General features: G+C 53.1%; 46 protein-coding genes, 5 tRNA genes and 3 rRNA genes (2 of these 54 cut by a window edge). 11 read left to right on the forward strand and 43 right to left on the reverse strand.

The annotated features are described in order from the left end of the window. From rpoC to AAGR08_RS17615, 13 genes are all read right to left on the reverse strand, one after another. Window positions 1-2968: the 5' portion of a DNA-directed RNA polymerase subunit beta' gene (gene rpoC, locus AAGR08_RS17555; protein ID WP_007886289.1), read on the reverse strand. The gene continues 1256 nt to the left of window position 1, outside the view; only the first 2968 of its 4224 coding nucleotides appear in the window; its start codon is at window positions 2966-2968; its stop codon lies beyond the left edge, outside the window. 78 nt (window positions 2969-3046) lie between these two features. Continuing rightward, window positions 3047-7075: a DNA-directed RNA polymerase subunit beta gene (gene rpoB, locus AAGR08_RS17560; protein ID WP_097095306.1), complete on the reverse strand. Its 4029-nt coding sequence runs from the start codon at window positions 7073-7075 to the stop codon at window positions 3047-3049. Window positions 7076-7407: 332 nt separating this feature from the next. Continuing rightward, entirely contained in the window at window positions 7408-7770 is a 363-nt protein-coding gene (gene rplL / locus AAGR08_RS17565) for a 50S ribosomal protein L7/L12 (RefSeq protein ID WP_097095307.1), read from the reverse strand. A 66-nt stretch (window positions 7771-7836) separates the two neighbouring features. Continuing rightward, window positions 7837-8334, reverse strand: a complete 498-nt coding sequence (rplJ, locus tag AAGR08_RS17570; RefSeq protein WP_058973440.1) for a 50S ribosomal protein L10 — start codon at window positions 8332-8334, stop codon at window positions 7837-7839. A gap of 348 nt (window positions 8335-8682) precedes the next feature. After that, window positions 8683-9387, reverse strand: coding sequence for a 50S ribosomal protein L1 (gene rplA, locus AAGR08_RS17575; protein WP_097095308.1), 705 nt, complete (start codon window positions 9385-9387; stop codon window positions 8683-8685). 3 nt (window positions 9388-9390) lie between these two features. Beyond that, window positions 9391-9819 (reverse strand): 50S ribosomal protein L11, encoded by a 429-nt coding sequence (gene rplK / locus AAGR08_RS17580; protein WP_007886298.1) that lies wholly within the window; start codon window positions 9817-9819, stop codon window positions 9391-9393. 148 nt (window positions 9820-9967) lie between these two features. Then, window positions 9968-10513, reverse strand: a complete 546-nt coding sequence (gene nusG / locus AAGR08_RS17585; protein ID WP_007886300.1) for a transcription termination/antitermination protein NusG — start codon at window positions 10511-10513, stop codon at window positions 9968-9970. Window position 10514: 1 nt separating this feature from the next. Then, window positions 10515-10898 (reverse strand): preprotein translocase subunit SecE, encoded by a 384-nt coding sequence (gene secE / locus AAGR08_RS17590; RefSeq protein WP_097095309.1) that lies wholly within the window; start codon window positions 10896-10898, stop codon window positions 10515-10517. Between the two features lie 227 nt (window positions 10899-11125). Further along, the gene (gene tuf / locus AAGR08_RS17595; RefSeq protein ID WP_097095310.1) at window positions 11126-12310 is read right to left on the reverse strand and encodes an elongation factor Tu; all 1185 of its coding nucleotides are present in this window, start codon (window positions 12308-12310) and stop codon (window positions 11126-11128) included. A 107-nt stretch (window positions 12311-12417) separates the two neighbouring features. Further along, a tRNA-Thr gene (locus AAGR08_RS17600) sits at window positions 12418-12493 on the reverse strand. Window positions 12494-12498: 5 nt separating this feature from the next. Beyond that, a tRNA-Gly gene (locus AAGR08_RS17605) sits at window positions 12499-12573 on the reverse strand. A gap of 191 nt (window positions 12574-12764) precedes the next feature. Next, window positions 12765-12849, reverse strand: a tRNA-Tyr gene (locus tag AAGR08_RS17610). A 7-nt stretch (window positions 12850-12856) separates the two neighbouring features. Continuing rightward, window positions 12857-12932: transfer RNA gene (locus AAGR08_RS17615), tRNA-Thr, on the reverse strand. Between the two features lie 767 nt (window positions 12933-13699). Between AAGR08_RS17615 and coaA the strand changes: the two genes are divergently transcribed. Further along, complete coding sequence (gene coaA / locus AAGR08_RS17620; RefSeq protein WP_097097607.1) at window positions 13700-14650, forward strand: type I pantothenate kinase; 951 nt, start codon at window positions 13700-13702, stop codon at window positions 14648-14650. Between the two features lie 56 nt (window positions 14651-14706). Here coaA and birA read toward each other — a convergent pair whose 3' ends face one another. From birA to pepQ, 10 genes are all read right to left on the reverse strand, one after another. Beyond that, on the reverse strand, window positions 14707-15669 hold the full coding sequence (gene birA, locus AAGR08_RS17625; protein WP_097095311.1) for a bifunctional biotin--[acetyl-CoA-carboxylase] ligase/biotin operon repressor BirA: 963 nt from the start codon (window positions 15667-15669) through the stop codon (window positions 14707-14709). Continuing rightward, window positions 15666-16703 carry a UDP-N-acetylmuramate dehydrogenase gene (gene murB / locus AAGR08_RS17630; protein WP_097095312.1) on the reverse strand — a complete coding sequence of 346 codons (1038 nt, stop codon included), beginning with the start codon at window positions 16701-16703 and terminating at the stop codon, window positions 15666-15668. The genes birA and murB overlap by 4 nt, the downstream gene beginning before the upstream one ends. Before the next feature lie 148 nt (window positions 16704-16851). Continuing rightward, window positions 16852-16967, reverse strand: a 5S ribosomal RNA gene (gene rrf / locus AAGR08_RS17635). 227 nt (window positions 16968-17194) lie between these two features. Beyond that, window positions 17195-20099 (reverse strand): 23S ribosomal RNA (locus AAGR08_RS17640). Between the two features lie 214 nt (window positions 20100-20313). Then, a tRNA-Glu gene (locus AAGR08_RS17645) sits at window positions 20314-20388 on the reverse strand. Between the two features lie 89 nt (window positions 20389-20477). Continuing rightward, a 16S ribosomal RNA gene (locus AAGR08_RS17650) occupies window positions 20478-22018 on the reverse strand. The 16S, 23S and 5S rRNA genes sit together here with 1 tRNA gene alongside, the layout of an rRNA operon. 409 nt (window positions 22019-22427) lie before the next feature. Continuing rightward, window positions 22428-22964 carry a menaquinone-dependent protoporphyrinogen IX dehydrogenase gene (gene hemG / locus AAGR08_RS17655; RefSeq protein ID WP_345827464.1) on the reverse strand — a complete coding sequence of 179 codons (537 nt, stop codon included), beginning with the start codon at window positions 22962-22964 and terminating at the stop codon, window positions 22428-22430. A 17-nt stretch (window positions 22965-22981) separates the two neighbouring features. Then, the gene (gene trkH, locus AAGR08_RS17660) at window positions 22982-24433 is read right to left on the reverse strand and encodes a Trk system potassium transporter TrkH (RefSeq protein WP_097095314.1); all 1452 of its coding nucleotides are present in this window, start codon (window positions 24431-24433) and stop codon (window positions 22982-22984) included. A 27-nt stretch (window positions 24434-24460) separates the two neighbouring features. Then, window positions 24461-25078 (reverse strand): IMPACT family protein, encoded by a 618-nt coding sequence (locus AAGR08_RS17665; protein WP_097095315.1) that lies wholly within the window; start codon window positions 25076-25078, stop codon window positions 24461-24463. Then, window positions 25078-26409: a Xaa-Pro dipeptidase gene (pepQ, locus tag AAGR08_RS17670; protein ID WP_097095316.1), complete on the reverse strand. Its 1332-nt coding sequence runs from the start codon at window positions 26407-26409 to the stop codon at window positions 25078-25080. Before pepQ ends, AAGR08_RS17665 begins: the two co-directional genes overlap by 1 nt. 186 nt (window positions 26410-26595) lie before the next feature. On the opposite strand from pepQ, the gene fadB reads away from it, so the two are divergent. After that, complete coding sequence (fadB, locus tag AAGR08_RS17675) at window positions 26596-28779, forward strand: fatty acid oxidation complex subunit alpha FadB (RefSeq protein WP_097095317.1); 2184 nt, start codon at window positions 26596-26598, stop codon at window positions 28777-28779. 10 nt (window positions 28780-28789) lie between these two features. After that, the gene (gene fadA, locus AAGR08_RS17680) at window positions 28790-29953 is read left to right on the forward strand and encodes an acetyl-CoA C-acyltransferase FadA (RefSeq protein ID WP_345827465.1); all 1164 of its coding nucleotides are present in this window, start codon (window positions 28790-28792) and stop codon (window positions 29951-29953) included. Window positions 29954-30005: 52 nt separating this feature from the next. Here the strand turns inward: fadA and fre are convergent, their stop codons facing one another. From fre to pepE, 3 genes are all read right to left on the reverse strand, one after another. After that, window positions 30006-30707, reverse strand: a complete 702-nt coding sequence (gene fre, locus AAGR08_RS17685; RefSeq protein WP_345827466.1) for an NAD(P)H-flavin reductase — start codon at window positions 30705-30707, stop codon at window positions 30006-30008. 39 nt (window positions 30708-30746) lie between these two features. After that, the gene (gene ubiD, locus AAGR08_RS17690; protein WP_345827467.1) at window positions 30747-32231 is read right to left on the reverse strand and encodes a 4-hydroxy-3-polyprenylbenzoate decarboxylase; all 1485 of its coding nucleotides are present in this window, start codon (window positions 32229-32231) and stop codon (window positions 30747-30749) included. An 85-nt stretch (window positions 32232-32316) separates the two neighbouring features. Continuing rightward, a complete protein-coding gene (pepE, locus tag AAGR08_RS17695; protein ID WP_345827468.1) occupies window positions 32317-33048 on the reverse strand; it encodes a dipeptidase PepE in 732 nt (243 codons plus the stop codon). A 209-nt stretch (window positions 33049-33257) separates the two neighbouring features. Between pepE and rfaH the strand changes: the two genes are divergently transcribed. Further along, the gene (gene rfaH / locus AAGR08_RS17700) at window positions 33258-33746 is read left to right on the forward strand and encodes a transcription/translation regulatory transformer protein RfaH (protein ID WP_345827469.1); all 489 of its coding nucleotides are present in this window, start codon (window positions 33258-33260) and stop codon (window positions 33744-33746) included. On the opposite strand, the gene tatD is transcribed toward rfaH, so the two are convergent. The 10 genes from tatD to udp all read right to left on the reverse strand — a co-directional run bounded on the left by tatD (window position 33743) and on the right by udp (window position 43070). Further along, entirely contained in the window at window positions 33743-34525 is a 783-nt protein-coding gene (tatD, locus tag AAGR08_RS17705) for a 3'-5' ssDNA/RNA exonuclease TatD (RefSeq protein WP_345827470.1), read from the reverse strand. The genes rfaH and tatD overlap by 4 nt on opposite strands. A gap of 87 nt (window positions 34526-34612) precedes the next feature. Next, entirely contained in the window at window positions 34613-35371 is a 759-nt protein-coding gene (gene tatC, locus AAGR08_RS17710; RefSeq protein ID WP_097095323.1) for a Sec-independent protein translocase subunit TatC, read from the reverse strand. A gap of 2 nt (window positions 35372-35373) precedes the next feature. Beyond that, a complete protein-coding gene (gene tatB / locus AAGR08_RS17715) occupies window positions 35374-35910 on the reverse strand; it encodes a Sec-independent protein translocase protein TatB (RefSeq protein WP_345827471.1) in 537 nt (178 codons plus the stop codon). Window positions 35911-35912: 2 nt separating this feature from the next. Then, the gene (tatA, locus tag AAGR08_RS17720; RefSeq protein ID WP_009127893.1) at window positions 35913-36167 is read right to left on the reverse strand and encodes a Sec-independent protein translocase subunit TatA; all 255 of its coding nucleotides are present in this window, start codon (window positions 36165-36167) and stop codon (window positions 35913-35915) included. 110 nt (window positions 36168-36277) lie between these two features. Next, a complete protein-coding gene (ubiB, locus tag AAGR08_RS17725; RefSeq protein ID WP_097095325.1) occupies window positions 36278-37915 on the reverse strand; it encodes a ubiquinone biosynthesis regulatory protein kinase UbiB in 1638 nt (545 codons plus the stop codon). Next, a complete protein-coding gene (locus AAGR08_RS17730) occupies window positions 37912-38517 on the reverse strand; it encodes an SCP2 domain-containing protein (protein ID WP_097095326.1) in 606 nt (201 codons plus the stop codon). Before AAGR08_RS17730 ends, ubiB begins: the two co-directional genes overlap by 4 nt. 6 nt (window positions 38518-38523) lie before the next feature. Further along, a complete protein-coding gene (gene ubiE, locus AAGR08_RS17735; RefSeq protein WP_008105805.1) occupies window positions 38524-39282 on the reverse strand; it encodes a bifunctional demethylmenaquinone methyltransferase/2-methoxy-6-polyprenyl-1,4-benzoquinol methylase UbiE in 759 nt (252 codons plus the stop codon). A gap of 75 nt (window positions 39283-39357) precedes the next feature. Further along, window positions 39358-40869, reverse strand: coding sequence for a DNA recombination protein RmuC (rmuC, locus tag AAGR08_RS17740; RefSeq protein ID WP_345827474.1), 1512 nt, complete (start codon window positions 40867-40869; stop codon window positions 39358-39360). Window positions 40870-40937: 68 nt separating this feature from the next. Further along, complete coding sequence (locus tag AAGR08_RS17745) at window positions 40938-42209, reverse strand: hypothetical protein (protein WP_097095328.1); 1272 nt, start codon at window positions 42207-42209, stop codon at window positions 40938-40940. Window positions 42210-42308: 99 nt separating this feature from the next. Further along, window positions 42309-43070 carry a uridine phosphorylase gene (gene udp / locus AAGR08_RS17750; RefSeq protein ID WP_097095329.1) on the reverse strand — a complete coding sequence of 254 codons (762 nt, stop codon included), beginning with the start codon at window positions 43068-43070 and terminating at the stop codon, window positions 42309-42311. Between the two features lie 303 nt (window positions 43071-43373). Here udp and AAGR08_RS17755 point away from each other — a divergent pair, with 303 nt between their 5' ends. Beyond that, window positions 43374-44210, forward strand: a complete 837-nt coding sequence (locus AAGR08_RS17755) for a dienelactone hydrolase family protein (protein ID WP_097095330.1) — start codon at window positions 43374-43376, stop codon at window positions 44208-44210. Between the two features lie 55 nt (window positions 44211-44265). On the opposite strand, the gene metE is transcribed toward AAGR08_RS17755, so the two are convergent. Continuing rightward, window positions 44266-46536, reverse strand: a complete 2271-nt coding sequence (gene metE, locus AAGR08_RS17760; RefSeq protein ID WP_097095331.1) for a 5-methyltetrahydropteroyltriglutamate--homocysteine S-methyltransferase — start codon at window positions 46534-46536, stop codon at window positions 44266-44268. Window positions 46537-46749: 213 nt separating this feature from the next. On the opposite strand from metE, the gene metR reads away from it, so the two are divergent. Further along, complete coding sequence (metR, locus tag AAGR08_RS17765; RefSeq protein ID WP_097095332.1) at window positions 46750-47682, forward strand: HTH-type transcriptional regulator MetR; 933 nt, start codon at window positions 46750-46752, stop codon at window positions 47680-47682. 93 nt (window positions 47683-47775) lie between these two features. After that, the gene (locus AAGR08_RS17770) at window positions 47776-48255 is read left to right on the forward strand and encodes a DUF1456 family protein (RefSeq protein ID WP_097095333.1); all 480 of its coding nucleotides are present in this window, start codon (window positions 47776-47778) and stop codon (window positions 48253-48255) included. A 50-nt stretch (window positions 48256-48305) separates the two neighbouring features. Here AAGR08_RS17770 and AAGR08_RS17775 read toward each other — a convergent pair whose 3' ends face one another. Next, the gene (locus tag AAGR08_RS17775) at window positions 48306-49175 is read right to left on the reverse strand and encodes a carboxylate/amino acid/amine transporter (RefSeq protein WP_097095334.1); all 870 of its coding nucleotides are present in this window, start codon (window positions 49173-49175) and stop codon (window positions 48306-48308) included. Between the two features lie 339 nt (window positions 49176-49514). Between AAGR08_RS17775 and glpT the strand changes: the two genes are divergently transcribed. Continuing rightward, complete coding sequence (glpT, locus tag AAGR08_RS17780) at window positions 49515-50855, forward strand: glycerol-3-phosphate transporter (protein ID WP_097095335.1); 1341 nt, start codon at window positions 49515-49517, stop codon at window positions 50853-50855. A gap of 33 nt (window positions 50856-50888) precedes the next feature. Here the strand turns inward: glpT and yigL are convergent, their stop codons facing one another. Beyond that, complete coding sequence (gene yigL, locus AAGR08_RS17785) at window positions 50889-51689, reverse strand: sugar/pyridoxal phosphate phosphatase YigL (protein ID WP_097095336.1); 801 nt, start codon at window positions 51687-51689, stop codon at window positions 50889-50891. A gap of 37 nt (window positions 51690-51726) precedes the next feature. Then, on the reverse strand, window positions 51727-52719 hold the full coding sequence (gene pldB / locus AAGR08_RS17790; protein WP_097095337.1) for a lysophospholipase L2: 993 nt from the start codon (window positions 52717-52719) through the stop codon (window positions 51727-51729). Between the two features lie 105 nt (window positions 52720-52824). Here pldB and rhtB point away from each other — a divergent pair, with 105 nt between their 5' ends. Continuing rightward, window positions 52825-53448 (forward strand): homoserine/homoserine lactone efflux protein, encoded by a 624-nt coding sequence (rhtB, locus tag AAGR08_RS17795; protein WP_097095338.1) that lies wholly within the window; start codon window positions 52825-52827, stop codon window positions 53446-53448. A gap of 84 nt (window positions 53449-53532) precedes the next feature. On the opposite strand, the gene rhtC is transcribed toward rhtB, so the two are convergent. From rhtC to pldA, 3 genes are read right to left on the reverse strand one after another with little or no spacing between them, the layout of a single operon-like run. Next, window positions 53533-54156, reverse strand: a complete 624-nt coding sequence (rhtC, locus tag AAGR08_RS17800) for a threonine export protein RhtC (RefSeq protein WP_097095339.1) — start codon at window positions 54154-54156, stop codon at window positions 53533-53535. 12 nt (window positions 54157-54168) lie between these two features. After that, on the reverse strand, window positions 54169-55995 hold the full coding sequence (gene recQ, locus AAGR08_RS17805; RefSeq protein ID WP_345827479.1) for an ATP-dependent DNA helicase RecQ: 1827 nt from the start codon (window positions 55993-55995) through the stop codon (window positions 54169-54171). A gap of 22 nt (window positions 55996-56017) precedes the next feature. Continuing rightward, a complete protein-coding gene (pldA, locus tag AAGR08_RS17810) occupies window positions 56018-56896 on the reverse strand; it encodes a phospholipase A (RefSeq protein WP_097095341.1) in 879 nt (292 codons plus the stop codon). A 165-nt stretch (window positions 56897-57061) separates the two neighbouring features. Between pldA and AAGR08_RS17815 the strand changes: the two genes are divergently transcribed. Both AAGR08_RS17815 and rarD read left to right on the forward strand, forming a co-directional pair. Next, the gene (locus tag AAGR08_RS17815; protein WP_097095342.1) at window positions 57062-57532 is read left to right on the forward strand and encodes a thioesterase family protein; all 471 of its coding nucleotides are present in this window, start codon (window positions 57062-57064) and stop codon (window positions 57530-57532) included. A 22-nt stretch (window positions 57533-57554) separates the two neighbouring features. After that, window positions 57555-57671, forward strand: partial view of an EamA family transporter RarD gene (gene rarD, locus AAGR08_RS17820; protein ID WP_345827481.1) — the beginning only. 783 nt of this gene lie beyond the right edge of the window; only the first 117 of its 900 coding nucleotides appear in the window; it begins with the start codon at window positions 57555-57557; its stop codon lies off the right edge, out of view.

Genomic DNA, 57671 nt, shown 5'->3' on the forward strand with positions numbered 1-57671 from the left:
GACCGAACTCGTCGATCATTTTCAGCTCAACGTTACGTGAAACGATAACCAGTTTCCCTGAGGAGTTGGTTACAGACTTCGCGTTGGTCAGCTTGATAGTACCTTTGTTCTTCACCTGGATGCTGGATTCAGCAGCCGCACGAGATGCCGCACCACCGATGTGGAACGTACGCATCGTCAGCTGAGTACCCGGCTCACCGATGGACTGTGCTGCGATAACGCCGATGGCCTCACCTTTGTTGATGATGTGACCACGTGCCAGATCGCGACCATAGCAGTGTGCGCACACACCGAAGTCGGTTTCACAGCCAACAACCGAACGCACTTTGATCGCATCGACTGAATTCAGTTCGATCACATCACACCAGTGCTCATCGATCAGGGTGTTACGCGGAATCAGGATATCTGCAGTGCCCGGCTTCAGAACGTCTTCAGCCGTTACACGGCCCAGTACACGCTCACGCAGAGGCTCTTTAACGTCTCCACCTTCGATGACCGGAGTCATCATGATGCCTTCGAACGTGCCGCAGTCATCTTCGGTAACCACCAGATCCTGCGCTACGTCTACCAGACGACGCGTCAGATAACCGGAGTTAGCGGTTTTCAGTGCGGTATCCGCCAGACCTTTACGCGCACCGTGCGTGGAGATGAAGTACTGGAGTACGTTCAGACCTTCACGGAAGTTCGCGGTGATCGGCGTTTCGATGATTGAACCATCTGGCTTAGCCATCAGACCACGCATACCGGCCAGCTGACGAATCTGTGCAGCAGAACCACGCGCACCGGAGTCGGCCATCATGTAGATGCTGTTGAACGATACCTGCTGCTCTTCTTCGCCGTGACGGTTGATCACAGTTTCAGTTTGCAAGTTATCCATCATCGCTTTGGAAACGCGTTCGTTAGCGGCGGCCCAAATATCGATAACTTTGTTGTAACGTTCGCCAGCAGTGACCAGACCAGACTGGAACTGTTCCTGAATCTCAGCAACTTCCGCTTCCGCTTCCGCTACGATTTCCGCTTTCTTCGCTGGGATCACCATGTCGTCGATACCGACAGAGGCACCTGAACGGGCTGCGTAAGCAAAACCGGTGTACATGGTTTGGTCAGCAAAGATTACGGTCGGCTTCAGGCCCAGGATGCGGTAACAGGTGTTCAGCATCTTGGAAATCGCTTTCTTACCCAACGCCTGGTTGACGATGGAGTAAGGCAGGCCTTTCGGTACGATCATCCACAGAATCGCGCGACCAATGGTGGTGTCGATAATGCTGGTTTTCGCAACGAACTCTTCCTGCTCGTTCTTGGTGTATTCAGTAATACGCACTTTAACGCGTGCATGCAGCTCGGCCAGACCAGCGCGATAAACACGCTCAGCTTCTTTCGGGCCAGTCAGCACCATGCCTTCGCCTTTGGCGTTCACTTTGTCGCGGGTCATGTAGTACAGACCCAGAACAACGTCCTGTGAAGGAACGATGATTGGCTCGCCGTTCGCTGGTGACAGAATGTTGTTGGTCGACATCATCAGCGCACGCGCTTCCAGCTGGGCTTCCAGCGTCAGCGGTACGTGAACAGCCATCTGGTCACCATCGAAGTCGGCGTTATAGGCCGCACAAACCAGCGGGTGCAGCTGAATTGCTTTACCTTCGATCAGAACCGGTTCAAACGCCTGGATACCCAAACGGTGCAGCGTTGGTGCACGGTTCAGCAGTACCGGGTGTTCGCGGATCACTTCGTCCAGGATATCCCAAACGACAGCTTCTTCGCGCTCAACCATTTTCTTCGCGGCTTTGATGGTGGTGGCGAGGCCACGCAGTTCCAGCTTGCCGTAAATGAACGGTTTGAACAGCTCAAGAGCCATTTTCTTCGGCAGACCGCACTGATGCAGACGCAGGTATGGACCAACGGTGATAACTGAACGGCCAGAGTAGTCAACACGTTTACCCAACAGGTTCTGACGGAAACGACCCTGCTTACCTTTGATCATGTCTGCCAGAGATTTCAACGGACGCTTGTTCGAGCCAGTGATGGCGCGACCGCGACGGCCGTTATCCAGCAGTGCATCAACCGCTTCCTGCAGCATACGTTTTTCGTTACGTACGATGATGTCTGGCGCAGCCAGATCCAGCAGACGCTTCAGACGGTTATTACGGTTGATCACGCGACGATACAGATCGTTCAGATCTGAGGTAGCGAAACGACCACCATCCAGCGGTACCAGCGGACGCAGATCTGGCGGCAGTACCGGCAGAACGGTCAGGATCATCCACTCTGGCTTGTTACCAGATTGAACGAACGCTTCCAGCAGCTTGATACGCTTGGTCAGCTTTTTACGTTTGGTTTCGGAGTTGGTTTCGTTCAGCTCTTCACGCAGCTGCTCGCACTCTTGCTCCAGATCCATATTTTTCAGCAGCGCCTGGATAGCTTCCGCACCCATCTTCGCGTCGAATTCGTCACCGAACTCTTCCAGCGCGTCAAGATACTGCTCTTCCGTCAGAATCTGACGTTTTTCCAGGTTGGTCATGCCGCCTTCGATCACCACATAAGATTCGAAATACAGCACGCGCTCGATATCACGCAGTGGCATATCCAGCAGCAAGCCGATACGCGAAGGCAGTGATTTCAGGAACCAAATGTGCGCAGTAGGTGAAGCCAGCTCAATGTGGCCCATGCGCTCACGACGTACTTTGGTCTGTGTAACTTCAACGCCACACTTCTCACAGATCACGCCGCGATGTTTTAAACGCTTGTACTTCCCGCACAGGCATTCGTAGTCTTTTACCGGTCCGAAAATACGGGCACAGAAAAGACCGTCACGCTCTGGCTTGAAGGTACGGTAGTTAATGGTTTCCGGCTTTTTAACTTCACCAAAAGACCATGAACGGATCATGTCTGGCGAGGCCAGAGCAATTTTGATCGCATCAAACTCTTCGGTCTTAGTTTGCGCTTTCAGAAACTTAAGTAAGTCTTTCACGGATTAGCTCCCGTCGGAGTGGAACTCTCAGGGACGCGCACCCGAAGTGCACGTCCCGTAACCAGTACTTGCGAGTACTTACTCGTCTTCCAGCTCGATGTTGATACCCAGCGAGCGAATCTCTTTCAACAATACGTTGAAGGATTCAGGCATGCCCGGTTCCATCTGATGGTTACCGTCGACGATGTTTTTATACATCTTCGTACGGCCGTTAACGTCATCAGATTTAACGGTAAGCATTTCCTGCAGGGTATACGCGGCACCATATGCTTCCAGTGCCCACACTTCCATCTCACCGAAGCGCTGTCCACCGAACTGCGCTTTACCACCCAGCGGCTGCTGAGTAACCAAGCTGTAAGAACCGGTAGAACGTGCGTGCATCTTATCGTCGACCAGGTGGTTCAGTTTCAGCATGTACATGTAACCTACGGTTACCTGACGCTCAAACTGCTCACCGGTACGGCCGTCGAACAGGGTGATCTGACCGGAAGAAGGCAAACCGCCGAGCTGCAGCAGCTCTTTGATTTCGCTCTCTTTCGCACCATCAAACACCGGAGTCGCGATTGGCATACCCTTCTTCAGGTTTTCTGCCAGACGCAGCACTTCGTCGTCGGTGAAGGTGTTCAGGTCAACTTTCTGACGCACATCGGTGCCCAGATCGTAAGCACGCTGGATGAACTCACGCAGTTTGGAGACTTCTTCCTGCTTCTTCAGCATCGCATTGATCTTTTCACCAATGCCTTTCGCCGCCATACCAAGGTGAGTTTCCAGAATCTGACCGATGTTCATACGCGATGGTACGCCCAGCGGGTTCAGTACGATGTCGACCGGCGTACCGTTCTCATCGTAAGGCATGTCTTCGATAGGGTTGATCTTCGAGATAACACCCTTGTTACCGTGACGACCTGCCATCTTGTCACCAGGCTGGATCTGACGCTTAACAGCCAGATACACCTTAACGATTTTCAGCACGCCTGGTGCCAGATCATCGCCTTGAGTGATCTTGCGACGCTTAGCTTCAAGTTTCTTCTCAAACTCGTGCTTCAGCTCGTCGTATTGCTCAGCCAACTGCTCCAGAGAATTCTGCTTCTCTTCATCAGTCAGGCCCAGCTCCAACCAGCGCTCACGTGGCAGTTTGTCCAGCTTATCAGCTTCAACACCACCCGAAATCAGTACCGCCTGGATACGACCGAACAGGCCCGCTTCAAGGATCTGCAATTCTTCAGACAGGTCTTTCTTCGCCTGCTTCAGCTGCATCTCTTCGATTTCCAGCGCGCGCTTGTCTTTTTCCACGCCATCACGGGTGAAGACCTGCACATCGATAACCGTACCGGATACGCCGTTCGGCACGCGCAGTGACGAATCTTTCACGTCAGAGGCTTTTTCACCGAAGATCGCACGCAGCAGTTTTTCTTCTGGCGTCAGCTGGGTTTCACCTTTCGGGGTAACCTTACCAACCAGAATGTCGCCACCGGTCACTTCCGCACCGATATACACGATGCCGGATTCATCCAGTTTAGAAAGCGCCGCCTCACCCACGTTCGGGATATCAGCGGTGATCTCTTCTGGCCCCAGCTTGGTGTCACGAGACACACATGCCAGTTCCTGGATGTGAATAGTGGTGAAACGATCTTCCTGAACCACACGCTCGGATACGAGGATGGAGTCTTCGAAGTTGTAACCGTTCCATGGCATGAACGCCACGCGCATGTTCTGACCCAACGCCAGCTCACCAAGATCGGTAGACGGGCCATCAGCAAGTACATCGCCACGCTCAATCGGCTCACCCAGATTCACACATGGCATCTGGTTGATGCAGGTGTTCTGGTTAGAACGGGTGTACTTGGTCAGGTTGTAGATGTCGATACCCGCTTCGCCCGGATACATCTCTTCTTCGTTAACTTTGATAACGATACGAGAAGCATCAACGTACTGAACGGTACCGCCACGTTTCGCTACGGCAGTTACACCGGAATCAACCGCTACTGCACGTTCCATACCGGTACCAACCAGCGGCTTATCAGCACGCAGAGTTGGAACCGCCTGACGTTGCATGTTCGCACCCATCAAGGCGCGGTTAGCATCATCGTGCTCCAGGAACGGGATCAGTGACGCACCGACAGAAACCACCTGCTGGGTGGAAACGTCCATGTAGTCAACCTGATCGCGGCTGAACAGGCTTGATTCACCCTTACTACGGCAGGTGACGAGATCGTCAACAAAGCTGCCATCGTCTGCAAGGTTGGTGTTCGCCTGAGCGATAACGTAGTTACCCTCTTCGATTGCAGAGAGGTAATGAATTTCGTCACTTACTTTGCCATCTACAACGCGACGATATGGGGTTTCAAGGAAACCATATTCGTTAGTCTGCGCATAAACAGAGAGTGAGTTGATCAGACCGATGTTCGGGCCTTCCGGGGTTTCGATAGGACATACACGACCGTAGTGGGTTGGGTGTACGTCACGTACTTCGAAGCCGGCACGTTCACGAGTCAGACCACCTGGGCCCAGAGCAGAGATACGACGTTTGTGCGTAATCTCAGACAACGGGTTGTTCTGATCCATAAACTGGGAAAGCTGGCTTGAACCGAAGAACTCTTTCACCGCTGCCGAAATCGGCTTAGCGTTGATCATGTCCTGTGGCATCAGCGTATCGAGGTCGCCAAGAGACAGACGCTCTTTAACTGCACGCTCAACACGGACCAGACCTACACGGAACTGGTTTTCGGCCATCTCGCCAACAGAACGAATACGACGGTTACCGAGGTGATCGATATCATCCACTTCACCGATACCGTTACGGATACCGATAAGTTTCTTCATCACTTCGATGATGTCGTCTTTGCTCAGGATACCTGAACCTTCGATCTCATCACGCAGCAGAGAACGGTTGAACTTCATGCGGCCAACCGCAGAAAGATCGTAACGATCTTCAGAGAAGAACAGGTTCTCAAACAGGTTTTCAGCGGCTTCACGCGTTGGTGGCTCACCAGGACGCATCATGCGGTAGATCTCAACCAGTGCGCTTAAGCGATCGCTGGTTGGGTCAACACGCAGGGTCTCGGAGATATATGCACCGTGATCCAAGTCGTTGGTAAACAGCGTTTCGATGCGCTTGTGGCCTGACTGGCTCAGCTTCGCCAGCAGATCCAGTGATAATTCCATGTTCGCAGGAACAATCAGCTCGCCGGTGTTCAGGTCGACGTAGTCTTTAGCGACTACTTTGCCAGCAATGTATTCAACCGGCACTTCGATATGCTGAATGCTGTCTTTTTCCAGCTGACGGATGTGGCGCGCAGTAATGCGACGACCTTTCTCAACGTAGACCGTGCCGTTGGCTTCGATATCGAAGGAGGCGGTTTCACCACGCAGGCGCTCAGGCACCAGTTCCATCTGCAGTTTGTTATCGCGGATTTCATAAACGACTTTATCAAAGAACAGATCGAGGATTTGTTCTGAGGTGAAGTTTAACGCGCGCAGAATGATACTGGCCGGCAGCTTACGACGACGGTCAATACGGACAAAGAGGTTATCTTTCGGGTCAAACTCGAAGTCGAGCCATGAACCGCGGTAAGGGATGATACGTGCGTTATACAGCACTTTACCGGAAGAGTGCGTTTTACCCTTATCGCTGTCAAAGAACACGCCAGGACTACGATGCAGCTGAGAAACGATAACACGCTCAGTACCATTGATTACAAAGGTACCGTTGTCGGTCATGAGTGGAATTTCACCCATGTAGACTTCTTGTTCTTTGATGTCTTTTACGGTGCCTTCCGGCGCTTCGCGCTCGTAGATCACCAGACGCAGTTTCACGCGCAGCGGTGCCGAATAGGTCACGCCACGGATCTGACATTCAGTTACGTCAAAGACCGGCTCACCCAAACGGTAGCTGACATACTGCAACTCAGAGTTGCCGCTGTAGCTAGAGATCGGGAATACGGAGCGGAAGGCTGCTTCCAGACCGTACTGGCCTTCTGGATCTTGCTCGATAAACTTCTGGAACGAGTCAAGCTGGATAGAAAGGAGATAAGGTATGTCCAAAACTTGTGGACGTTTACCAAAATCCTTACGAATACGTTTTTTCTCGGTATAGGAGTAAACCATGGGGTTCCTCAGCTAGCTGACATGTCGAACCACGCTGTCCGTCCTGAAAAGGACAGTTCATGCAACACTATTTTTTGTTTTTCATGCGATGCGTAGCACCCCATGCAATACATCTTTCTATCACTCTTAAATCATTTCATCGCCGTTGTTCAGGCAGGGAACCTTTGCAGGAAAGCGATATATTAAGGCGTCGATAGAAAAAGATATTGAAGAGGAATGACGGACAAACAGTGCGAAACGCCATCATTCCCCTGTAGCGCAAAAAGGCTGGTGACCTGAAAAGTCACCAGCCATCAGCCTAATGTTACTCAGGCTGCAACCCAAGGGTTGTCTTACTTAACTTCAACTTCAGCGCCAGCTTCTTTCAGAGCAGCTTCAAGAGCGGCTGCGTCATCTTTGCTGATGCCTTCTTTGATAGTACCAGTAGCTTCAACCAGGTCTTTAGCTTCTTTCAAGCCCAGGCCAGTTGCAGTACGTACTGCTTTGATTACTGCGACTTTGTTAGCGCCAACAGACTTCAGAACTACGTCGAACTCAGTTTTTTCTTCAACAGCTTCAGCTGGGCCAGCAGCAACAGCTACAGCGGCAGCAGCAGAAACGCCGAATTTTTCTTCCATAGCAGAAACCAGCTCAACTACTTCCATTACGGACATAGCGGCAACCGCTTCCAGAATTTGGTCTTTAGTGATAGACATATCGATTGTTCCTAAAAATCAGAAAAAGTTTATACGTTAGCAAGCACGAAGGAAAAGAAATTAGCCTTAAGCCGCTTCTTTTGCATCGCGCACAGCAGCCAGAGTACGGACCAGTTTGCCAGCAGCGGCTTCTTTCATGGTCGACATCAGACGTGCCAGTGCTTCTTCGTAAGTCGGCAGAGTTGCCAGACGGTCAATATTGGCCGCCGTGATCAGCTCACCTTCAAAGGCTGCAGCTTTGACCTCAAATTTTGCATTCGCTTTAGCGAAATCTTTGAACAGACGAGCAGCAGCGCCCGGGTGTTCCATAGAATATGCAATCAGGGTCGGACCAACAAACGTGTCTTTCAGGCACTCAAAAGGAGTACCTTCAACGACGCGGCGCAGCAGGGTGTTACGAACAACACGCATGTAAACGCCAGCTTCACGACCTGCTTTACGCAGTTCGGTCATTTTATCAACGGTTACGCCGCGGGAATCCGCAACAACCGCTGAAAGCGCACCTTTGGCTACTTCGCTAACTTCAGCAACAATCGCTTGTTTGCCTTGAAGATTTAATGCCATTAGCTTTGCTCCTGGATTGACCGGGAAAGATTTCCCGGAACTCACTTCACTTAATTACCCGAAGGCAATAAGCGCTATTACACGGTGAGCAGAATCCAGTGAAGAAAAAATTCTTTTTGGTTCTGTCACCGTCTACGCAGGGTATTAAGCAAAATATTCGAGAATATTTTGCTCCTGCGGTCTTGGACGGAGGCCAGGATAAGGCCTGGCTCCAACCTAAGCAGCTGAATGACTAAGTTTTAAGGCATAGCTATTCAGTCGCTTTGAATCTGGGTTCTGAGTTGCGCGAACAACCAGAACAACGGGCGTAAGATTCTAGATGAATTTTTCGCCCGTTACAAGCAGCAATTAGTTTGCTGATGCGCTCAGACCAGCCTGGTCAACGGCAACGCCGGCGCCCATGGTGGTAGAGATGCTGACTTTCTTGATGTACACGCCTTTCGCCTGTGATGGTTTTGCTTTTTTCAGCGCGACCAGCAGAGATTCCAGGTTTTCTTTCAGTTTGTCAGCGTCAAAATCCACTTTACCAATGGTGGTGTGGATGATGCCGTTTTTGTCGTTACGATAACGAACCTGACCTGCTTTAGCGTTTTTCACTGCTTCAGCAACGTTAGGGGTTACAGTACCCACTTTCGGGTTTGGCATCAGGCCGCGTGGACCCAGAACCTGGCCCAACTGGCCAACAACGCGCATTGCATCTGGAGATGCGATAACAACGTCAAAGTTCATTTCGCCTTTCTTGATCTGCTCAGCCAGGTCTTCCATACCTACCAGTTCTGCGCCGGCTGCTTTAGCAGCTTCAGCGTTTGCACCTTGGGTGAAGACAGCAACACGTACTGAACGACCAGTACCGTGTGGCAGAACGGTCGCACCGCGTACGTTCTGATCAGATTTACGTGCATCGATGCCGAGGTTAACAGCAACGTCAACGCTTTCTACGAACTTAGCGGTAGCCAGTTCTTTCAGCAGAGCAACAGCTTCGTTGATGTCGTACTGCTTAGTAGCATCAACTTTGTCACGGATTACGCTCATGCGCTTGGTCAGCTTAGCCATTTCTTAATCCTCTACTACCAGGCCCATGGAACGAGCAGTACCTTCGATAGAGCGAGTCATCGCTTCTACGTCAGAACCAGTCATGTCCGCAGCTTTAGTTTCTGCGATTTCACGTACCTGAGCACGAGAAACTTTACCGACTTTGTCTTTGTTCGGCTTACCAGAACCAGACTTGATGCCCGCTGCTTTTTTCAGCAGTACGGCAGCCGGAGGCGTTTTGGTAACGAAGGTGAAAGAACGGTCACTGTATACGGTGATAACAACAGGAGTAGGCAGACCTTTCTCCAGGGATTCAGTTTTCGCGTTGAACGCTTTGCAGAATTCCATGATGTTAACACCCTGCTGACCCAGAGCTGGACCAACAGGTGGACTTGGGTTAGCCATACCAGCTGCAACTTGCAGCTTAACGTAGGCTTGTACTTTCTTGGCCATGATATTTCCTCAATTGGGTTATAGCGCCTGGAAAACAGGCTCCCCGTGATAACGATTTATACGCCATTGCTGGCACATAAAAACAAAAGGCGCGAAATTATAGGTAAATTTCGCGCCTTCCGCAAGAGCTAAAAAGTGAACAAAAGGGTTAACCTTTCTCCACCTGAGCAAAATCGAGTTCTACTGGCGTTGCACGGCCAAAGATGGAAACAGACACTTTCAAGCGACTCTTCTCGTAGTCCACTTCTTCGACCACACCGTTGAAGTCGGCAAATGGACCATCGCTGACACGTACCATTTCGCCTGGCTCGAACAGTGTTTTTGGACGCGGCTTATCACCAACCTGCTGCAGGCGGTTCATGATCGCATCTACTTCTTTATCACTGATTGGCGCTGGACGGTCAGAAGTACCACCAATAAAGCCCATTACACGCGGCACACTGCGTACTAAGTGCCAGCTGGCATCATTCATCACCATCTGAACCAGTACATAGCCAGGGAAGAATTTGCGTTCGCTTTTACGACGCTGGCCACCACGGATTTCAACGACTTCTTCAGTCGGCACCATGACTTCGCCAAAAAGCTCTTCCATGTTGTGCAGTTTGATATGCTCGTGCAGCGACTTCGCTACGCGAGCTTCAAAACCGGAGAACGCCTGAACGACGTACCAGCGTTTTTTTGGAGCTTCAGACATCTCAGAACCTCAGGCCAGTGATAAACGATACCAGACGGACCAGAATACCATCCAGCCCCCACAAAATCAGTGACATCACGGCAGTTACCGCGGCAACGATTAACGTGGTGTGCAATGTTTCCTGGCGAGTCGGCCAAATGACCTTACGCATTTCGGTTTTTGCTTCACGAGCAAATGCCACTGTCGCCTTGCCCTTGATTGTCAACAATGCAATGCCGCCAGCGGCAGCGATCAGTACAACCACAGCCAGCGCGCGCAGCGGCAGTGTTACATCGCGATAAATATAGTTGCCGACGATTGCTACCAGGAGCAATGCGATCACAACTACCCATTTTATCGCTTCAAGGCCGCGCCCGCTTCCTTGAGCTTCGGTATTCGCACTCATAAACCAACCTGCCACAATAATTCAGAAACTATTCTGCCCCGCAGAGCGAGGCATCCAAACCGAATGAGCTTTTGAGCGTTACTCGGTATCCAACGCCGTGAAACAGAGCCTGTCTCAGCAATGATTATGATTGAAAATCACTGATGAGCCAGGTTCTATGTAACAGCGTGCAAAAAGGGCATCAAATGATGCCCTTTCCTTGTGCATTGCGTCAAATGTTATCGTAATTAAGCGATAACTTCAGCAACAACGCCCGCGCCTACGGTACGGCCGCCTTCGCGGATTGCGAAACGCAGACCCTGGTCCATCGCGATTGGGTGGATCAGCTCAACGGTCATTTTCACGTTGTCGCCAGGCATTACCATCTCAACGCCTTCTGGCAGCTCAACGTTACCGGTCACGTCAGTAGTACGGAAGTAGAACTGTGGACGGTAGCCTTTGAAGAACGGAGTATGACGGCCGCCTTCGTCTTTAGACAGTACGTATACTTCTGATACGAACTTGGTATGTGGCTTGATTGAACCCGGCTTAGCCAGAACCTGGCCACGCTGGATGTCTTCACGCTTGATACCGCGCAGCAGAACACCACAGTTCTCGCCTGCCTGGCCCTGGTCCAGCAGTTTGCGGAACATTTCAACGCCGGTACAGGTCGACTTAACAGTCGGCTTGATACCAACGATTTCAACTTCATCGCCCACTTTAACGATACCGCGCTCTACACGACCGGTAACAACGGTACCACGGCCAGAGATTGAGAATACGTCTTCGATTGGCAGCAGGAATGGCATGTCGATAGCACGAACTGGATCCGGGATGTAAGTATCCAGGTGACCAGCCAGCTCAGTGATCTTAGCTTCCCACTCAGCGTTGCCTTCCAGCGCTTTCAGTGCTGAACCGCGAACGATTGGAGTGTCGTCGCCTGGGAAATCGTACTGTGACAGCAGGTCACGGACTTCCATCTCAACCAGTTCCAGCAGCTCTTCATCATCAACCATGTCGCACTTGTTCAGGAACACGATGATGTAAGGAACGCCAACCTGACGACCCAGCAGGATGTGCTCACGAGTCTGCGGCATTGGGCCGTCAGTCGCAGCAACAACCAGGATTGCGCCATCCATCTGCGCAGCACCGGTGATCATGTTTTTCACATAGTCGGCGTGGCCTGGGCAGTCAACGTGCGCATAGTGGCGAGACGGGGTTTCATACTCAACGTGTGCAGTGTTGATGGTGATACCACGTGCTTTTTCTTCAGGAGTGCTGTCGATCTGGTCGAACGCACGCGCCTGGCCGCCGTTGGTTTTAGCCAGAACGGTAGTGATTGCAGCAGTCAGGGTGGTTTTACCGTGGTCGACGTGACCGATGGTGCCCACGTTTACGTGCAGTTTGTTGCGTTGAAATTGCTCTTTAGCCATCGCTAGTCCCTCTAAGACACGGATATATCGAAGATATCGTCATATCAACCAGGCAATGCCTGACTGTTTGGTTTACAGAGAGAGAATCAGGAGAGAGATAAAGGAAGTGGTGCTGATACCCAGAGTCGAACTGGGGACCTCACCCTTACCAAGGGTGCGCTCTACCAACTGAGCCATATCAGCACATCTGGAGCGGGCAGCGGGAATCGAACCCGCATCATCAGCTTGGAAGGCTGAGGTAATAGCCATTATACGATGCCCGCATCCTGGAACTCGGCTACCTGTTCTTTCTGTAGCTTATGAATAATAAAAGAAGACCTTCTATTATTCGGCCAGTCAGCATTTCTGACCGACTTTGATTGCGCTAATGCACAATCTGAAATTCGAAGGTGAGAGATGAAAAACTCACCCATCAGATAAGGGCCTTATCTGATGCCCAACCAAGAGGTTGAGATGGTGGTGGGAGAAGGATTCGAACCTTCGAAGTCTGTGACGGCAGATTTACAGTCTGCTCCCTTTGGCCGCTCGGGAATCCCACCTACTTGATGGTGCCGGCTACCGGAATCGAACTGGTGACCTACTGATTACAAGTCAGTTGCTCTACCAACTGAGCTAAGCCGGCATCAAGTGGAGCGCATTCTAGGAAGACCCGAAGAAGGATGCAACAAAAAAATTGCCAAATTCGTTCTATCGCTTACTATTTGTGCAAATCATCTCAATTCAGTCATCTTATGCAGAAAAAACATTCAATGTGCGTGCATTTTTGCATCGCATTAATGAATCGCTTTTTGCTTAGCCTCTTCTTTTCTTATGCAGACTTCTGGGTTCCTCCCTGCCCGATATCGTACAAATGGTGATTTTTTTATAAAAAAGCCGCAAAAAATCTTTTGTCAGTAGACCATTTTTTTATTTATCTTCATCAACCAATAAAATGAGAGGAACAGGAACTGAGGGATTTCACTGCCAGACATATCGTATAAGGTCAGGATTAATACAAAGGCTGGAGCGTGAGGCGTACAGCTGTCCATCCCGCTTGCTATATGTTGAGGTTATCGCTGTGGTTGTACGGCTCTATTATGCGACAGAGAGCAACCAATTCGTTTTGCGCTAATGGTTTACAATGTCCCAGTAAGTTACTCATAGCGTTTGCACAACACCTCAGCAGAAAATGTAGTGGCAAGCTACTGAGCGACAAGAAAATGCGGACGCGGTTGCGAAAGCGTGCTTATGTTTGTCATTTTACTTCTTTTTAAACTCACACTGGTGTTACCCTCCTGCCCATTGTTCTCGTTAATTACCCCTGTGACGTGCAATTGAGTTTGATACATCGTTGTATGCTCGATGCTACAAGATGTAGATAAATCAAAATTTGCACTCAAACGCATGCTTATGAGTAAAAAAACGACGCCTCTAACTACGCCCTATTTACAGTTCAATCGTCAGCAATGGGCAGCGCTACGCGACTCGGTGCCAATGACGCTGGCCGAAGGTGAAATTGAACGTTTACGTGGCATAAACGAAGATCTTTCATTAGAAGAAGTAGCCGAGATCTATCTTCCACTCTCACGCCTGCTTAATTTCTATATCAGCTCAAATTTAAGACGCCAGGCGGTGCTTGAGCAGTTTCTTGGTACCAATGGTCAAAAAATTCCCTATATCATCAGTATTGCTGGCAGTGTTGCCGTTGGTAAAAGCACCACGGCTCGTGTGCTGCAAGCATTACTTAGCCGCTGGCCAGAACACCGCAAGGTTGAGCTAATCACTACCGATGGTTTCTTGCATCCTAATGCCGTGCTTAAAGAGCGCGGTTTGATGAAGAAAAAAGGATTTCCGCAATCCTATGATATGCATCGTCTGGTTAATTTCGTTTCCGACTTAAAATCCGGCGCAAGCCAGGTGACAGCACCGGTTTATTCACATCTTATTTATGATGTTATCCCGGACGGAGACAAAGTCGTACAACAGCCCGATATCCTTATTCTTGAAGGATTGAATGTTTTACAAAGCGGCATGGATTATCCTCACGATCCTCACCATGTATTTGTCTCAGATTTCGTGGATTTTTCTATTTATGTTGACGCACCTGAGTCGTTACTCGAAAGTTGGTATGTAAACCGATTTTTGAAATTCCGTGAGGGAGCGTTTAGCGATCCTGACTCTTATTTCCATCACTATTCTCAATTGCCAGAAGAGGATGCGCTCAATATTGCACGCGGGCTCTGGAAAGAGATTAACTGGCTTAATCTTAAGGAAAATATCCTCCCGACTCGTGAACGCGCTAGTCTTATTATGACTAAATCAGCAGATCACGCAGTACAAAGTCTTCGGTTAAGAAAATAGAGATTTTTGCTAAAACGCCCAAAAAGTAATGGGCGTTTTAGCCTTAACTGGTGAAATTAATTACCAGGCCTAAGAGAAATCTCTCCTCCCACCCACGATTTAATTTCACCACCCTGCTCTAGTAATAAGCCCCCCTGGTTATCGATTCCACGTGCAATACCATGTACCTCACGCTCGCCAATCAGTAGCTTCACAGAACGATTAATAAAGTTATCAAGGGCTTCCCAGCGCGTAACAAAAGGTGCTAAACCATCACGCTCAAAAATTGGTAGCGCTTCGCGCAGGCTGTTGAGTAATTTCGCGGCCAGTTCATTGCGATCAATCTCGATTCCCGCTTCCTGCAAATTGATCCAGCCCTGATTAATTTCCGCTGCCCCTTCTGAGCGCATTAGCAAATTAATACCGGCACCTATAACGATCTGCGCAGCATCACCGGTTTTACCCGTTAACTCAACCAAAATACCCGCGAGTTTACGATCATTAAGATAAAGATCATTTGGCCATTTAACGCGTATATCAGGCGCACCTAACGACTGAATGACTTCAGCCATGACAATACCAATAACTAAACTCAACCCCATTGCCGCTGCTGGCCCCTGCTCAAGGCGCCAATACATTGACATATAGAGGTTGGTACCAAATGGAGAGAACCATTTCCGGCCGCGGCGTCCTCGTCCTGCTTGTTGATATTCGGCAATGCATGCATAGCCTGAAGGGAGCTGGTTCATGCGTTCCAGCAAATATTGGTTGGTAGAATCAATAACAGGAATAACTGCCAGATCGGGTTGATGCAAATGTGACAAAATGACTTCTTCATCTAATAACTGCATAGCTGCTGGCAGGCTATAACCTTTTCCCGTCACCGTATACACATCTAAACCCCAGCTTTTCAGGGTTTGAATATGCTTATTAATAGCAGCCCGGCTCATCCCAAGCGCTTCACCGAGTTGTTCACCAGAGTGAAATTCACCATCAGCCAAAAGTGCCACTAACTTTAACGGCACGCTATTATCTTTCATGAGATTACCTCAACGGCGTTACGTTCGCCTCGAGCACCGATAAAGCGCACCTCTGGCTCCAGCCAAACATCGAATTTTTCACCGACTCTATTTCGGACCTGATGCGCCAAGCTTACAATATCTTGCGGCGTGGCGTGATTTTCATTAATCAGCACTAATGCCTGCTGACGATGAACTGCCGCACCGCCGACCCGATACCCTTTAAGGCCACATTGATCGATTAGCCAGCCAGCGGCTAATTTTACGTCACCACTGGCTTGTGGATAATATGGGATAGTTGGCCACTCTTTAATTAATGCCGCCGCCTGCTCGTCCGAAATAAGGGGGTTCTTGAAGAAACTACCGACATTGCCTGTGATATGTGGGTCAGGCAGTTTGCTTTGTCGCATATGGCAAACAGCATTAAATACATCCCAGGCACAGGCGGTTGCTGGATTCAGCTTTACTAGATCGCCATAGCTCAGAACTGGCTGCCACTGTTTTAACAGTCGTAATCCAACTGCAACAATGACATAGTCACTCTTCATCTCATGCTTGAAAATGCTGTCACGGTAACCAAACTGGCACTCTTCGCGGTACAAACGGATAATTTTCTGCGTCGGTAAATGCAAGGCTTCTACATAGTGGCAGATATCCTTAAATTCGACGCCATAAGCGCCAATATTTTGAATGGGTGCTGACCCCGCCATACCAGGGATCAGCGCCAGGTTTTCTAAACCGGTAATCCCTTTCTTTAACGTCTGCTCAACTAAACTATGCCAATTTTCACCGGCGCCGACATGCAAATGCCATGCTTCATCCTGCTCTTCAATAGCAATACCTTTGATAGCGTTAATCACAACAGTACCGCTAAAATCCTCTAGAAAGAGTACGTTGCTTCCTTCACCCAATACAATAAAGGGCAAGTTGGAATGCTGGCTATTTTTCCAGGCTAAGCTTATGGCATCAGAATTATCGGCGACGATCAGCGTTTGTGCGCTGATTGCAAGATCTAGGGTGTTGAAAGCTTGTAGGGATGTATAGGGGCTGGACATTTCACGGCCTTAACTAGTTTATCTGGCCGTAGTTTACCTGATCGATATGTTCCGAGGTTGATGTTTTCTTAGTTTCCGTTGGGAAAGTAACATCTACAGACGTAAAAAAGCCCCGAACTTCCGTTCAGGGCTTCTTCACTTATTTAATGCCTGGCAGTTCCCTACTCTCGCATGGGGAGGCCCCACACTACCATCGGCGCTACGGCGTTTCACTTCTGAGTTCGGCATGGGGTCAGGTGGGACCACCGCGCTAAAGCCGCCAGGCAAATTCTTTTCGCTCTGTCCTGTGTCTTTTACACTGCTGCTGCGTTGGCCGCTCTCGCGCTACTCCGTCACATACCCTCGTATGCTCCCTCGTAGCGTCTCGTTTGCCGCCTTGCTTCAGCGCAAAATCCTTCGGACTTAACTCCGCAGGACAAAACTGAATTCTTTATCCGGTAAAACAAGCTGAAAATCTCTGGTCTCTCTCACCAAAACGCCTCTGGCGTTGTAAGGTTAAGCCTCACGGGTCATTAGTACCGGTTAGCTCAACGCATCGCTGCGCTTACACACCCGGCCTATCAACGTCGTAGTCTTCAACGTCCCTTCAGGACTCTCAAGGAGTCAGGGAGAACTCATCTCGGGGCAAGTTTCGTGCTTAGATGCTTTCAGCACTTATCTTTTCCGCACTTAGCTACCGGGCAGTGCCATTGGCATGACAACCCGAACACCAGTGGTGCGTTCACTCCGGTCCTCTCGTACTAGGAGCAACCCCCCTCAATTCTCCAGCGCCCACGGCAGATAGGGACCGAACTGTCTCACGACGTTCTAAACCCAGCTCGCGTACCACTTTAAACGGCGAACAGCCGTACCCTTGGGACCTACTTCAGCCCCAGGATGTGATGAGCCGACATCGAGGTGCCAAACACCGCCGTCGATATGAACTCTTGGGCGGTATCAGCCTGTTATCCCCGGAGTACCTTTTATCCGTTGAGCGATGGCCCTTCCATTCAGAACCACCGGATCACTATGACCTGCTTTCGCACCTGCTCGAGCCGTCACTCTCGCAGTCAAGCTGGCTTATGCCATTGCACTAACCTCCTGATGTCCGACCAGGATTAGCCAACCTTCGTGCTCCTCCGTTACTCTTTGGGAGGAGACCGCCCCAGTCAAACTACCCACCAGACACTGTCCGCAGCCCGGGTAACGGGCCTACGTTAGAACATCAAACATTAAAGGGTGGTATTTCAAGGTTGGCTCCACGCAGACTGGCGTCCACGCTTCAAAGCCTCCCACCTATCCTACACATCAAGGCTCAATGTTCAGTGTCAAGCTATAGTAAAGGTTCACGGGGTCTTTCCGTCTTGCCGCGGGTACACTGCATCTTCACAGCGATTTCAATTTCACTGAGTCTCGGGTGGAGACAGCCTGGCCATCATTACGCCATTCGTGCAGGTCGGAACTTACCCGACAAGGAATTTCGCTACCTTAGGACCGTTATAGTTACGGCCGCCGTTTACCGGGGCTTCGATCAAGAGCTTCTCCTTACGGATAACCCCATCAATTAACCTTCCGGCACCGGGCAGGCGTCACACCGTATACGTCCACTTTCGTGTTTGCACAGTGCTGTGTTTTTAATAAACAGTTGCAGCCAGCTGGTATCTTCGACTGGCTTCAGCTCCGGGAGCAAGTCCCTTCACCTACGCGCCAGCGTGCCTTCTCCCGAAGTTACGGCACCATTTTGCCTAGTTCCTTCACCCGAGTTCTCTCAAGCGCCTTGGTATTCTCTACCTGACCACCTGTGTCGGTTTGGGGTACGATTTCGTGTTACCTGGAGCTTAGAGGCTTTTCCTGGAAGCAGGGCATCAGTTACTTCACCACCGTGGTGGCTCGTCGTCACGCCTCAGCCTTAAGACACCCCGGATTTACCAAAGGTGTCAGCCTACACGCTTAAACCGGGACAACCGTCGCCCGGATAACCTAGCCTTCTCCGTCCCCCCTTCGCAGTAACACCAAGTGCAGGAATATTAACCTGCTTCCCATCGACTACGCTTTTCAGCCTCGCCTTAGGGGTCGACTCACCCTGCTCCGATTAACGTTGAACAGGAACCCTTGGTCTTCCGGCGAGCGGGCTTTTCACCCGCTTTATCGTTACTTATGTCAGCATTCGCACTTCTGATACCTCCAGCAACCCTCACAGGCCACCTTCAACGGCTTACAGAACGCTCCCCTACCCAACAACACATAGTGTCGCTGCCGCAGCTTCGGTGCATGGTTTAGCCCCGTTACATCTTCCGCGCAGGCCGACTCGACCAGTGAGCTATTACGCTTTCTTTAAATGATGGCTGCTTCTAAGCCAACATCCTGGCTGTCTGTGCCTTCCCACATCGTTTCCCACTTAACCATGACTTTGGGACCTTAGCTGGCGGTCTGGGTTGTTTCCCTCTTCACGACGGACGTTAGCACCCGCCGTGTGTCTCCCGTGATAACATTCCTCGGTATTCGCAGTTTGCATCGGGTTGGTAAGCCGGGATGGCCCCCTAGCCGAAACAGTGCTCTACCCCCGAGGATGAGTTCACGAGGCGCTACCTAAATAGCTTTCGGGGAGAACCAGCTATCTCCCGGTTTGATTGGCCTTTCACCCCCAGCCACAAGTCATCCGCTAATTTTTCAACATTAGTCGGTTCGGTCCTCCAGTTAGTGTTACCCAACCTTCAACCTGCCCATGGCTAGATCACCGGGTTTCGGGTCTATACCCTGCAACTTAACGCCCAGTTAAGACTCGGTTTCCCTGCGGCTCCCCTATACGGTTAACCTTGCTACAGAATATAAGTCGCTGACCCATTATACAAAAGGTACGCAGTCACCCCATAAAGAGGCTCCCACTGCTTGTACGTACACGGTTTCAGGTTCTGTTTCACTCCCCTCGCCGGGGTTCTTTTCGCCTTTCCCTCACGGTACTGGTTCACTATCGGTCAGTCAGGAGTATTTAGCCTTGGAGGATGGTCCCCCCATATTCAGACAGGATACCACGTGTCCCGCCCTACTCTTCGAACTCACAGAATGTGCACTTTCGTGTACGGGACTATCACCCGGTGTCGTGCGACTTTCCAGACGCTTCCACTAATGCACAAACTGATTCAGGTTCTGGGCTGCTCCCCGTTCGCTCGCCGCTACTGGGGGAATCTCGGTTGATTTCTTTTCCTCCGGGTACTTAGATGTTTCAGTTCCCCGGGTTCGCCTCGCAACACTATGTATTCATGTTGCGATGATGCACTGAGTGCACCGGGTTTCCCCATTCGGACATCGTCGGCTGTAGCGGTTCATATCACCTTACCGACGCTTTACGCAGATTAGCACGTCCTTCATCGCCTCTGACTGCCAGGGCATCCACCGTGTACGCTTAGTCGCTTAACCTCACAACCCACAGGCGTTTTGCAACGCTTGGGACTGCAAGCATTTGAGAGACTCGAACATGTTGTTATTCATTTCTTATTACGGAGAAATGAACCAACACGTCGTTTCAATTTTCAGCTTGTTCCGGATTGTTAAAGAGCAGTATCTCAAACATGACGGTTACGTCAGTTTTGAGATACGTCGTGGAGACACCTTTCACCTGTCACCAAGCAAGTGGCGTCCCCTAGGGGATTCGAACCCCTGTTGCCGCCGTGAAAGGGCGGAGTCCTAACCGCTAGACGAAGGGGACACGGTAGTGTCACGACTTCGCAGCCGTCTTGCTCATTACTTTTCTATCAGACAATCTGTGTGAGCACTTCGCGGGAAGGTATCTTCAGGTAAGGAGGTGATCCAACCGCAGGTTCCCCTACGGTTACCTTGTTACGACTTCACCCCAGTCATGAATCACAAAGTGGTAAGCGCCCTCCCGAAGGTTAAGCTACCTACTTCTTTTGCAAGCCACTCCCATGGTGTGACGGGCGGTGTGTACAAGGCCCGGGAACGTATTCACCGTAGCATTCTGATCTACGATTACTAGCGATTCCGACTTCACGGAGTCGAGTTGCAGACTCCGATCCGGACTACGACGCACTTTATGAGGTCCGCTTGCTCTCGCGAGGTCGCTTCTCTTTGTATGCGCCATTGTAGCACGTGTGTAGCCCTACTCGTAAGGGCCATGATGACTTGACGTCATCCCCACCTTCCTCCAGTTTATCACTGGCAGTCTCCTTTGAGTTCCCGGCATTACCCGCTGGCAACAAAGGATAAGGGTTGCGCTCGTTGCGGGACTTAACCCAACATTTCACAACACGAGCTGACGACAGCCATGCAGCACCTGTCTCACGGTTCCCGAAGGCACCAAGGCATCTCTGCCAAGTTCCGTGGATGTCAAGAGTAGGTAAGGTTCTTCGCGTTGCATCGAATTAAACCACATGCTCCACCGCTTGTGCGGGCCCCCGTCAATTCATTTGAGTTTTAACCTTGCGGCCGTACTCCCCAGGCGGTCGACTTAACGCGTTAGCTCCGGAAGCCACTCCTCAAGGGAACAACCTCCAAGTCGACATCGTTTACGGCGTGGACTACCAGGGTATCTAATCCTGTTTGCTCCCCACGCTTTCGCACCTGAGCGTCAGTCTTTGTCCAGGGGGCCGCCTTCGCCACCGGTATTCCTCCAGATCTCTACGCATTTCACCGCTACACCTGGAATTCTACCCCCCTCTACAAGACTCTAGCCTGCCAGTTTCGAATGCAGTTCCCAGGTTAAGCCCGGGGATTTCACATCCGACTTGACAGACCGCCTGCGTGCGCTTTACGCCCAGTAATTCCGATTAACGCTTGCACCCTCCGTATTACCGCGGCTGCTGGCACGGAGTTAGCCGGTGCTTCTTCTGCGGGTAACGTCAATCGGTGAGGTTATTAACCTCACCGCCTTCCTCCCCGCTGAAAGTACTTTACAACCCGAAGGCCTTCTTCATACACGCGGCATGGCTGCATCAGGCTTGCGCCCATTGTGCAATATTCCCCACTGCTGCCTCCCGTAGGAGTCTGGACCGTGTCTCAGTTCCAGTGTGGCTGGTCATCCTCTCAGACCAGCTAGGGATCGTCGCCTAGGTGAGCCATTACCCCACCTACTAGCTAATCCCATCTGGGCACATCCGATGGTGTGAGGCCCGAAGGTCCCCCACTTTGGTCTTGCGACGTTATGCGGTATTAGCTACCGTTTCCAGTAGTTATCCCCCTCCATCGGGCAGTTTCCCAGACATTACTCACCCGTCCGCCACTCGTCACCCGAGAGCAAGCTCTCTGTGCTACCGTTCGACTTGCATGTGTTAGGCCTGCCGCCAGCGTTCAATCTGAGCCATGATCAAACTCTTCAATTTAAGTTTGATTTGCTGCAACAAGTGCAGCGATGCTCATCTGTAAAACGTCATAATGAATTTCATTATGTGTTCACTCGTGAGGCTTTGATATTTTTTTACGTCCGGAGACGCTGATATCAATCCTGCGAGTGCCCACACAGATTGTCTGATAAATTGTTAAAGAGCGTTGCGAGCAGCGGGTTAACCGCCTGTCGCGAGGTGGCGTATATTACGCTTTCCCTCTTCAGAGTCAAACACTTTTTTCAGCGCTTTCCTCCGGCGGGATGAATTTCTTCACTCCCTGCTGAGCCGCCTGCGTTGCCGCTTTGCCGTCTCAGTGGTGGCGCATTATAGGGAGTTATTCGGAGCTGACAAGGGTTTATTGCAAAAAAATGATCTTCCGGCCTAAATTTCGCCACAACGCTCTATTTCACAACGATTTGCCTGGTAAGTGCGCAAAATCCTGGGCAAAAAGCGTCACTTTGTTCCAATCGGTATATTCCACTTCTTTTGACGTATCAGTTTCGCCGCCGGTCATGCGCATAATCAATTGGATCATAATACGATCAAACCAGCGGTAACGCGGATAACGTAGCGCGCCAGCAAATACCGCACAGCATTCTGGTTGCCACGGCGACTTTTCCAGGAACTTGCGCGTATAGGCATTGGTTTCTGGCGTGCACTTATCTGCTTTTCGCGCTGTCAGGTTGACGCTAAAGAAACCATTCACGCGCTGCTGCAACTGCGACTGATGTTGTGTGACAAATTTCATCAGTGCAGGATTAAAATGGCCATAGCGAATCGATGCACCAATCAGCACGCGATCGTACTGCGTCCAATCAACCCTCTGCGCCTGCAGTAAATCGATGACGTCGCACAGCTGCTGCGGCGCTAACGTCTGTGCAATACGCGCGGCAATCTCACGGGTTTGCCCATCTCGGCTGGAATAAAGAATCAACGCTTTCATTACTCAATCCTATTTTTTCATTCACGCCAGAAAGTCGGCGTAAACAGCACCAGCAACGTGAACACTTCGAGGCGTCCAAACAGCATGGTCAAAATCAAAATCCACTTCGCAACATCATTCATCGAAGTGAAGTTATCAGCCACAACACCCAACCCCGGCCCAAGATTATTCAAGGTTGCAGCCACCGCAGCAAACGCAGAGAAATCATCCACGCCAGTCGCGATAATAGCCAGCATGCTCACCAGGAACACCAGAGCATATGCCGAGAAGAATCCCCAAACGGCTTCGAGGATACGTTCTGGCAGCGCACGATTACCCAGCTTAATGGTGTAAACCGCATTCGGGTGCACCAGCCGTTTCAGCTCACGCGACCCCTGCTTAAACAGCAACAGTATACGAATCACCTTCAAACCACCGCCGGTAGACCCCGCCATGCCGCCGATAAACGCCGAGCACAGTAGCAGCACAGGCAGGAACAGCGGCCAGCGTGCGATGCTGTCAGTTGTAAAGCCAGCGGTCGTCGCCATTGATACCACCTGGAAAAACGCCTGATTAAGCGTTTGCCAACCGCTGGAATAGACATTGTGGAACCACAGCACCACCGTACAGATCAGCACCAACGTCAGCTGAACGCCAATAAACATACGGAATTCGGGATCGCGCCAGTAAACTTTGAGATTACGGCCACTTAATAGCGAGAAATGCAGGCCGTAATTACAGCCCGAGATCAGCAAAAACACCGCGACAATAGTGTTAATGGTTGGGCTATTAAAGTAGCCGATGCTGGCATCATGCGTGGAGAAACCACCAATGGCGATAGTTGAGAAACTATGGCCGATGGCATCAAACAGCGGCATGCCTGCCAGCCACAGCGCCACCGCGCACGCCACGGTGAGCAACACATAGATTAACCAAAGGGTTTTGGCCGTTTCCGCAATACGCGGGCGCATCTTGTTATCTTTTAGTGGACCCGGCATCTCGGCCCGGTAAAGCTGCATGCCCCCCACGCCCAGAATCGGCAAAATCGCCACCGCCAGCACGATGATTCCCATCCCGCCGAGCCACTGCAGCATCTGACGATAAAACAGAATTGCTTTTGGCAGCGTATCGAGGCCCACCAGCGTGGTGGCACCGGTGGTCGTGAGTCCAGAGAAGGATTCAAAGAATGCATCGGTAATCGAAAGATGCGGTTGTTCGGCGAAGATAAAGGGCATGGCACCCACGCTACCCAGCACGGTCCAGAACAGCACCACGATGAGGAAGCCTTCACGCGGCTTGAGTTCAGTTTTTTGTTTGCGATTCGGCCACCACAGCAGCGAACCAATCACAATCGCCATCATAAAGGTTTGGCTGAACGCGCGCCCTGCACCGTCACGATAAATTAAAGCAACGAGGCCCGGTAAGATCATGGTCACCGAGAACAGAATCACCAGCAGGCCCACAATGCGGGTAATGGCACGAAAATGCATTCAGCCGTTTCCTTTAAACAGATGCTTTTAGTTTGTCAGCGGGATGAGCGTCAGCGCGCCCCGGCTGTAATCAGAGAGGTTTTGGCGAAAGCCATCAATCTGCCCATGCGGCAGTGCCAAACGTAGCGCAATACGATCCTGATAATGGCTCTCTTCAATGATGCCGTCAAAACGCTGCAGCAAGCGCTCAATGTCGCTGAGTTGGGCATAATCACAGTGCAGGGTAAAGGACTCCATCGGCACTTTACGCTGGCGTACTAGCTGCTTCAGCCCTTGCTGCACCCCGCCGCCATAGGCTTTTACCAGGCCACCGGTACCAAGCATAATGCCGCCGTAATAGCGCACCACCACCGCGGTAATCTCGCCCACACCGCTGCCCATCAGCTGTGCCAGCATCGGTTTCCCCGCGGTGCCAGACGGCTCACCGTCATCGGAGAACCCCAACTGTTGCGAATCATCTGGCGCACCGGCCACCCACGCCCAGCAGTGATGCCGCGCGGTGGGATGTTCCTGCTTCACCTGCTGAACAAACGCGCGCGCCGCTTCCACGCCCGCAGTATGCGCCAGCAAAGTGATGAAGCGACTTTTCTTAATGGTTTCCTCGCTGAGACTCACGGCCTCAGCGGGAATATCATAAGCATCCATCAGGCAAGGTGCAGATCGCGCGTCATATTTTCAATACGATTGGCGTGAACCACCACGTTATCCTCGATACGAATACCGCCGTACGGTTTCAATGCATCGATTGCTGCCCAGTCAAAGTACTGGCTGAACTTGCCGCCGCGCAGCTTCGCCAGCAGCGAATCGATAATATAGAAGCCGGGTTCAATAGTCAGCACCATGCCAGGTTCCAGCACGCGCGTGCAGCGCAGGTAAGGATAGTGTGAGGGTGCAGCGAGATGCGTGCCGCTGTCGTCCTGCATAAAGCCCGCCACGTCATGCACCTGCAGGCCCAGCGGATGTCCCAGACCGTGCGGCATAAACGGACCGGTTAAATCTTCTGCCACCAGCGTCTCTTCGGTCAGGCCTTTCACCAGCTCAAACTTCAGCAGCAGACGCGCAATGCGCTGATGCATTTGTAGATGATAATCGGTATAGCGCACACCTGCTTTCAACGTGGCGATCAGCGCCAGCTCTTCCTTGTTCATCGCGGCGATCATATCGGCATAACGCGATTTACTCTGCGCCGCATAGCTGCGCGTCAGATCGGCGGCATAACCGAGATATTCCGCACCGGCGTCAATCAGAAAGCTATGGCGTTTCGCGGGCGGCTGGTGATCCAGTTTGGTGTAATGCAGCACAGCAGCATGTTCATTGAGCGCGACGATATTGCCGTAAGGCACATCGGTATCGCGATGACCGGTAGCCGTCAGATAGGCGATGTTGATATCGAACTCGCTCATACCCGATTCGAATGCCTCTTTGGCTGCGCGATGGCCCGCCACCGCCAGCTTCTGCGCTTCTCGCATACACGCCAGTTCGTAATCTGTTTTGATGCTGCGATGGTAATGCAGGAAGTCGATCACACCTTTAGGATTCACCTGCTCGCTATTAATGCCGAGCTGCGCAGCGCGAGACGGTACCGGACCGATATACGCCACGTTATCGCGCTGAGCAGGCAACAGCTGCGCAATGTCATCAGCGTTCTTCAAGCCGATTACGTCAACATCGTTGGTCCAAAAGCTATTCGGCAGTGGCTCAACGTTGTGCCAGTAATCCACCGGTGAATAAAACCACAGTTTCGGTTTATTCACGCCATCAATCCATAACCAGCAGTTTGGCACCTGCGTCACCGGCACCCATGCTTTAAACTGGGGATTCACCTTAAACGGATAGTCATGATCGTCGAGAAAAACGGTCAGCAGCTCGCCGGAATGAATCAGCATGGCATCAAGCTTAAAGCGAGCCAGCACCTGTTGCGCCCGCTTCTGCAGCGTATCGATGTGCGCGTGATACAGGGTTTTCAGTGAATCCATGGACTTGTCTCCGATGTCGCGAAAGTGGCCGCAGTGTAGCACAGCCGTGTTGCGGATGCCGTCTTGCACGCGCTGTGATCGCCGTACCAAATAATCAAACTCTCGTTTGCAAATAATTAACATCACACTCACACTCCGATCCATCTGGTATGACCAGATCATCATTCGCGGTTTCAGGAGACGAACATGCTCTACCAAGGCGATACCCTTTCAGTGCACTGGCTTGACGACGGCATCGCCGAGCTGGTATTCGATGCGCCCGGTTCGGTGAACAAACTCGATACCAAAACTGTCGCCTCATTAGGCGAGGCGCTGAGCGTATTGGAACAACAACCCGCGCTGCGCGGCCTGCTGCTGTCATCAGCCAAACCGGCGTTTATCGTCGGAGCCGACATCACAGAGTTCCTGTCGTTGTTTGATGCGCCGGAAGAGAGCCTGAGCCAGTGGCTGGCTTTCGCCAACAGCATCTTCAATCGGCTGGAAGATTTACCCGTACCCACCGTGGCGGCTATCGACGGCTATGCGTTAGGCGGCGGCTGCGAATGCGTGCTGGCGGTGGACTTCCGTGTTGCCACGCCAACTGCGCGCATCGGCCTGCCAGAAACCAAACTGGGCATTATGCCGGGTTTTGGCGGCAGCGTGCGCTTACCGCGCCTGCTGGGTGCTGACAGCGCGATGGAAATCATCGCCGCGGGCAAAGATGTGGATGGCAACAGCGCCCTGAAGCTCGGCCTGGTTGATGCAGTCGTCAGTAGCGACAAATTACGTGCGGCTGCGCTAACCGTATTGCAAGACGCGATCACGCAGGGCAACTGGCAGGCGCGTCGCGCACCCAAGCTAGCGCCGCTGAAACTCAGTCCGATTGAAGCCGCAATGAGCTTCACGATCGCCAAAAGTATGGTGATGCAAACGGCTGGCAAACACTATCCGGCGCCGGTTACCGCCGTGAAAACCATTGAAGCCGCCGCCAGTCTTGGTCGTGACGATGCTCTGAAACTGGAAACCGCTGCTTTTGTGCCGCTGGCGCAAAGCGATGTCGCCCGCGCACTGGTTGGTATTTTCCTTAACGATCAGTACGTCAAAGGTTTGGCGAAGAAACACAGCAGCGCGGCAGGAGCTCCTCAGCAAGCAGCAGTATTAGGCGCAGGCATCATGGGCGGCGGCATCGCCTATCAATCGGCATGGAAAGGCGTGCCGGTGATGATGAAAGATATCAATCCACAGGCGTTGACGCTGGGCATGACAGAAGCCAGCAAGCTGCTTAACAAACAGTTGGAACGCGGCAAAATTGACGGGGCCAAACTGGCCAGCGTGCTCACCACCATTCAGCCGACGCTGGATTACGCCGGTTTTGAACGCACCGATGTGGTAGTGGAAGCCGTTGTTGAGAATCCGCAGATCAAAGCCAAAGTGCTGGCGGAAACTGAGCAGCACCTGCGCGAAGATGCCATTCTGGCCTCTAACACTTCCACCATTCCAATTAGCCAGCTGGCGAAAGCTCTGCAACGCCCGGAAAACTTCTGCGGCATGCACTTCTTCAATCCGGTACCACGGATGCCGCTGGTAGAAGTGATTCGCGGCGAGCAAACCTCGGAAGCGACCATCAGCAAAGTGGTGGCCTGGGCCAGCAAGATGGGCAAAACGCCGATTGTGGTCAACGACTGCCCGGGTTTCTTTGTGAACCGTGTGCTGTTCCCCTACTTCGCGGCTTTCAGTCTGCTGCTGCGCGACGGAGCGGATTTCCGCCAGATCGACAAAGTGATGGAAAAACAGTTCGGCTGGCCGATGGGCCCGGCCTGGTTATTGGATGTGGTCGGTATTGATACCGCGCACCATGCCCAGCAAGTGATGGCGCAAGGTTTCCCGTCACGTATGCAGAAAGATTATCGCGACGCCATTGATGTGCTGTTCGAAGCCAAACGCTACGGTCAGAAAAACGGCCAGGGTTTTTACCGCTGGGAGCAGGACAAAAAAGGCAAAGCACAGAAGAAAGCCGATGCGGCAGTGGATGCGTTGTTGGCACCCATCAGCCAGCCAACCCGCGTGTTTAGCGATGAAGAGATTGCTAACCGCATGATGCTGCCGATGCTCAATGAAGTCGTGCGCTGCCTTGAAGAGAAGATCATCGCCTCGCCGGCGGAAGCCGACATGGCGCTGGTTTATGGCCTCGGCTTCCCACCTTTCCGCGGCGGCGCATTCCGCTACATGGATACGCTCGGCAACAGCAACGTCGTCGATCAGGCTAAGCGTTATGCCGCTCTAGGCCCGCTGTATGCGCTACCGGAGCTGCTGTTGCAAAAAGCCCATCAGCATCAGAGCTGGTATCCCGCGGTGCAACCAATTGACGAAGCGGCGCTGCAAAGTGCCTGAGGTAATAAAAATGGAAAAAGTGGTGATTGTTGATGCGGTACGCACGCCGATGGGCCGCTCCAAAGGCGGTGCATTTCGCCAGGTTCGCGCGGAAGATCTTTCGGCGCATTTAATGCGCGAGCTGCTGAGCCGTAATCCGTCGGTCGATCCCGCCGCGCTGGACGATATTATCTGGGGCTGCGTACAGCAGACGCTGGAACAAGGTTTCAACATTGCACGTAACGCTGCGCTGCTGGCGGAGATCCCCCATCGTGTACCTGCCAGCACCGTCAACCGCCTGTGTGGTTCGTCAATGCAGGCGCTGCACGATGCGGCCCGAGCGATCATGGTGGGCGATGCGCACGCTTGCTTGATTGGTGGTGTAGAACATATGGGCCACGTGCCGATGAGCCACGGCGTGGATTTCCATCCAGGCCTTGGTCGCACGGTGGCAAAAGCGGCAGGCATGATGGGTTTAACTGCTGAAATGCTGGCGCGCATGCATCACATCACGCGCGAACAGCAAGACGCATTTGCCCTGCGTTCACACCAGCGCGCATGGGCAGCCACTCAGCGCGGTGACTTTAAGCGCGAAATCGTGCCAACCTACGGCCACGATGCCGATGGCGTGTTGAAGCGTTATGAAACCGATGAAGTGATTCGCGAAGAGACCAGCCTGGAGGGATTAGCCTCGTTGCGTCCGGCATTCGATCCGGTGAATGGCACCGTCACCGCGGGTAGCTCATCGGCGCTCTCCGATGGCGCCGCCGCCATGTTGATGATGAGCGAAAGCCGCGCGCGCGAACTCGGCTTAACGCCGCGCGCACGTATTCGCAGCATGGCGGTCGTCGGCTGCGATCCGTCGATTATGGGCTACGGACCGGTTCCCGCCAGTAAGCTGGCGCTGAAGCGTGCGGGTTTAAGCGTGCAGGATATCGACTTGTTCGAGTTCAACGAGGCCTTTGCCGCCCAGGCGCTGCCGTGCATCAAGGACATGGGCTTGCTGGAACAGTTGGATGAGAAGGTGAATTTAAATGGCGGCGCGATTGCGCTCGGTCATCCACTGGGATGCTCCGGTGCGCGTATCAGTACCACGCTGCTGAATCTGATGGAACGTCGCGATGCACAATTTGGTCTGGCGACCATGTGCATTGGCTTAGGCCAGGGCATCGCAACGGTATTCGAACGGGTTTAATACGTTAACCATTGCACGTGTTCCCGCCCTCTCGGGCGGGCTTTTTTGTCTGTCAGATAAACGCAAACGCATCGCCGAACATCTGTGCTTCCAGCGCGCCGCGCTCAGCGCAGAAACGCTCCCGCGCAATCTTCGCCATCTCAAAACGACCGGCAATGTAAATGTCGTGTTCGCTGAGTGAAGCGTAATCCTGCATCACCGCCGTCAGCACCGTACCACTGCGCCCTACCCAATCGTCCGCCGGTTGCTCAACCACCGGAATCACTTTCAGGTTCGGATGCTTCACCGCCAGCGCATTCAGCTCATCCAAATCGTACAGGTGCATCAGCTCACGACCGCCCCAGTAAATCGCAATCTCACGATCGGGCTTTTGTGCCAACGCGGTCAGCAGAATAGAACGCGCGTAGGAGAAGCCAGTGCCACCGGCGATCAGAATGATTGGACGATCGCTCTCTTCACGCAGCCAGGCATCGCCATGCGGCATATCTACCGTAATCTGACGATCGTTTTTAATGCGATCCATCACCGCCATCGCGTAGAGGTTGAGATCGGATGCGCCGATGTGCAGTTCAATGATGTCTTTTTCCATCGGCGTGGACGCCAGAGAAAACGGGCGCTTATCGCGCTCATCCATCACTACCATCAGATATTGTCCGGCGCGGAAGCTAAAATCCGCGGCCGGAATCAAACGGACGCGGAAAACCGTATCCGTAATCGCTTCAACCGAAGTTACTTTGCAGCTTAACGTTGTCATGCGTTCCCTTTTTCTTCGGGTCTGGTTGGTCTGCCGCTTTTAGCGCTGCGGCGGCTCGGCAAAGATTGCTAATTCATCCCAAATGGCGTCAATACGCGCCGTAACGGCCGGATCTTTGACAATCGGCGTGCCCCATTCGCGTGTGGTTTCGCCCAGCCACTTATTAGTGGCATCAAGTCCCATCTTCGAGCCCAAACCGGAAACCGGTGAGGCAAAGTCGAGATAGTCGATCGGCGTATTCTCAACCAGCACCGTATCGCGTGCCGGATCCATGCGCGTGGTAATCGCCCAAATCACATCGTTCCAGTCACGTGCGTTAACGTCGTCATCACATACAATCACAAACTTGGTGTACATGAACTGGCGCAGGAAAGACCACACGCCGAACATCACGCGTTTGGCGTGACCGGCATACTGTTTTTTAATCGTCACCACGGCAAGGCGATAAGAACACCCTTCTGGCGGGAGATAGAAATCCACAATCTCCGGGAACTGCTTGATCAAAATCGGCACCAGCACTTCATTCAGCACGACGCCCAGCACCGCCGGTTCATCCGGTGGACGCCCGGTGTAGGTTGAATGATAAATCGGGTTGCGACGTTGCGTTATGTGCGTCACGGTAAACACCGGGAAACTATCTACTTCATTGTAGTATCCCGTGTGATCGCCGTACGGCCCTTCCGGCGCCATGTCTCCTGGCTCGATATAGCCTTCCAGCACGATTTCTGCGCTCGCAGGCACTTCAAGTTCGTTCGAGATGCACTTTACCACTTCGGTTTTGTTGCCACGCAGCAAACCGGCAAAGGCATATTCAGAGAGCGTATCAGGCACCGGCGTGACCGCGCCGAGAATGGTGGCAGGATCGGCGCCAAGCGCTACCGATACCGGAAAACGCTCACCCGGATGCGCTTTGCACCACTCCTGGAAATCCAGCGCGCCGCCGCGATGCGACAGCCAGCGCATAATCACGCGATTCTTACCGATCACCTGCTGGCGATAGATACCGAGGTTTTGCCGCTCTTTGTGCGGGCCGCGCGTGACGGTCAATCCCCAGGTGATCAGCGGCGCGGCATCGCCCGGCCAGCATTTCATCACAGGAATACGCGATAGATCGACTTCATCACCGCTAAAAATCTCTTCCTGACACGGCGCGTTGCGCAGGCGCTTGGTGGGCATATTCAATACTTGCTTGAACTGCGGCATTTTATCGAAGAGATCGCGGAAGCCTTTTGGCGGCTCCGGCTCTTTCAGGAACGCCAGCAGTTTACCCACCTCACGCAGCGCACTGACCTCTTCCTGGCCCATGCCCATCGCCACGCGCTTCGGGGTACCAAACAGATTGCACAGCACTGGCATGTCGTACCCTTTTGGGTTCTCGAACAGTAACGCCGGGCCGCCGGCACGCAGGGTGCGATCGGCAATTTCCGTCATCTCCAGTTCAGGATCGATCTCCTGAGTGATGCGCTTTAACTCGCCACGCTGTTCCAGCAGCGAGAGGAAGTCTCGTAAATCCTGATATTTCATGCGGCTTTAGCTTTCCGGCCAGAGTGAAGCGCCATTATAGGTGTGTTTCACGCTAGCATGTTGAGGTTTCTGAGTCAGAAGTGCGTCAGGCTGGCTGACAGGAAAACGGCACCAGCGACTGTATCGCCAGCACATCATGATATGCCGCAGTCGGTTCGCCGTGGCGGAACACTTTGAAGTCTTCACCGCGTGCGCTGTAGTAACGCAGACGATTTTCACTCACGTGCAGGAAGCTGGCTTCGCGCAGCGCAATCACCGATTCATGCGGGTTAACGGCGCAGAATTCAGCCAGACGTTCATCGCGCGTTTCGGCCATATGACCGCTGACGTGCGCATCCAGATAATGCGGATTGATCTGCACCGGGAACAGACCAAGTGCCGGAAGCACCACGCTGCTGCGCACTGGCATATCATTGGTGGTTCTGATTGAAGGCGTTGCTACGTTGCATCCGGCGCTCCAGCCGATGTACGGCACATCACGCTCACGCACCGCGCGTTGAATCGCGACGATCAGGCCGTGCTCATGCAGCATTTGATTGAGGAACCAGGTATTTCCACCGCTCACCAAAATCAGCTCAGCTTGCTCAATCGCCGCAACGGGCGAGGTAAACTCATGCACGGTACGCACTTCAATACCTAATGAATCTGATAAATCCTGGGCTCGCTGCGCATGATCGCCACGAATAATCGCGTAGGGCACCAATACCGCGGATGTGATTCCACGCTGGGCGATCATCGCGTGCAGTTGCGGGTGGGCGTAACTCAACAGCGGCGCATCGTCAGCCACTTTGCCATTACTTAACAGGAACAGTTCCATCAGCCACTCCATTTCAATCGTAAGATGGAGAAGGAGTCTGATACAGATGGTTGTCGGCCGTCAATTTTCTTGCAAGAAACGGTGACAAAGACGTATCAATCAGAAGATTCGCAGTGAAATTTTTTTCAGCATGCCGTTTCCCTCGGCCGATGCGCTATAACTCTGACAGCAGGTTTGATATTCTTAGCGTCCATTATTTGGGAGCAGTTATGGAATCCTGGTACTTACTCTATTGTAAACGTGGACAACTGTTGCGCGCGAAAGAGCATCTTGAGCGGCAAGCGGTGAATTGCCTTAGCCCGATGATCGCTCTGGAGAAGATTGTGCGCGGTAAACGCACTACCGTGAGTGAACCGCTGTTCCCCAACTATTTGTTTATCGAGTTTGATCCCGAAGCGATTCACACCACCACCATCAGCAGCACGCGCGGTGTCAGCCATTTCGTACGCTTCGGCACCATGCCGGCGACCGTATCGTATAATGTGATCGAAGCGCTGCAAACCGATACGCCGCAGATCGTACTCGATCCAGAAACGCCGCAGAGCGGTGATGAAGTGATCATCACCGATGGCACTTTCGAAGGGCTGCGCGCCATTTTTGCCGAGCCGGATGGTGAAACGCGTTCGGTGCTGCTGCTAAACATGCTGAATAAACAGGTGATGCGCAGCGTGGATAACAAGCAGTTCCGTAAACTTTAAGCCAATTTAAACAGCTGGCGCGCGTTGAGATTGACCTGCGCGCCCAGCGCTACTGCCTCTTCACCGCGCCAGTTTGCTACTTGCTGCACAATGTGCGGCAGGAAGCACGGCTCGTTGCGACGCGAAGTCGGCCTTGGATGCATATCGCGCGGCAGTAAATAGGGCGCATCCGTTTCCAGCAACAGTCGCTCGGCCGGAATCAACGGCAGCAGTTCACGCAGTTCCATACCGCGACGCTCGTCGCACACCCAGCCGGTAATGCCTACAGAAAGTCCTAGCGCCAGGCAAGACTGCAGCTCATCGCGCGTGCCGGTAAAACAGTGCACCACCGCACCCGCCAGTTTTGGCAACCACGGCTCAAGTACGGCAACAAAACGCTCGTGTGCTTCGCGGCAATGCAAAAAAACGGGCAGCTGCAGCTCAGCGGCCAACGCCAGCTGCGCATCAAAAGCATACTCTTGCTGATCGTGTGCCGAGAGATTGCGATTGAAATCCAGTCCACATTCGCCGATGGCGACGACTTGTTCGCTCTCCGCGAGGCGGCGCAAGGTATTCGCCGTCTCCGCCGACCATTCGCTGGCGTGATGCGGATGGACGCCCGCTGTCGACCAGCAATAACCAGCATGTAATGCTGCTAGCTGGCGTGCCTGCTGACTCTCCAGCGCATTGGTGCCGGTAATTAACAGGCCGGTGACGCCTGCTTCGCGCGCACGTTTCACAACCTGCTCGCGATCTTTTGCGAATTGCGTGCTGGTCAGGTTTACACCGATATCAAACATGTTTTCTCCCCAATAAAAAAACCGCCCAATGGGCGGTTTAGATGCTTTCTCTTCCCGCTCGCTAGCGGGTGCCCTGCATTAAGGACATCAGGATTCGGTATTGTGTTCCTCATCCGAAGCGTGACGCCCTTTACCCACATAGTAACGGGAGAAGAATACGCCGACTTCAAACAGGCAGTACATCGGAATAGCGAGCAAAGTTTGGGAGAAAACGTCTGGCGGTGTGAGCAACATCCCAACAACGAACGCGCCAACCAAAATGTAAGGACGTTTCTTTTTCAGATCTTCCGGCGAGGTGATGCCCGTCCAGCATAGCAGCACAATCGCAATCGGCACCTCAAACGCCACGCCAAACGCCATGAAGATCGTCATAACGAAGTCGAGGTAGTTAGTAATATCCGTCGCGATAGTCACGCCCTGCGGCGCGGTTTTGGCAAAGAAGCCAAACGCCAGCGGGAACACGATGAAGTAAGCGAACGCCACGCCGACATAGAACAGCAGCGTACTGGAGAACAGCAGCGGCATCACCAGTTTACGCTCGTGACGATACAGCGCTGGCGCCACAAACGCCCATACCTGATACAGAATCACCGGCACGGCCAAAAATACCGAGACAATGATCGTGAGCTTGATAGGGGTAAAGAACGGCGATGCAACATCGGTGGCGATCATGCTCGCCCCGGCAGGCATCTGGCTAATCAGCGGTGACGCTACCAGATGGTAAATATCATTCGCAAAGTAGACCAGACACAGAAAGATGACTAAAACAGCGATGATGCAGTTCAACAAACGCTTGCGCAGCTCAATCAGATGGCTAATGAGCGGTTGGGTATCTTCAACGGCCATGTTTATGGTTCATCTTTTACGAGAGAAGTCTTCGCGGTGCTTTGTGGGGCACTGGCGACGGAGTGAGTTTCCGCTACAGGGGATACGTCATGTGGCTGCTGCGGAGCCTGCGCAGGTGCACTGGTTTGATGCTCCGCTGCAGCGGGCGTGACAGGCGGTGAAGTCACTGGCTGGGCAGCCTCTGTTGCTGGCCGGGTCTGATGAATGGTATTCGCTTCATCTTCCTCTTTTTCGAGATCGATGCTCTGCTGCACGGAGCGCTTCATGGAGTCAGCGGTTTTCCGCAGTTCTTCCATCGACTCTTTCAGCTCCGGCGACAGCGTGCCGCGGCCCGCCTCTTCTACCTTTTTCAGGCTGTCCTGCAGCTCCTGCAGTTTCAGCTCCTGCGCCAGTTCATTTTGTACATTCGCCGCCAGCGAGCGAATGGCTCTGATCCAGCCAACGACAGTTTTCACCGCAACCGGTAAGCGCTGCGGGCCAAGCACAATTAGCCCGATAACGAACACCAATACCAGTTCACTAAAACCAATGTCGAACACAGTTATACCTGCTTGTCGTTCCGGGCGTCGTCTTTAGTCGCCGAGGTTTGCTGTTTGTCTGCCAGAGTTTTGGCGTTGAAGTCAGCGTCCTGCTCTTTCGGTTGATCCTTTTTATCGTCTTCGTCACCCATGGCTTTTTTGAAGCCGCGAATGGAAGATCCCAAATCCGAACCCAGGTTGCGAAGTTTATTGGTACCGAACAGAAGTACAACAATGACGGCAATGATTAACAATTGCCAAATACTGATACCGCCCATGAGATATGCCTCTAATATTCTGTGAAAAACTGTTGATTGTAACGCACAGAAAGCCCGTATGATTTCGGGCTTAAGCTTGCGACATTACGCGATTTGCACCAGGCAGACAATCAGTTTGTCTTACGCCAGCCGATAAGCCAGGTGACGATGCCTGCGGCCATTAATAGCGCGGGAAAGAAATCCCAGTCCGGTCGACTTAACAGCACGGCGGTGCCACTTAATAACAGTGTAGCGCCTACACCGAAGAGGTAGCGCGCCTGATGATTGCGCGTTCGCTGTGCATTTAAATCGGTGACGAGTTTATCGACACTGTGCTTCAATAATTTGTGCTGGCGCATGCTGTCGTAAAAAAGTTCCGGAAGTTCCGGCAATTTTTCCGCCCAGTACGGCGCCTTCTCTTTCACCGCCCGCAGGATCGCCGGAATCCCAATCTGGTCTTTGATCCAATCCTCGAGGAACGGCTTGGCCGTTTTCCACAGATCGAGCTGAGGATAGAGCTGGCGGCCAATCCCTTCGACATAAAGCAGCGTTTTCTGCAGTAGCACCAGCTGCGGCTGCACTTCCATATTAAAGCGACGCGCCGTATTAAACAGGTTTAGCAGCACATGCCCGAAGGAGATCTCGGCCAGCGGCTTTTCGAAAATCGGTTCACATACGGTACGAATGGCGAATTCGAAGTCTTCCACATTGGTATCGGGCGGCACCCAGCCGGAATCAACGTGCAGCTCAGCCACTTTGCGATAATCGCGATTAAAGAAGGCAATGAAATTCTCTGCCAGATAGCGCTTATCTTCCTTGTTTAGCGAGCCAACGATGCCACAGTCAATGCCGATGTACTGCGGATCTTCCGGGTGGTCATAGCTGACGAAAATATTGCCAGGATGCATGTCGGCATGGAAGAAACTGTCGCGGAATACCTGGGTGAAGAACACCTGCACGCCGCGCTCCGCCAGCAGCTTCATATTGACGCCGTGCTGCTCCAGCGTAGCGATATCTGAGATGGGAATACCGTAAATGCGCTCCATCACCATCATCGATTCGCTGCAGTAATCGGAAAACACTTCCGGTACATACAGCATGCGGCTTTGATCGAAGTTACGCCGCAGTTGGATGGCGTTCGCCGCCTCACGTAGCAAATTCAGCTCATCAATCAAGGTTTTTTCATAGTCGCGCACCACTTCTACCGGGCGTAAACGACGCCCATCTGGCAGTAAACGCGGCACCCATCGCGCCAGACGATAAATCAAGCGCATATCCGCTCGGATCACCGGCAGGATATCGGGACGAATCACTTTGATCACCACGTCACGACCATTGGATTTCAACGTTGCCGTATGCACCTGCGCGATGGAGGCGGACGCCAGCGGTTTGATGTCGAAATCGTCAAACCAGGTTTCTACCGGTCCGCCAATCGACTTTTCAATCTGCTGCTTCGCTTTAACGCCATCAAAAGGCGCCACACGGTCTTGCAACACTGCCAGCTCATCGGCAATCGCCGGTGGGAACAGATCGCGCCGCGTGGAAAGCATCTGACCAAATTTGATCCACACCGGACCAAGCTGCTCCATCGCTAAACGGATACGCACGCCAGCGGAAGCGTCTTTATGTTGATTAGGGATCCAGAAAATGCAGCGCCGCCACAAGCGTAAAAGCAGCGTGAAGCGCATGCGGGGAATCAGTTCATCAAGGCCGTAAGTAAGAAAGATCTTGATGATGAAGTATAAGCGCCGAATTTCTCCCAGCGTCATTTCGCCTCCAGCTGTGCCAAACGCGTTTCAAACGCATTGAGCGAACGTTCCATCGCTTCCACTTCCTCGCAGAACCATGCCAACTCCAGTGCACCCGGCGCGACGCGCCACTCTTCGGTTAGCGCCTGGCCAAGATAATCCTGACGGCGGGTCACCTGCTGCTGCACAAATTTCAACGCCTGGCGTGCGGCCTGGCTAATGCCCTGCGCGGCAATATCACCCATCCACGGCGCAAGATATTCTGCAGGGTCAAGCTCGGCGAGATCCATCAGCGCAGAGAACTGCTGCACCACCTGCAAATCACCTTCCACGTCCAATTCACCGCTACGGATTAAACCGGTGAGTTGCTGACGGTCGCGCAGTTTCGGCAAGGTGCTGAGACGCAGGCTCACCGCGCAGTCGCCGCTGTCCTGCCAATCACTCAACACATCAAGCTGTGATTCGCTAAACACCAGCACTAAGGGAAAATCGAGCTCTTGCAGGCGCAGCAGCAACACTTTACCTGCCAGACGCTGACGCGCGGCTTTAAGGCTGCGATCGCGGTACAGAACACGGTTCAGGGCGGTCTCAAGACCGCCGGTAATAAGAGGAGTTAAAGTCATGATGGATTAGAATTTAAATCCGCGATGCAGCGCGACAATACCGCCAGTCATATTGAAGTAGGTGGTATTTTCAAAACCCGCATCGTTCATCATCGCTTTCAGGGTTTCCTGATCGGGATGCATACGTATTGACTCCGCCAGATAACGATAGCTCTCGGCATCTTGCGCCACCAGCTGACCAATACGCGGCAGAATATGGAATGAATAGGTGTCGTAAGCTTTGCTCAGCGGCTCCAGTAGCGGCTTGGAGAATTCCAGCACCAGCAGGCGTCCGCCCGGCTTCAGCACACGGAACATCGACGCCAGCGCTTTCTCTTTTTCGGTGACGTTACGCAAACCGAACGAGATGGTAATGCAATCGAAATAGTTATCCGGGAAAGGCAGCGCTTCGGCGTTAGCCTGCACATAGCTGACGTTGCCCGAGACGCCGAGATTACGCAGCTTTTCGCGCCCCATCTTCAGCATGGAGCTGTTGATGTCAGCCAGGACAACCTGGCCCGTTTCGCCGACCAGACGCGAGAATTTTGCCGTCAGATCGCCGGTACCACCCGCCAGGTCTAACACACGCTGACCGCGGCGCACGCCGCTGCTATCAATGGTAAAACGCTTCCAGACACGATGGATGCCAAACGACATCAAATCGTTCATCAGGTCATATTTTGCCGCGACGGAGTGAAACACGTCCGCGACTTTATCGGCCTTTTCGCTTTTAGCGACGGTCTGGAAGCCAAAATGGGTAGTTTCCTGCTGTGATTCATCTGCCATCGGTTTTACCTGTTCCACAAACAATTCTTGCCGAAGTGTATCAGAGTCGCGCTACACGAGCACGCGACCACCGTGCTATTCGTTGATGCGGCGCAGCGAATCCGTTGTTGGATCCGTGGCGTTTTCATCAACCGCGGGATCGTCAGTCCAATCTTCATCCGCCTCTTCCGGCTGCGCCTGTTCCACCAGCTGTGGATTGATAGGCCGCTTGATCTCGACACCCAGCGAGCGGAAGGCTTCACTTTGCGCAATCAGGTTGCCGCGCCCTTCTGACAGCTTTTTCATCGCCTGATGATAACTTTGCTGCGCTTTATCCAGATTATGCCCAATGCCGCTCATGTCATCGACGAACAGCCGCATCTTGTCATACAGCCGCGTCGCCCGATCGGCGATACGCTGCGCGTTGCGGCTTTGATGCTCGTAACGCCAGAGATTGTTAATGGTACGCAGCGCCACCAGCAGCGTCGTTGGACTCACCAGCATAATATTCTGCTGTAACGCTTCGCTGATCAGCTCTGGCTGGCGATCGATGGCCAGCAGAAACGCGGGCTCCACCGGGATAAACATCAACACATAATCCAGAGAGCGTAAACCGGGCAATTGTTGGTAATCTTTTCGGCCGAGCAGCCGAATATGGCCGCGCATGGCATTGACGTGCTCCTGAATCGCCTGCTCACGCGTGGCTTCATCGTCAGCATTGAAATAGCGCTCATAGGCCACCAACGTCATTTTGGCGTCAATTACCACATCTTTGCCCTGCGGCAGTCGGACGATAACATCCGGCTGCATCCTGCCCTGCTGTTCCAGCTGCACGCTCACCTGCGTTTGGTATTCATGGCCTTCACGCAGACCTGAGGCTTCCAGCACGCGGCTGAGCACCACTTCGCCCCAGTTGCCCTGGATTTTATTATCGCCTTTCAGCGCTTTGGTGAGGTTGACCGCTTCCTGCGCCATCTGTGCGTTCAGCTGCTGCAACTGACGGATTTCGTGCGTCAGCGTATGACGTTCGCGCGCTTCCAGGCCAAAACTGTCATTCACCTGTCTGCGGAAACCGTCCAACTGTTCGCGCAGCGGAGCAATCAGGCTATTCAGACTCTGACGGTTTTGTTCATCGACACGTCGTCCACTGTTTTCGAAAATGCGATTCGCCAGGTTTTCAAACTGCGCGCTAAGGCGCTGCTCACTATTGGTCAGCAGCCGCTGTTTCTCCTCGGCGCCGTAACGCGTCTCTTCAAGCCGAATGGTGACTTCGCGCAGTTCAGCTTCCTGGGCACTATTCACTTCAAGCTGATTACGCAATTCACGACTGAGCTGCTCACTTTCGCCGCGCCAGTAATCAAGCTGCTGTAAGCGCTCTTGCGCACCGCTAAGCGCGCCATGCAGTTGACGCAGCTCTTGTTCGCGCTGTTGGATCTGCTGCTGCAGGTGTTCGAGCTGCTGCTGTTGACGCTGCTGCGCCTCTTCCAACAGACGACGCTCGGTGGTGAAGCTGGCGTGTTGATGACCGGCGCGCAGCTGGGCAATGATCCAGCCAATGCCCAGGCCGGCCAGTGCCAGCGCGCCGCTAATGATAAGTTGTTGATCCATAATTCCCCCGCGGATCGTCTCGCTGAGGGAAAAGGTAGAGGTGTACTGTATGAATGTCCAGACAATATTTACCGCGTTTTGACGGTCAGCTTGCCCGCTTTCCACGCATCAATCAGGAAGAACGGCATGGGCAGCACCCATTCGGTTTCGTTCTGTATTTTAGCCGGATAGGTCCAGCTTTCTCCGTCATAAGTGATCTCAACCCGCTGCCAACCGTTTTCCGCATTATCCACGACACCCGCCATGCTGGAGAAGCCCGCGTTACTGCCGACATGGAAACTGTTGGTTTGCCAGCGAATCGGTTGATGCGTCGGCCAAGGCTGTGCCTGATGGAAATGAAAAATATCATCGTGACTGAGCAAACTGTCGCGCACCGTTGGCCACAGCGCCACTTTAAGGAAGTACTGATCGGTAAAGCGTTCGCTGCCTTGATACTGGGCGATAAAATCGCGCATCTGCTGTTCAACATTTCGGAACACGCCGTGACAGCCGCCCCACATGCCCGCGAGCAACAGTTCGGTGTGAGTAAAGTAGTCACGCATGTGGTGGAACCAGTACGGTGAATTCAGCCAGGCTTCCACCGCCGCGACTTCGCGCTCTGACAGCAGCGAATCGGCATCACGCACGATAAAGCGTTTTACGCTTGGATCGTCCATCACCAGAAAACGCCACAGCGTAGGGAAGAGCATTTTTTCCTGCGACATATCCACCAGCTGGCTATTTGGCTGCTGCAGACGTTGCCAGACATGCTGCGGTACGCTGTCGTCGAGATAAATGCGGCAGATCCAGTCAGGATAAAGCTCGCGCGCCACTTCGATGTTTTTGATCAGCGTTTCACAGTAGCGTGGCTGATCGCCGAACAGGCTGAAGGCGATGATATTCTCCGCGGGGTTACTGCGATGAAACGGCGGCGGCGCGGCGGAAGGTAACGCGACTTTCTGGCCCTTACTGAAGGTCGCATCGGATTTCTCCAGCGACTCCAGGCCGTAACGCGCCACTTCATCGTGCTTTTCCAGCCAGCCGCAAACTTCCGTCAAGCCATCCAGCCAGGTTTCCGAGGCTTGTGCACGCTGCGCCGGCGGGGCCTGATAGACCTTCTGGTAAATCTTATACGCTTTTTTATATTCGCCCACACGCATCAGTGTTAGCGCGTAGTCGCTAAGCACCTGCATATGCTGAGGCAAAACGCGCAGCACTTCTTCACAACACTGACGCGCAAGGGGATAGTTCGCAGCCGTCATGGCTGCGCGAAATCGTGCTGCTGCACCTTCAACGCGTGATTGCGCAGCAGCGGGATTATTAAGGGAATGAGGGCGTGAGACAGAAACCATTTTGCGCATAAGTAATTTCTCAGTAAGACTGAAATAGCGCGCATTCTAATCAGGCAATTATTGAGCTCCCTATGGTCCTGGTCTCGAATTCATCCCTTGAATGGCGCACTAAATTAAACGACGCGCGGCTTCAACAACAATTTTCACCGCATCACTTTCGGTCTGCTTCATGGTCGCCGCATCTGGAATCTCTTTCTGCGTACGGTTCACGATGACGCCAGCCACCATGCCGGCACGCAGCCCCTGACTGGCGCACATGGTTAACAGTGTAGCGGATTCCATCTCATAGTTAAGAACGCCCATTTGCTGCCACTCATTCATCGAGCCCTGGAAGCGATTCACGACGCGGCCCGAGAAGGTGTCGTAGCGTTCCTGGCCAGGGTAGAAGGTGTCTGAAGAGGCGGTGATGCCAATGTGTGTTTTCGCGCCACACTCTTCCGCCGCAGCGACCAGCGCGGTGGTGCAGGCAAAATCGGCCACGGCCGGGAACTCCATCGGCGCAAAGTGCAGGCTGGCACCATCAAGGCGAACAGAGGCGGTGGTGACCAATACATCGCCAACATTAATATGCGGCTGAATCGCGCCGGTGGTGCCAACGCGCAGGAAAGTACGCACGCCAAGCTGCGCCAGCTCTTCTACCGCAATCGACGTGGATGGCCCGCCGATACCGGTTGAACACACCACCACAGGTTTTCCATCCACTTCCGCCAGATAGGTGGTGAACTCCCGGTGTGAAGCCAGATGCTGCGGATTGTCCATCAGCGCGGCAATTTTCTTCACGCGCTCTGGATCGCCGGGAACGATGGCAAGGGTGGCGCCTTTGAGGGAAGCTTTGGTAATACCAAGGTGGAAAACGTCAGACTGGGCCATAACAGACTCCTGCTAAATAGGGGGGATGTGCGCGCCACTCTACGTGAGCAGGCAGCATAATTATGTGATTCATTTCACCATCAACAATGAAAATTACATTATCAGAAAAATATTATGTGATTATCGTCACACATTAACGCTGTGCAATTCTGAATTGCTACAAGCGGTGCTGTGTAAGTTCTTAGCGCAATGTTAATAGAGAAGAAGTATGCATGAAAAATTCCTCGGCACCCTACGTCAGCCTGGCTTACCTCAGCCAGGCTATAGTTACGTGATTGCGCAATGGCTAGCACGGAGAGAATAATGAAAACCGAAGACAATATGACACAAAAAACGGCGCCCGGCGGCTTTGCGCCGGCAGTTCAGCCCACCGCAAGCAGCACCATTATTACCGCCAGCGACGCGATTCATGCGGGTGAAACCTCAGTCCCAAGCCAGGGCGAAAATCTGCCCGCCTATTATGCTCGGCCAAAAGCGTATCAGGGTACGCTGCCGGTCGTTTTAGTGGTGCAGGAGATTTTCGGGGTGCATGAGCATATCCGCGATATCTGCCGCCGTTTGGCGCTGGAAGGCTATCTGGCGATTGCCCCTGAGCTCTATTTCCGCGAAGGCGATCCTAACGATTACAACGACATTCCCACCTTGTTCAAAGAGTTGGTGAGCAAGGTGCCGGATACGCAGGTACTGTCCGATCTCGATCATGTGGCCAACTGGGCAGCACGCCATGATGGCGATATCCGTCGCCTGGCCATTACCGGTTTCTGCTGGGGCGGACGCATTAGCTGGCTGTTTGCTGCACACAATCCGCAGGTGCGTGCCGCAGTGGCGTGGTACGGCCGCTTAGACGGTGAAAAAACGCTGAAGCAGCAAAAGCATCCTATTGATATCGCGGTGGATTTGAATGCGCCGGTATTAGGATTGTACGGTGGTCAGGACGAGAGCATTCCGCTGGAGAGCATTGATAAGATGCGTCAGGCGCTGCATGCTGCCAATGCCAAAGCGGAGATCGTGGTGTATCCGGATGCCGGTCACGCCTTCAACGCCGATTACCGTGCGAGCTATCACGCGGATTCTGCTAAAGATGGCTGGCAACGCATGCTGGCGTGGTTCACGCAGCATGGCGTGGCGCCGAACGCGTAATAAAAAAGGGGCGCTCATGCGCCCCAACGTATTAACACAACCACTTTTACCGCAATTACGCTTTTTCACCGCGCAGGTTTTGCGCCGCTTTCACCATGTTAGCCAGAGCCTGGCGCGTTTCCGTCCAGCCTCGGGTTTTCAAACCACAATCTGGGTTCACCCACAGACGCGCTTGCGGAATACTCTGCGCCGCTTTACGCAGCAGCTCTTCCATCCACTCCACGCTCGGTACGTTAGGCGAGTGAATGTCGTAGACGCCGGGACCGATTTCGTTGGGATAGGCGAACTCTTTAAAGGTATCCAGCAGATCCATATCTGAACGTGACGTTTCGATAGTGATGACATCCGCGTCCAACGCTGCGATTGAATCCATGATGTCGTTGAACTCGCAGTAACACATGTGGGTGTGAATCTGCGTGTTGTCTTGCGCTATTGCGGCATTCAGGCGGAAGGCGTCGACCGCCCAGGCCAGGTACGCTGCCCAATCGGATTGATGCAGCGGCAGGCCTTCACGCAGCGCGGGTTCATCAATCTGAATAATACCGATACCGGCTTTTTCCAAATCTTCCACTTCGTCACGCAGCGCCAGTGCAATCTGTTTGGCGATGGTTTCACGGGTCACATCTTCACGCGGGAAAGACCAGCAGAGAATGGTCACCGGGCCGGTCAGCATGCCTTTAACCGGTTTGTCGGTCAGCGACTGCGCGTATTTTGCCCACTCAACGGTAATCGCTTTAGGGCGGCTGACGTCGCCAATGATGATCGGCGGCTTAACGCAGCGTGAACCATAGCTCTGTACCCAACCATTTTGTGTAAATACGAAGCCGTCGAGGTTTTCGCCGAAGTACTCGACCATGTCGTTACGTTCTGCTTCACCGTGTACCAGCACGTCAAGGCCCAAACGTTCCTGCTCAACAATCGCCTGTTTAATGTGTTCGGCGATACCGGTGCGATAGTTAGCGCCGTCAATGTTACCTTTCTTAAAATCGAGGCGCAGACCGCGGATTTCAGTGGTTTGTGGGAATGAACCGATGGTGGTGGTCGGCCATGCAGGCAAGTTGAAGCGCTTGCGCTGTGCTTTGGCACGCTCGGTATAGCTGCTGGTGCGTTCTACATCTTTCGCCTGAATTTTTGCCAGACGCTCACCAACCGCGGCATTGTGCACGCGCGTTGAGTTGGCTCGAGCACGAATCGGCGCACTCCACGCCACCAGAGAGGCGGCATCGTTGTTATTTAGCGCCTTACTCAGCAACGCCAGCTCCGTACACTTCTGCAATGCAAAGGCGAACCAGCTTTTCACCTCGTCGTCGAGACGCGTTTCCACGCTCAAATCGATGGGGCTGTGCAGCAGCGAGCAAGATGAACCGATCCACAGCTGTTTACGCTGGCCAACCAGCGGCTGCAGGCGTTCAAACCAGCTGCTGAGATCCGCACGCCAAACGTTACGGCCGTTGATCACGCCGACGGACAGCAGCCAAGTTGCGGGGATCTGCTGGTTCAACTGCTGGATGTCATCTTTACCGTGTACCAGATCAACGTGCAGACCTTGCACCGGCAGCGCTTTAATTACGTCGAGGTTCTGACCGATGCTGTCAAAGTAAGTGGTTAGCAGCAGTTTGCATTCGCCCTGCAGCACGTCGTAAGCCGCTTTGAACGCATCGCGCCATGCTTGCGGCAGTTCCAGCGCCAGCGCAGGCTCATCGATCTGCACCCATTCGATACCGCGTTTTTTCAGTTCAGCCAATACCTGTTTGTAGACGGGCAGGATCTCTTTGAGCAGTGACAGACGATCGAACGGCTCGCCTTTCACTTTACCCAGCCACAGATAGGTAACCGGGCCGAGCACCACCGGTTTAACGTTGTGGCCTAACGCTAGCGCTTCATCAACTTCATCGAGCAGCTGTGTCCAGGTCAGTTTGAACTGCTGGCCCTGGCTGAATTCTGGCACCATGTAGTGATAATTGGTGTTGAACCATTTGGTCATTTCGGCCGCCGCCGCCGGTTCGCCGCTAGGTGCGCGGCCACGCCCCAGGCGGAACAATGTATCCAAATCAACAGAACCATCTTTGTTCTGGTGGCGCGCTGGCACGTTACCCAGCAGCAGGCTGGTGGTCAGTACGTGATCGTACCAGGCAAAATCACCGACCGGCAGCAGATTCACGCCCGCGTCTTTCTGCTGTTGCCAATGACGGGCACGCAGTTCACGACCTACCGCCAGCAGCTCTTCCTGTGAGCTTTTTCCTGCCCAATAGCTCTCTTGTGCTTTTTTCAGTTCACGACGCAGACCGACGCGAGGAAAACCGAGTGTATGGTTCAGAATGGTCATTTGATGTTCTCCAGATATTCTTTAGGTACAACCGATTTACGTTCATCCAGCGAAGGCAAATTTCCTTCGCCGAGCGGTGTGGCTGGACAAACGTAAAGTGGCCGCAGCGCTTACTTGAGATGTTTAGCCGTCCAGATGTTTACACCGCTATAATCTGCGGGTACTGTATGTTCCTCAAGCGCAATTTGTTCAATCTCGATGTGAAGGAATCTCATGATCGAACTCAAACACCTGCGGACGCTGCAGGCGTTACGGAATACCGGCTCTTTAGCCGCCGCCGCCTCCCAACTTCATCAAACGCAATCAGCGTTATCTCACCAGTTCAGCGATCTGGAACAGCGCCTGGGCTTTCGTCTGTTTGTACGTAAAAGCCAGCCGCTACGCTTTACGCCGCAGGGAGAGATATTGTTGCAGCTGGCCGAGCAGGTTTTGCCGCAGATTCAGCAGGCCCTGCAGGCATGCCATGAGCCGCATCAGGCCACGTTGCGTATCGCCATTGAGTGCCACAGCTGTATTCAGTGGCTGACGCCCGCGTTAAATAATTTCCGCCAAAGCTGGCCGCAGGTGGTGATGGATTTCAAATCCGGCGTGACCTTTGATCCGCAACCCGCACTGCAGCAGGGTGAGCTGGATGTGGTATTAACCTCAGATATTCTGCCGCGCAGCGGATTGTTCTACACGCCGATGTTTGATTTTGAAGTGCGTTTGGTAATGGCGCCGGATCATCCTTTGGCGCAGCTTGATCACATCTCTCCGGAAGATATGGCTGAAGAGGTGCTGATGATTTATCCGGTGCAGCGTCAACGTTTGGATGTCTGGCGGCATTTCCTGCAGCCGGCGGGCGTGAGTCCTGCGCTGAAGAGCGTGGATAATACATTGCTGCTGATTCAGATGGTGTCAGCGCGCATGGGCATTGCCGCGCTGCCACATTGGGTGGTGGAGAATTTCGAGCATCAGGGATTGGTGGTGACCAGAACGCTGGGCGAGGGCCTGTGGAGTCGCCTGTATGCTGCGGTACGTGAAGGCGAGCAGCGTCAGCCGGTGCTGGAAGCCTTTGTACGTTTTGCCCGTCAGCACGCCTGTGAACACTTACCTTTCGTGCGCGATGCTGCGCGTCCTGGCGCATTACAAACCACCTCATCCTGATGACGCGGGGCGGCGAATGTCGCCTGTGCTGTTATCCCTGCCTCGCCTGCTCTATAATGCGCCGCCTCAACCCGCGACCAAGAGAGTTTCACCATGATGAGTAACGATGTTCTGCGCAGCGTGCGCTATATGCTGGATTTGAGCGATAGCAAAGTGGTGGAGATTTTTGCCTTAGCGGGAAGTGAAGTGCCGCTGGAAGATGTGCAGGCGTGGATGAAGAAGGATGACGATGCCGCGTTTCGCAAGCTGCCCGATGTGTTGATGGGTTACTTCCTCAACGGTCTGATTTTTTACCGTCGCGGTAAGAGTGAAGATGCGCCCGCACCGTCGATTGAGCGTCGCATGAACAATAATATTTTCATGAAGAAGCTGCGTATCGCCTTTGCGCTGAAAACCACCGATATTCCGGATGTGCTGCTGAAAGCGAACTTCAAGATTTCGCAGGCTGAGGTGGGGGCCATTTTCCGTAACCCGGATCATAAGAATTTCCGCGAGTGCGGCGACCAGATTCTGCGTAATTTCCTGAAGGGTTTGACGATGATTCATCGGCCGGGGCCAGTTAAGAAGGCGTAAATGGGTCGCCAAAAATGGCGACCCTACGACACAGCGCTGAGATTTTGACTCTATGCGCTGCTTTTGGAACTCCTGCCCAACACCCAGCGTTTATGCACATAAAGTGATGCGAAGATCACTGCGGCACCGGCGAGAAAGCTCGGCCAGTGCGGTTTTTCCTGCCAGATCGCCAGATTCACCAGTAAGCCCGCTGGCACATGCATATTGTTCATAATGCCCAAGGTGCCCGCATCCACCTGCGTGGCGCCGTAGTTCCACATGAAGTAGCCCAAACCTGAAGCCACAACGCCCAACCATACCAGAATGCCCCACTGCAGCGACGTTGTAGGCAGTTTGTTGGGATTGCCCCACAGGCTCCAGGCAATGACGGCGATGATCACCGCACCGAGATAGAACCATGAAAACGCGGTGTGCTGCGGCATTGGGCGGGTTTCCTGCAGGCGCTTGTAGCCGACCATGCCAATGGCGAAGCAGATATTCGCCGCCTGCACCAGCAGCAAGCCAAACCAGAAATGGTCGCTCACTTTGTCATAACGAATAATCGCCGCCCCAATCACAGCCAGCATAGCGCTGAAGGCGTAGCCGATACGCAGCGGACGCCGACTGAGTAAATCGTAGATCAGCGTGACATACAGCGGCGTCATCACGGTAAACAGCAGGAACTCGGTCACGCTCAGATACAAGTAAGCTTCAAAGCTCAGCAAGTACATGATGCCGAGCTGCAGCATGCCCACCAGCATATACAGCAGGATGGTAGAGGCACGATAGCCGCGCCAGCGCAGGAAAGGCAAAAAGACGATAGCGGCAAGCGCTAAACGCATCAGCACAGAGAACCAGGAATCCACCTGACCCGCCAAATATTCCCCGATTAAACTGAAGGAAAAAGCCCACAGAATGGTGGTAACGATCAGTAACAGCACGGTAACGATCCCAAAATAAACAGTGGCGCTAGTGTAAACAAACTGTCGCGATCGGGCTGAATTATCTGGTTTACAATAGCGTAAAATACCACCAATTAATCGTTATCGCTTCGCTTTATAACCCCAGTAAAATGCGCGAAATACAACATTTCCTGGTTTTTATCGCTCTTCATCGTCATCAAACTGTAACAAATGTGTCACATATCACAGTAACCGTACGTGACCATCACTATCCTTTGCGCGAAATGGAAACATCGCCTTTCCGTTTATAACCTTTGCTGCATTTGCCCCAACCTGCTGGGAATTCATAACGATATCGCGCCCTGGAGGGCCACACTCATGTTGAGTATCTTCAAACCTGCATCGCATCGGCCACAGGTGGCGGATGATCGTGTCGATCCGCTCTATCGTCGTCTGCGCTGGCAAATTTTCCTGGGAATATTTTTTGGCTATGCCGCCTACTATCTCGTGCGTAAGAACTTTGCGCTGGCGATACCTTATCTGGTTGAACAAGGTTTCTCGCGAGGCGATCTCGGATTTGCGCTGTCGGGAATTTCTATCGCTTACGGCTTCTCGAAATTCATTATGGGATCAGTGTCGGACCGCTCGAATCCGCGCGTGTTTTTACCCGCTGGATTGATCCTCGCTGCAGCGGTAATGCTGTTTATGGGCTTCGTACCGTGGGCGACATCAAGCATCATGGTGATGTTTGTGCTGCTATTCCTGTGCGGCTGGTTCCAGGGCATGGGCTGGCCACCGTGTGGACGCACCATGGTGCACTGGTGGTCGCAGAAGGAGCGCGGCGGCATTGTGTCGATATGGAACTGTGCGCATAACGTTGGCGGCGGCATTCCACCGCTGCTGTTCCTTTTGGGTATGGCGTGGTTCAACGACTGGAAAGCGGCGCTGTATATGCCCGCGTTTTGCGCGATTATCATCGCTTTCATCGCCTTTGCGCTCATGCGCGACACGCCGCAGTCCTGCGGTCTACCGCCGATTGAAGCCTGGAAGAACGATTACCCGCCTGATTACAACGAGAACCACGAGCAGGAGCTGACGGCAAAGCAGATTTTTATGCAGTACGTTTTGCCCAATAAGCTGCTGTGGTATATCGCGCTGGCAAACGTGTTTGTTTACCTGCTGCGCTACGGCATTCTCGACTGGTCGCCAACCTACCTGAAAGAAGTAAAACACTTCACACTGGATAAGTCCTCCTGGGCTTACTTCTTCTATGAATATGCTGGTATTCCTGGCACGCTATTGTGCGGCTGGATGTCAGATAAAGTCTTTAAAGGCAACCGTGGCGCCACCGGCGTGTTCTTTATGACGCTGGTGACCATTGCCACCGTGGTGTACTGGCTGAACCCGCCCGGCAATCCAGGCATCGATATGCTGTGCATGATTGTGATCGGCTTCCTGATTTACGGTCCGGTGATGTTGATTGGCTTGCACGCGCTGGAGCTGGCTCCGAAAAAAGCGGCGGGAACCGCGGCGGGCTTTACCGGGCTGTTTGGCTATCTTGGCGGATCGGTCGCGGCGAGTGCCATTGTCGGCTACACCGTAGATTACTTCGGCTGGGATGGCGGCTTCATCGTGATGATTGGCGGATCGGTGCTGGCGGTGATTCTGCTGCTGCTCACCATGATGAGCGAACATAAGCACAAGAAACAGTTGGTATAACCAGAGCGGGCCGGCAATCACCGGCCCGTTTTTTTAGGCGAGGAACAGCTTACGCAAGGTGTGCGGCACCGCATCTTCCGCGTTGCTGCCAATCACTTCCAGCGTTGGCAAGGTGTCTTTCAGGCGCTGCTGTGCATTACGCATGATGCAGCCTTTACCTGACATGCTGAGCATCTCCACATCATTCATGCCGTCGCCAAAGGCGATGCACTCTTTCAGCGAGTAACCCAACTGTTTGGAGACGGCTTCCAGCGCGTGGCCTTTGGAAACGCCACCCGCCATCACTTCCAGACAGGTCGGCAGCGAGAAGCTGACGTTCACGCGATCGCCCCAGCGTGCTTCTATCGCCTGTTCCATCGGAACCAAACGCTCAGGATCATCGCAGGTAAAGAATACTTTGCTGATCCCGTCGGTTGGCAGCATACCCGGCTGATAAACCTGATAGTTGAATACCGATTCGCGGAAATAGTCCTGTTCGTCCGGACGATGGCGACTCATGAACCATTCGTCGTCACGATAGACGTGCGTCAGAATATGCTCATCGTGATACTGCAGGCCGTACAAATCGCTGGCAATATCGGCGTCGAGATTGTGGCTAAACACCAGTTCGCCATCAGCGTTGTGCACGCGCGCGCCGTTAGAGGTGATCATGTAAGCCGGAATGCCGAGCTTATCGCGCATTTGTCCCACATCGATATAGTGACGGCCGGTAGCAAAAACAAAGTGGATGTCACGCGCCACCAGTTCCTGCAGCGTGGTGCGCGCGAACGGAGTTAAACGGTGTTCCGGAGAGAGCAGCGTGCCATCCAGGTCGGATGCGACGATGTGATACATGTAAACCTCGGGTATTGATATCGGTAATTAATATTTGTTAAGCGTGATGTTCGAAGAAATCCACCACCGCATTTAGCGCTTCAGCACGCATCGCATCTTTTTCGAACAAGATCTCATGGCGTGCGCCTTTGATGACATAGGGCGCGTTGCCGGCACAGGGATGCCCTGCTTTGGCCATCTCCGCACAAAAGAGATCCTGTGAGCGGTTATCCACCACATCATCTTCGCTGGCCTGCAGCAGCAGGGTTGGCGTGGTGATTTTCTCGATCTGACTAAAAATGTTACGTCCAGCCTGTACGCCTTCACGCACCCAATGATAGGTGGGGCCGCCGACGCGAATCGCCGGATCGTCGGCGTAAAATCGCAGGTTGCGCCGGTAGCGCTCACGGCTGTGCGTCAGGCGGTTGATGCCAAACGGACTGGCGCGCCAGCGTCCGGTTCCCAGCGCATAACCTTCGCGCAGCGCGGGGAGTTTTTCCGTCCAGTCGAGAATACGGTGCGCCATCCAGTCAGGCAGCGGCAGCACAATGCCAAACATCGGCGCGGAAAATACGGCAGCATGGAACGCCTGCGGCTGGCGCGCCAGAAACAGCGCTAAAATCGCACCGCCCATGGAGTGCGCCAGCACATAGCGCTGTTGATAGTGGTTGCTGACAATTTCTTTCAGATAGAGCGTTTCCAAATCGTCAACGTAGTGGCTAAATTCCACCACATGTCCACGATGTGAATCTTCCAGCAGACGTTCGGAACGTCCCTGACCGCGATGGTCGAGAATCACCACATCGTAGCCGCAGTGGAACAGGTCATAGGCCAGTTCAGGGTATTTGATATAGCTTTCAATGCGGCCAGGCACGACCAGAATGACACGACGATGTTGCGGTGAGGTGAAACGAACATAGCGGATTTTCAGGTTACCCACGCCGGTAAACTCACACTCCTCACGGCGACGCCAGAAGTCGAGCAGCGGACCGGTGGCAAAGGCTGCAAAGCCTCGCTCACGCCCGAGCCAACTCTGTTTATGATGCTGCATCCGTCCCCCCTGAAAAAAACGTGAATGGCGCACCTGAGCTGCATAGCGTGCCGCGATTTTCTGTCGTATTGTGTCACACTTCGCTAACTTCAGGGAATGTCGCACATGACCATTGAATGGTGGTTAACCTACCTGCTGACCACAACCATCCTTAGCCTTTCACCCGGTTCCGGCGCGATTAACACCATGAGCACCGGCATCAGCCATGGCTATCGCGGCGCGGTGGCATCGATTACCGGCTTGCAGCTTGGCCTGGCCATTCATATCGTGCTGGTCGGTGCCGGATTAGGGGCGCTGTTCTCGCAATCACTGCTGGCCTTTGAAGTGCTGAAGTGGGCCGGTGCAGCCTATCTGGTGTGGTTGGGCATTCAGCAGTGGCGTTCCGCTGGCGGTATCGATCTTGATGCCGTAGCCAAAGCGATGCCGCGGCGTCGCCTGTTTAAACGTGCGGTGCTGGTGAATCTCACCAACCCGAAGAGCATCGTGTTTCTTGCCGCACTGTTCCCGCAGTTTATTCAGCCGCACCAGCCGCAGTTGATGCAATATCTGGTGCTCGGCGTCACCACCATCGTGGTCGATATCATCGTGATGATTGGTTATGCCACGCTGGCAACGCGCATTGCAGGCTGGATTAAAGGACCGCAGCAGATGAAGCTACTGAACCGCACCTTTGGTGGCTTATTTATGGCGGTAGGCGCGCTGTTAGCCAGCGCCCGCAGAATGGCTTAAAATTTTGTACTTAATCGTAGCGGCGCGATTTATCGCGCGCAGTTGAAAGACGCGCAATAAATTGCGCCGCTACGGATCGAGATTTTATCGAGAAATGATGAGGTGAATACCAAACCCGGCAAACAACACACCCGCCATGCCATCCACCCACTTCGCCATCCGCTGATACTTATCACGCATCCACGGCATAGCGAAAATCGCCGCCACCAGCGTAAACCACGCGAACGTCTCACCGATAATCAGCAGGAACAAGCCCCAGCGCTCCATAGCACCCACATCGTTGCCGACAAACAGTGAGAACACGCTACCGAAGTAGATAATCGCTTTCGGGTTCGACAAATTGGTGAGGAAACCTTTCAGGAAACTCATGCCTCTTTTCGGCAATTCGACCACCGGTGCTTCCGTCTGCGGCTGCTTGTGACGTTGACGCGCTGAACGCATCAGCTGCCAGCCCATCCACAGCAGATACAACCCGCCGCCGACCATGATGATTTCATGCAGCCAGGCCATTTTTTCCAGGATCAAATGCAGGCCCATCAGCGCCACGCCGGCCCACACGACAATCCCCAGCGTGATGCCCAATACGCCCATCATCGCTTCTTTGCGCGATCGGCTCGCCGCCGTTTGCGAGACAAAGAAGAAGTCCGGGCCGGGACTCATCAGCGCAACCAGATGCACCAGCGCTACGGTGGCGAATAACATCAGCATGATTTTTTTCCTTTAACCTTCATCAACATGTTCTTTGATCATCACCAGGAACGGCTTACCAAAACGTTCCAGTTTGCGATGACCGACGCCGTTCACGCTGAGCATTTCTGACGCGCTAATCGGCATTTGTTCTGCCATTTCAATCAACGTGGCATCGTTAAACACCACGTAAGGCGGAATGTTCTCTTCATCGGCGATCGCCTTACGCAGCTTACGCAGCTTGGCGAACAGCTTACGATCGTAATTACCGCCATACACTTTTGGCGAACTGCTGCTGCGCGTTTTTACCGTTACGATGCGCGGCACCGCCAGCATCAGCGGCACTTCGGCACGCAGTACCGGGCGGGCGGCTTCCGTAAGTTGCAATGCCGAATGCATAGCGATGTTTTGCGTCACCATGCCCAGATGGATCAACTGACGCAGCACGCTAATCCAGTGTTCATGGCTGTGCTCGCGGCCTAAACCGTACACCGGCAATTTATCGTGGCCGTTATCACGGATACGCTGATTGCTGGCCCCGCGCAAAACTTCAACAATATAGCCCATACCAAAGCGCTGACCGGTACGATAGATGCTCGACAGCGCTTTTTGCGCTTCCAGCAGGCCGTCGTAGCGACGTGGCGGATCGAGGCAGATATCGCAGTTATCGCACTGCTGCTGGCGACCTTCACCAAAATAATTCAGCAGCACCAAACGACGGCAGGTTTGTGCTTCCGCAAACGCGCCCATCGCATTAAGCTTGTGGCGTTCAATATCCTGCAACGGCCCGGGCACTTTCTCTTCCAGACATTTACGCAGCCACGCCATATCGGCTGGATCGTACAACATCATCGCTTCAGCAGGCAGGCCATCACGTCCGGCGCGGCCGGTTTCCTGATAATAGGATTCGATATTGCGCGGGATATCGAAGTGCACCACAAACCGCACGTTAGGTTTGTTGATGCCCATACCAAACGCCACGGTGGCGACCACAATTTGCAAATCGTCACGCTGAAACGCTTCCTGCACGCTGGCACGCTGCGCACTATCGATACCGGCGTGATACGCGCCAACGCTCAGGCCGCGGCTTTGCAGACGCGCGGCGGTGTCTTCCACTTTGGCGCGGCTGTTACAGTAAATAATGCCGCTTTTGCCGCGCTGATCCTGCACATAACGCAGAAGCTGCTCGGTGGGTTTGAATTTCTCCACCAGCGTGTAGCGAATATTTGGCCGGTCAAAACTGCTGATTTGAATCAGCGGATCGTCCATCTGCAGCAGATGAACGATGTCGTTACGCGTGGTTTCATCAGCGGTGGCGGTTAATGCCATCACCGGCAACGCTGGGAAATGCTGACGCAGCTGGCCAATCGAACCATATTCCGGACGGAAATCGTGGCCCCACTGTGAAATACAGTGCGCCTCATCCACGGCCAGCATCACCGGATTCCACTGATGCAAGCTGTCGAGGAAGTTATCCATCATCAGTCGCTCAGGCGCAATGTACAGCAACTTGAGCTTGCCGGTACGGCAATCCGCAAAAACCTGCTGCTGCTGTTCACGCGTTTGCGTTGAGTTGAGGCACGCCGCCGCGACACCGTTAGCCAGCAGCTGATCAACCTGATCTTTCATCAGTGAAATCAGCGGTGAAACCACCAGCGTCAATCCTTCACGCACCAGCGCCGGGATCTGATAGCACAGCGATTTGCCGCCGCCGGTTGGCATCACCACCAGACAATCACGCCCTGCAAGCGCGGTTTCGATGATGTTTTGCTGACCGGGACGGAACTGCTGGTAGCCGAAGGTATCTTGTAATACCTGCTGCGCCAGCATTTCCTGATTAAGCACTGCCGATGTTGCCACGGTAATCCTGTATTTTTGCTGGTTAGAACAGATCGTTGAGCGTCACGCCCACGCCAAGACGGGTCTGGCGATGGTTATAGTCGATCAAAGATTCACCATAACCGCTGAAGACCTGCGTGTAAAAGCGCACGTGTTCAGAGATTGGGTAGCTCCAGGCGAAGGTTGCGCCACCGAAGCCGCTGTTCCAGTTGTAGTTGCCTTCCACGCTGAAGATGCTGTCGCCCATCATGTAACCGAGCTTGGCGCGGTAGTAACCCATGTATTTAGTGATATCCGGATTATCGTCATTGCTTTCACTTTCCGGCAGACGATACCAGGGTTTGATCTCAGCAAGTAAATTGCCGTTCTCTGCCATTAAGCGGGCGTAAACGCGGTTCCAGCTGCGTGACGTCGGATCGCTGCGGCCATTCGACTCATGGTTCAGGCCCGTTTCCACATCGCGTAGCGTCCAGCCCGCGAAGGTGTAATCTGTCGCCCAGCCGAGGAAAATTTGCGGCTCATAGTTGGTTTCACGGAACGGTGATGAGGCGCCACGGTTAGAGAGCTGCCACCACGAACGCTGAGTATAGGACGCGGCGAGTACCGAATTATCGCCTAAAATGCCGCGCCACAGCGGAAACGCCAGACTGAGCTGGAATTTTACTTCATCATTTTTCGCTTTATTGGCCCAGTTATAGGAAGAGATGGCCTCTTTATTCATATCGCTGGTGTAGGTGTAAAGCAGGTAATTGTTTTCGTAAGGATAAAGCACGAACGGGTTATCGTGTTTTTCCAGCAGGTTAGCGATAATGCTGCCCTTCACTGCCGGTGCATCATGAACCTCTTTTATCGTGGCTTCTTCAGCCTGCGCCAGGGCAGGAAGGATCAATGCCGCTGCCAGCAAGGCGTAATGCTTACGCATAGAATTCTCCAGGGAACTGCGTGTCGTGATCGTCAATGGACGGTTCAAAAAGCAGGCCATTCTACACGCAAATCCAGCGGATGATCAGTGCCGATTTCTGAAACTGGAAAGCAGCGCGAACGCGGCATAATATACACAACTCTTTAACATTTTAAGGCAGGAACTATGTCATCCCCGTTGCTAACACAACAGGAAGCGCGCCGTCTGATTGGCGAAATATTTGTTTATCACATGCCTTTCAATCAGGCGCTGGGATTAGAGCTGGATCGGCTGGAAGCGGATTACGCTGAGCTCGGTTTTGCCAATAAAACCATGCTGGTGGGCAATGCGGCGCAGCAGATTCTGCACGGTGGCGTCATTGCCTCAGTGCTGGATGTTGCCGCCGGACTGGTGTGTGTCAGCTATGCGCTTACGCGTCAGGACAGCATTACCGAGGACGAACTGCGCCAGCGCTTGTCACGCATGGGCACCATTGATATGCGTGTCGATTATCTGCGTCCCGGCCGCGGCGAACGCTTTATCGCCACCAGCAGCCTGCTGCGCGGCGGTAATAAAGTCGCTGTGGCGCGCGTCGAATTACACAATCAGCAGGGCGATTACATCGCTACCGCTACCGCAACATATATGATTGGCTGATCGCCACTTTTTGGATGTGATGATGGATACGCAACAAACTCGCCAGGGTATTGGCTACGCGCTTGGCGCTTACTTTATTTGGGGCATCGCGCCGGCCTATTTCAAGCTGGTAAAAGAGGTCCCCGCCACCGAAATTATG

It is taken from the genome of Pantoea sp. BRR-3P (assembly GCF_039621635.1).
In the GTDB taxonomy this organism is placed as follows: Bacteria; Pseudomonadota; Gammaproteobacteria; order Enterobacterales; family Enterobacteriaceae; genus Pantoea; species Pantoea floridensis.

Bases quoted from the DNA above. Each gene is read 5' to 3' on its own strand.
- rplK (WP_007886298.1), bottom strand. From the start codon at position 9,819: ATGGCCAAGAAAGTACAAGCCTACGTTAAGCTGCAAGTTGCAGCTGGT.
- rfaH (WP_345827469.1), top strand. From the start codon at position 33,258: ATGGAATCCTGGTACTTACTCTATTGTAAACGTGGACAACTGTTGCGC.
- pldB (WP_097095337.1), bottom strand. From the start codon at position 52,719: ATGCAGCATCATAAACAGAGTTGGCTCGGGCGTGAGCGAGGCTTTGCA.
- fre (WP_345827466.1), bottom strand. From the start codon at position 30,707: ATGACAACGTTAAGCTGCAAAGTAACTTCGGTTGAAGCGATTACGGAT.
- murB (WP_097095312.1), bottom strand. From the start codon at position 16,703: ATGTCCAGCCCCTATACATCCCTACAAGCTTTCAACACCCTAGATCTT.
- tuf (WP_097095310.1), bottom strand. From the start codon at position 12,310: ATGGCTAAAGAGCAATTTCAACGCAACAAACTGCACGTAAACGTGGGC.
- rplL (WP_097095307.1), bottom strand. From the start codon at position 7,770: ATGTCTATCACTAAAGACCAAATTCTGGAAGCGGTTGCCGCTATGTCC.
- metE (WP_097095331.1), bottom strand. From the start codon at position 46,536: ATGACCATTCTGAACCATACACTCGGTTTTCCTCGCGTCGGTCTGCGT.
- hemG (WP_345827464.1), bottom strand. From the start codon at position 22,964: ATGAAAGCGTTGATTCTTTATTCCAGCCGAGATGGGCAAACCCGTGAG.
- AAGR08_RS17665 (WP_097095315.1), bottom strand. From the start codon at position 25,078: ATGGATGCTTATGATATTCCCGCTGAGGCCGTGAGTCTCAGCGAGGAA.
- metR (WP_097095332.1), top strand. From the start codon at position 46,750: ATGATCGAACTCAAACACCTGCGGACGCTGCAGGCGTTACGGAATACC.
- pepE (WP_345827468.1), bottom strand. From the start codon at position 33,048: ATGGAACTGTTCCTGTTAAGTAATGGCAAAGTGGCTGACGATGCGCCG.
- ubiB (WP_097095325.1), bottom strand. From the start codon at position 37,915: ATGACGCTGGGAGAAATTCGGCGCTTATACTTCATCATCAAGATCTTT.
- rpoB (WP_097095306.1), bottom strand. From the start codon at position 7,075: ATGGTTTACTCCTATACCGAGAAAAAACGTATTCGTAAGGATTTTGGT.
- tatA (WP_009127893.1), bottom strand. From the start codon at position 36,167: ATGGGCGGTATCAGTATTTGGCAATTGTTAATCATTGCCGTCATTGTT.
- AAGR08_RS17770 (WP_097095333.1), top strand. From the start codon at position 47,776: ATGATGAGTAACGATGTTCTGCGCAGCGTGCGCTATATGCTGGATTTG.
- nusG (WP_007886300.1), bottom strand. From the start codon at position 10,513: ATGTCTGAAGCTCCAAAAAAACGCTGGTACGTCGTTCAGGCGTTCTCC.
- yigL (WP_097095336.1), bottom strand. From the start codon at position 51,689: ATGTATCACATCGTCGCATCCGACCTGGATGGCACGCTGCTCTCTCCG.
- coaA (WP_097097607.1), top strand. From the start codon at position 13,700: ATGAGTAAAAAAACGACGCCTCTAACTACGCCCTATTTACAGTTCAAT.
- birA (WP_097095311.1), bottom strand. From the start codon at position 15,669: ATGAAAGATAATAGCGTGCCGTTAAAGTTAGTGGCACTTTTGGCTGAT.
- secE (WP_097095309.1), bottom strand. From the start codon at position 10,898: ATGAGTGCGAATACCGAAGCTCAAGGAAGCGGGCGCGGCCTTGAAGCG.
- AAGR08_RS17815 (WP_097095342.1), top strand. From the start codon at position 57,062: ATGTCATCCCCGTTGCTAACACAACAGGAAGCGCGCCGTCTGATTGGC.
- AAGR08_RS17730 (WP_097095326.1), bottom strand. From the start codon at position 38,517: ATGACTTTAACTCCTCTTATTACCGGCGGTCTTGAGACCGCCCTGAAC.
- fadB (WP_097095317.1), top strand. From the start codon at position 26,596: ATGCTCTACCAAGGCGATACCCTTTCAGTGCACTGGCTTGACGACGGC.
- pldA (WP_097095341.1), bottom strand. From the start codon at position 56,896: ATGCGTAAGCATTACGCCTTGCTGGCAGCGGCATTGATCCTTCCTGCC.
- rhtC (WP_097095339.1), bottom strand. From the start codon at position 54,156: ATGCTGATGTTATTCGCCACCGTAGCGCTGGTGCATCTGGTTGCGCTG.
- rhtB (WP_097095338.1), top strand. From the start codon at position 52,825: ATGACCATTGAATGGTGGTTAACCTACCTGCTGACCACAACCATCCTT.
- ubiE (WP_008105805.1), bottom strand. From the start codon at position 39,282: ATGGCAGATGAATCACAGCAGGAAACTACCCATTTTGGCTTCCAGACC.
- rplJ (WP_058973440.1), bottom strand. From the start codon at position 8,334: ATGGCATTAAATCTTCAAGGCAAACAAGCGATTGTTGCTGAAGTTAGC.
- AAGR08_RS17745 (WP_097095328.1), bottom strand. From the start codon at position 42,209: ATGCGCAAAATGGTTTCTGTCTCACGCCCTCATTCCCTTAATAATCCC.
- rplA (WP_097095308.1), bottom strand. From the start codon at position 9,387: ATGGCTAAGCTGACCAAGCGCATGAGCGTAATCCGTGACAAAGTTGAT.
- pepQ (WP_097095316.1), bottom strand. From the start codon at position 26,409: ATGGATTCACTGAAAACCCTGTATCACGCGCACATCGATACGCTGCAG.
- tatC (WP_097095323.1), bottom strand. From the start codon at position 35,371: ATGGCCGTTGAAGATACCCAACCGCTCATTAGCCATCTGATTGAGCTG.
- udp (WP_097095329.1), bottom strand. From the start codon at position 43,070: ATGGCCCAGTCTGACGTTTTCCACCTTGGTATTACCAAAGCTTCCCTC.
- AAGR08_RS17755 (WP_097095330.1), top strand. From the start codon at position 43,374: ATGAAAACCGAAGACAATATGACACAAAAAACGGCGCCCGGCGGCTTT.
- fadA (WP_345827465.1), top strand. From the start codon at position 28,790: ATGGAAAAAGTGGTGATTGTTGATGCGGTACGCACGCCGATGGGCCGC.
- tatD (WP_345827470.1), bottom strand. From the start codon at position 34,525: ATGTTTGATATCGGTGTAAACCTGACCAGCACGCAATTCGCAAAAGAT.
- glpT (WP_097095335.1), top strand. From the start codon at position 49,515: ATGTTGAGTATCTTCAAACCTGCATCGCATCGGCCACAGGTGGCGGAT.
- trkH (WP_097095314.1), bottom strand. From the start codon at position 24,433: ATGCATTTTCGTGCCATTACCCGCATTGTGGGCCTGCTGGTGATTCTG.
- ubiD (WP_345827467.1), bottom strand. From the start codon at position 32,231: ATGAAATATCAGGATTTACGAGACTTCCTCTCGCTGCTGGAACAGCGT.
- rmuC (WP_345827474.1), bottom strand. From the start codon at position 40,869: ATGGATCAACAACTTATCATTAGCGGCGCGCTGGCACTGGCCGGCCTG.